Annotated in this window: 49 protein-coding genes (2 of these 49 running past the window's edge); 26 read left to right on the forward strand and 23 right to left on the reverse strand. The window is 70.8% G+C overall.

The window, feature by feature from the left end:
* A protein-coding gene (locus ACI2K4_RS20410; protein ID WP_404513269.1) for an LPXTG cell wall anchor domain-containing protein crosses the window boundary here: on the reverse strand, positions 1-389 show its 5' portion. It extends 1198 nt beyond the left edge of the window; 389 of the gene's 1587 nt are visible here — the first part of the coding sequence; it begins with the start codon at positions 387-389; its stop codon lies beyond the left edge, outside the window.
* A gap of 355 nt (positions 390-744) precedes the next feature.
* Here ACI2K4_RS20410 and ACI2K4_RS20415 point away from each other — a divergent pair, with 355 nt between their 5' ends.
* Complete coding sequence (locus tag ACI2K4_RS20415; RefSeq protein WP_404513270.1) at positions 745-1929, forward strand: LCP family protein; 1185 nt, start codon at positions 745-747, stop codon at positions 1927-1929.
* Here ACI2K4_RS20415 and ACI2K4_RS20420 read toward each other — a convergent pair.
* Positions 1901-2149 (reverse strand): hypothetical protein, encoded by a 249-nt coding sequence (locus ACI2K4_RS20420; RefSeq protein WP_404513271.1) that lies wholly within the window; start codon positions 2147-2149, stop codon positions 1901-1903. The two genes, ACI2K4_RS20415 and ACI2K4_RS20420, sit on opposite strands and share 29 nt — an antisense overlap.
* Positions 2150-2331: 182 nt before the next feature.
* On the opposite strand from ACI2K4_RS20420, the gene ACI2K4_RS20425 reads away from it, so the two are divergent.
* Together ACI2K4_RS20425 and fbaA are read left to right on the forward strand one after the other, a co-directional pair.
* Positions 2332-2715 carry a phage holin family protein gene (locus tag ACI2K4_RS20425; protein WP_404513272.1) on the forward strand — a complete coding sequence of 128 codons (384 nt, stop codon included), beginning with the start codon at positions 2332-2334 and terminating at the stop codon, positions 2713-2715.
* Between the two features lie 168 nt (positions 2716-2883).
* Complete coding sequence (fbaA, locus tag ACI2K4_RS20430) at positions 2884-3909, forward strand: class II fructose-bisphosphate aldolase (protein WP_404513273.1); 1026 nt, start codon at positions 2884-2886, stop codon at positions 3907-3909.
* 77 nt (positions 3910-3986) lie between these two features.
* On the opposite strand, the gene ACI2K4_RS20435 is transcribed toward fbaA, so the two are convergent.
* Positions 3987-5306: an LOG family protein gene (locus tag ACI2K4_RS20435; protein ID WP_404513274.1), complete on the reverse strand. Its 1320-nt coding sequence runs from the start codon at positions 5304-5306 to the stop codon at positions 3987-3989.
* Positions 5307-5612: 306 nt separating this feature from the next.
* Here ACI2K4_RS20435 and ACI2K4_RS20440 point away from each other — a divergent pair, with 306 nt between their 5' ends.
* Complete coding sequence (locus ACI2K4_RS20440; protein ID WP_404513275.1) at positions 5613-6041, forward strand: DUF3151 domain-containing protein; 429 nt, start codon at positions 5613-5615, stop codon at positions 6039-6041.
* Between the two features lie 60 nt (positions 6042-6101).
* On the opposite strand, the gene ACI2K4_RS20445 is transcribed toward ACI2K4_RS20440, so the two are convergent.
* Entirely contained in the window at positions 6102-8303 is a 2202-nt protein-coding gene (locus tag ACI2K4_RS20445; protein ID WP_404513276.1) for a chromosome partitioning protein, read from the reverse strand.
* 88 nt (positions 8304-8391) lie between these two features.
* Entirely contained in the window at positions 8392-9393 is a 1002-nt protein-coding gene (locus ACI2K4_RS20450) for a hypothetical protein (protein WP_404513277.1), read from the reverse strand.
* Positions 9394-9519: 126 nt separating this feature from the next.
* On the opposite strand from ACI2K4_RS20450, the gene ACI2K4_RS20455 reads away from it, so the two are divergent.
* The 3 genes from ACI2K4_RS20455 to ACI2K4_RS20465 all read left to right on the forward strand — a co-directional run bounded on the left by ACI2K4_RS20455 (position 9520) and on the right by ACI2K4_RS20465 (position 12970).
* The gene (locus ACI2K4_RS20455) at positions 9520-10806 is read left to right on the forward strand and encodes an adenylosuccinate synthase (RefSeq protein ID WP_404513278.1); all 1287 of its coding nucleotides are present in this window, start codon (positions 9520-9522) and stop codon (positions 10804-10806) included.
* 117 nt (positions 10807-10923) lie between these two features.
* Complete coding sequence (gene purD / locus ACI2K4_RS20460) at positions 10924-12174, forward strand: phosphoribosylamine--glycine ligase (RefSeq protein WP_404513279.1); 1251 nt, start codon at positions 10924-10926, stop codon at positions 12172-12174.
* Between the two features lie 121 nt (positions 12175-12295).
* Positions 12296-12970: a hypothetical protein gene (locus tag ACI2K4_RS20465; protein ID WP_404513280.1), complete on the forward strand. Its 675-nt coding sequence runs from the start codon at positions 12296-12298 to the stop codon at positions 12968-12970.
* 129 nt (positions 12971-13099) lie between these two features.
* On the opposite strand, the gene ACI2K4_RS20470 is transcribed toward ACI2K4_RS20465, so the two are convergent.
* From ACI2K4_RS20470 to ACI2K4_RS20485, 4 genes are all read right to left on the reverse strand, one after another.
* Complete coding sequence (locus tag ACI2K4_RS20470; RefSeq protein ID WP_404513281.1) at positions 13100-14344, reverse strand: serine hydrolase domain-containing protein; 1245 nt, start codon at positions 14342-14344, stop codon at positions 13100-13102.
* Between the two features lie 146 nt (positions 14345-14490).
* The gene (locus tag ACI2K4_RS20475; RefSeq protein WP_404513282.1) at positions 14491-15069 is read right to left on the reverse strand and encodes a hypothetical protein; all 579 of its coding nucleotides are present in this window, start codon (positions 15067-15069) and stop codon (positions 14491-14493) included.
* 42 nt (positions 15070-15111) lie between these two features.
* The gene (locus ACI2K4_RS20480; RefSeq protein ID WP_404513283.1) at positions 15112-16326 is read right to left on the reverse strand and encodes an acyl-CoA dehydrogenase family protein; all 1215 of its coding nucleotides are present in this window, start codon (positions 16324-16326) and stop codon (positions 15112-15114) included.
* Between the two features lie 81 nt (positions 16327-16407).
* Positions 16408-16863 (reverse strand): SCP2 sterol-binding domain-containing protein, encoded by a 456-nt coding sequence (locus tag ACI2K4_RS20485; protein ID WP_404513284.1) that lies wholly within the window; start codon positions 16861-16863, stop codon positions 16408-16410.
* A gap of 73 nt (positions 16864-16936) precedes the next feature.
* On the opposite strand from ACI2K4_RS20485, the gene ACI2K4_RS20490 reads away from it, so the two are divergent.
* Entirely contained in the window at positions 16937-17584 is a 648-nt protein-coding gene (locus tag ACI2K4_RS20490; RefSeq protein WP_404513285.1) for a TetR/AcrR family transcriptional regulator, read from the forward strand.
* Positions 17585-17706: 122 nt separating this feature from the next.
* Here ACI2K4_RS20490 and ACI2K4_RS20495 read toward each other — a convergent pair whose 3' ends face one another.
* Both ACI2K4_RS20495 and ACI2K4_RS20500 read right to left on the reverse strand, forming a co-directional pair.
* A complete protein-coding gene (locus ACI2K4_RS20495) occupies positions 17707-18615 on the reverse strand; it encodes a MaoC/PaaZ C-terminal domain-containing protein (RefSeq protein WP_404513415.1) in 909 nt (302 codons plus the stop codon).
* Between the two features lie 458 nt (positions 18616-19073).
* Positions 19074-20609, reverse strand: coding sequence for a 3-oxoacyl-ACP reductase (locus tag ACI2K4_RS20500; protein ID WP_404513286.1), 1536 nt, complete (start codon positions 20607-20609; stop codon positions 19074-19076).
* A gap of 57 nt (positions 20610-20666) precedes the next feature.
* Between ACI2K4_RS20500 and ACI2K4_RS20505 the strand changes: the two genes are divergently transcribed.
* Positions 20667-21989 (forward strand): acetyl-CoA C-acetyltransferase, encoded by a 1323-nt coding sequence (locus tag ACI2K4_RS20505; protein ID WP_404513287.1) that lies wholly within the window; start codon positions 20667-20669, stop codon positions 21987-21989.
* A gap of 86 nt (positions 21990-22075) precedes the next feature.
* Here the strand turns inward: ACI2K4_RS20505 and ACI2K4_RS20510 are convergent, their stop codons facing one another.
* Positions 22076-24418: a ricin-type beta-trefoil lectin domain protein gene (locus ACI2K4_RS20510; RefSeq protein ID WP_404513288.1), complete on the reverse strand. Its 2343-nt coding sequence runs from the start codon at positions 24416-24418 to the stop codon at positions 22076-22078.
* Between the two features lie 290 nt (positions 24419-24708).
* On the opposite strand from ACI2K4_RS20510, the gene htpG reads away from it, so the two are divergent.
* Both htpG and purB read left to right on the forward strand, forming a co-directional pair.
* Positions 24709-26634: a molecular chaperone HtpG gene (htpG, locus tag ACI2K4_RS20515; RefSeq protein WP_404513289.1), complete on the forward strand. Its 1926-nt coding sequence runs from the start codon at positions 24709-24711 to the stop codon at positions 26632-26634.
* Between the two features lie 248 nt (positions 26635-26882).
* Entirely contained in the window at positions 26883-28328 is a 1446-nt protein-coding gene (gene purB, locus ACI2K4_RS20520; protein ID WP_404513290.1) for an adenylosuccinate lyase, read from the forward strand.
* Between the two features lie 71 nt (positions 28329-28399).
* Here the strand turns inward: purB and ACI2K4_RS20525 are convergent, their stop codons facing one another.
* Positions 28400-28864 carry a YbjQ family protein gene (locus ACI2K4_RS20525; RefSeq protein ID WP_404513291.1) on the reverse strand — a complete coding sequence of 155 codons (465 nt, stop codon included), beginning with the start codon at positions 28862-28864 and terminating at the stop codon, positions 28400-28402.
* Positions 28865-29241: 377 nt separating this feature from the next.
* Positions 29242-29928, reverse strand: coding sequence for a S1 family peptidase (locus tag ACI2K4_RS20530; protein WP_404513292.1), 687 nt, complete (start codon positions 29926-29928; stop codon positions 29242-29244).
* Positions 29929-30337: 409 nt separating this feature from the next.
* Here ACI2K4_RS20530 and purS point away from each other — a divergent pair, with 409 nt between their 5' ends.
* Genes purS through ACI2K4_RS20550 form a run of 4 tightly spaced genes read left to right on the forward strand, consistent with a single transcriptional unit; the run spans position 30338 to position 34864 of the window.
* Positions 30338-30592 (forward strand): phosphoribosylformylglycinamidine synthase subunit PurS, encoded by a 255-nt coding sequence (gene purS, locus ACI2K4_RS20535; protein WP_404513293.1) that lies wholly within the window; start codon positions 30338-30340, stop codon positions 30590-30592.
* Positions 30589-31272, forward strand: coding sequence for a phosphoribosylformylglycinamidine synthase subunit PurQ (gene purQ, locus ACI2K4_RS20540; protein ID WP_404513294.1), 684 nt, complete (start codon positions 30589-30591; stop codon positions 31270-31272). Before purS ends, purQ begins: the two co-directional genes overlap by 4 nt.
* Complete coding sequence (gene purL / locus ACI2K4_RS20545; RefSeq protein ID WP_404513295.1) at positions 31269-34100, forward strand: phosphoribosylformylglycinamidine synthase subunit PurL; 2832 nt, start codon at positions 31269-31271, stop codon at positions 34098-34100. The genes purQ and purL overlap by 4 nt, the downstream gene beginning before the upstream one ends.
* An 8-nt stretch (positions 34101-34108) precedes the next feature.
* On the forward strand, positions 34109-34864 hold the full coding sequence (locus tag ACI2K4_RS20550) for a 2-phosphosulfolactate phosphatase (RefSeq protein WP_404513416.1): 756 nt from the start codon (positions 34109-34111) through the stop codon (positions 34862-34864).
* A gap of 122 nt (positions 34865-34986) precedes the next feature.
* Here the strand turns inward: ACI2K4_RS20550 and ACI2K4_RS20555 are convergent, their stop codons facing one another.
* Positions 34987-36708: a carboxypeptidase-like regulatory domain-containing protein gene (locus ACI2K4_RS20555; RefSeq protein WP_404513296.1), complete on the reverse strand. Its 1722-nt coding sequence runs from the start codon at positions 36706-36708 to the stop codon at positions 34987-34989.
* A 497-nt stretch (positions 36709-37205) separates the two neighbouring features.
* Between ACI2K4_RS20555 and ACI2K4_RS20560 the strand changes: the two genes are divergently transcribed.
* The 5 genes from ACI2K4_RS20560 to amcA all read left to right on the forward strand — a co-directional run bounded on the left by ACI2K4_RS20560 (position 37206) and on the right by amcA (position 42049).
* Positions 37206-37562 carry a sterol carrier family protein gene (locus ACI2K4_RS20560; RefSeq protein ID WP_404513297.1) on the forward strand — a complete coding sequence of 119 codons (357 nt, stop codon included), beginning with the start codon at positions 37206-37208 and terminating at the stop codon, positions 37560-37562.
* Between the two features lie 169 nt (positions 37563-37731).
* Positions 37732-39312 carry an amidophosphoribosyltransferase gene (purF, locus tag ACI2K4_RS20565; RefSeq protein WP_404513298.1) on the forward strand — a complete coding sequence of 527 codons (1581 nt, stop codon included), beginning with the start codon at positions 37732-37734 and terminating at the stop codon, positions 39310-39312.
* Between the two features lie 107 nt (positions 39313-39419).
* A complete protein-coding gene (purM, locus tag ACI2K4_RS20570) occupies positions 39420-40586 on the forward strand; it encodes a phosphoribosylformylglycinamidine cyclo-ligase (RefSeq protein ID WP_404513299.1) in 1167 nt (388 codons plus the stop codon).
* Between the two features lie 157 nt (positions 40587-40743).
* Positions 40744-41847, forward strand: coding sequence for a cyclophane-forming radical SAM peptide maturase AmcB (gene amcB / locus ACI2K4_RS20575; protein ID WP_404513417.1), 1104 nt, complete (start codon positions 40744-40746; stop codon positions 41845-41847).
* Positions 41816-42049: a multiple cyclophane-containing RiPP AmcA gene (gene amcA / locus ACI2K4_RS20580; RefSeq protein ID WP_404513300.1), complete on the forward strand. Its 234-nt coding sequence runs from the start codon at positions 41816-41818 to the stop codon at positions 42047-42049. Before amcB ends, amcA begins: the two co-directional genes overlap by 32 nt.
* A 184-nt stretch (positions 42050-42233) precedes the next feature.
* Here the strand turns inward: amcA and ACI2K4_RS20585 are convergent, their stop codons facing one another.
* Both ACI2K4_RS20585 and ACI2K4_RS20590 read right to left on the reverse strand, forming a co-directional pair.
* A complete protein-coding gene (locus ACI2K4_RS20585; RefSeq protein ID WP_121157576.1) occupies positions 42234-42452 on the reverse strand; it encodes a DUF3073 domain-containing protein in 219 nt (72 codons plus the stop codon).
* 433 nt (positions 42453-42885) lie between these two features.
* Positions 42886-43968, reverse strand: coding sequence for a Glu/Leu/Phe/Val dehydrogenase dimerization domain-containing protein (locus ACI2K4_RS20590; RefSeq protein ID WP_404513301.1), 1083 nt, complete (start codon positions 43966-43968; stop codon positions 42886-42888).
* Between the two features lie 208 nt (positions 43969-44176).
* On the opposite strand from ACI2K4_RS20590, the gene ACI2K4_RS20595 reads away from it, so the two are divergent.
* Positions 44177-45016: a hypothetical protein gene (locus ACI2K4_RS20595; protein WP_404513302.1), complete on the forward strand. Its 840-nt coding sequence runs from the start codon at positions 44177-44179 to the stop codon at positions 45014-45016.
* Between the two features lie 469 nt (positions 45017-45485).
* Positions 45486-45695: a BldC family transcriptional regulator gene (locus tag ACI2K4_RS20600; protein WP_007073996.1), complete on the forward strand. Its 210-nt coding sequence runs from the start codon at positions 45486-45488 to the stop codon at positions 45693-45695.
* A 160-nt stretch (positions 45696-45855) separates the two neighbouring features.
* On the opposite strand, the gene ACI2K4_RS20605 is transcribed toward ACI2K4_RS20600, so the two are convergent.
* From ACI2K4_RS20605 to ACI2K4_RS20620, 4 genes are all read right to left on the reverse strand, one after another.
* Positions 45856-46560, reverse strand: a complete 705-nt coding sequence (locus ACI2K4_RS20605; RefSeq protein ID WP_404513303.1) for an ABC transporter ATP-binding protein — start codon at positions 46558-46560, stop codon at positions 45856-45858.
* Positions 46557-47540: an ABC transporter ATP-binding protein gene (locus tag ACI2K4_RS20610; protein WP_404513304.1), complete on the reverse strand. Its 984-nt coding sequence runs from the start codon at positions 47538-47540 to the stop codon at positions 46557-46559. Before ACI2K4_RS20610 ends, ACI2K4_RS20605 begins: the two co-directional genes overlap by 4 nt.
* Positions 47540-50257, reverse strand: a complete 2718-nt coding sequence (locus ACI2K4_RS20615) for an FtsX-like permease family protein (protein ID WP_404513305.1) — start codon at positions 50255-50257, stop codon at positions 47540-47542. Before ACI2K4_RS20615 ends, ACI2K4_RS20610 begins: the two co-directional genes overlap by 1 nt.
* Positions 50258-50358: 101 nt before the next feature.
* Complete coding sequence (locus ACI2K4_RS20620; protein WP_404513306.1) at positions 50359-53559, reverse strand: FtsX-like permease family protein; 3201 nt, start codon at positions 53557-53559, stop codon at positions 50359-50361.
* A gap of 294 nt (positions 53560-53853) precedes the next feature.
* Here ACI2K4_RS20620 and ACI2K4_RS20625 point away from each other — a divergent pair, with 294 nt between their 5' ends.
* Together ACI2K4_RS20625 and ACI2K4_RS20630 are read left to right on the forward strand one after the other, a co-directional pair.
* Complete coding sequence (locus tag ACI2K4_RS20625) at positions 53854-54630, forward strand: class I SAM-dependent methyltransferase (protein ID WP_404513307.1); 777 nt, start codon at positions 53854-53856, stop codon at positions 54628-54630.
* Positions 54630-55208, forward strand: coding sequence for an RNA 2'-phosphotransferase (locus ACI2K4_RS20630; protein WP_404513308.1), 579 nt, complete (start codon positions 54630-54632; stop codon positions 55206-55208). Before ACI2K4_RS20625 ends, ACI2K4_RS20630 begins: the two co-directional genes overlap by 1 nt.
* A gap of 77 nt (positions 55209-55285) precedes the next feature.
* On the opposite strand, the gene ACI2K4_RS20635 is transcribed toward ACI2K4_RS20630, so the two are convergent.
* Positions 55286-55573 (reverse strand): hypothetical protein, encoded by a 288-nt coding sequence (locus ACI2K4_RS20635; RefSeq protein ID WP_404513309.1) that lies wholly within the window; start codon positions 55571-55573, stop codon positions 55286-55288.
* Between the two features lie 199 nt (positions 55574-55772).
* Here ACI2K4_RS20635 and ACI2K4_RS20640 point away from each other — a divergent pair, with 199 nt between their 5' ends.
* A complete protein-coding gene (locus ACI2K4_RS20640; protein WP_404513310.1) occupies positions 55773-56630 on the forward strand; it encodes a 3-hydroxyacyl-CoA dehydrogenase family protein in 858 nt (285 codons plus the stop codon).
* Positions 56606-57385 carry an enoyl-CoA hydratase/isomerase family protein gene (locus ACI2K4_RS20645; protein ID WP_404513311.1) on the forward strand — a complete coding sequence of 260 codons (780 nt, stop codon included), beginning with the start codon at positions 56606-56608 and terminating at the stop codon, positions 57383-57385. Before ACI2K4_RS20640 ends, ACI2K4_RS20645 begins: the two co-directional genes overlap by 25 nt.
* 76 nt (positions 57386-57461) lie before the next feature.
* Here the strand turns inward: ACI2K4_RS20645 and ACI2K4_RS20650 are convergent, their stop codons facing one another.
* Positions 57462-57671, reverse strand: partial view of a hypothetical protein gene (locus ACI2K4_RS20650; RefSeq protein ID WP_404513312.1) — the 3' end only. 387 nt of this gene lie beyond the right edge of the window; the window shows 210 of its 597 coding nt (coding positions 388-597); its start codon lies off the right edge, out of view; the stop codon is at positions 57462-57464.

Consider the following 57671-nt stretch of genomic DNA (forward strand, 5'->3'; position numbering starts at 1 on the left):
GGCACGATGGCGATGTCGTAGAGCCCGGACGAACCCCACTCGTCCACGTAGTCGACGTGGTCCCACTCCGGGTCGTACGCGCAGACGATCCGGTTGGCGCCGGCCGGGGTGCACGTCACGGAGCCCTCGTCCGTCCCGGTGAGCTGCACCTTGCCGGCCAGGTCGGTGAAGTCGAACGTGATCTTCACGTCGTGCAGGGCCAGCGGCTCGGAGCCGTACAGGATCGGCGAATCCACGATGCCCGGGCCGTCCGCCGCGAGCGTGCTGTCCAGGAAATAGACGCCGAGGCTGGGTTGCTCAGGCGCGGCGGTCGCCGGTGCCGCGGTGGCGACGAGCGCGCCCGCCACGCCAAACCCGGCGAGCCAACGCCGGGCATTGGTGTTGCGCATAAAGGGGTCCTCCCGTGGGGGTAACAGGCAAAGCTTCCGGAGCGTACGGGTGCAGGCGGCGACGGAGTGACCGGTGACGCGGTTTCTGGCCGAACGGCCGATCATGAGAACCTTCTCGTACTTATCCACGAAGTTGTCGAGACTCTGCATCCCTTTTCCGGTCCGCGCTCGTCTTCACTAATGCAGGGCAGTGGGACAGGGAATCCGGACGGTGACGATGCGGTTTCGCAAAGCCAAGGGTGGCGACTCGGTATTGGTTGACGTGTCAGAAGTGGACGGGAAAGTAACGAAGAGTAAGCGTCGGGTCCGGCGATCCGGTCGGCGTACTCCGTTGTGGGCGAGGTTGGTGGTCGCCGTGGGCTGCGTTCTGCTCGCGATGAGCGGTGCCGCGTACGCGGTCACCCGGACCGCCGTCGAGAAGGCCACCTCGAACATCACCCAGACCACGCTGATCGACGACGACGCCCGTGCGCCGAGAAGACCGGCTCAGCCCAGCGGAAAGAAGATCGAGGGCGCACTCAACCTGCTGCTGGTCGGCATCGATGTACGGCCGGGCTGGGATGCGGGGGCCAGGTCCGACACGATCATGATCGTGCACATTCCGGCCACCCACGACCAGGCGTACCTGATTTCGATTCCCCGGGACTGGCGGGTGCCGATTCCGGCCAACCCGGCAACGGACTATCGCGGCGGAACAGACAAAATTAATGCGGCCTTCGAGTTCGGCTACCGGGGCGAGGGAACGGAGCTGGAGAAGCGCGCGCGTGGGTTCAAACTGCTCGCCAAGACGCTGCACGCCCAGACCGGTCTCACCTTCAACGGCGCGGCGCTGATCGATTTCCAGGGCTTCCAGTCGGTGATCAGGGAGTTGGGCGGCGTCGACATGTGTGTCGACCAGCGGGCCTCCTCGATCCACCTCGCGTACGACCGCAAGGGCAAGATCGTACCGATCAAGTTCGACGAGGCCAGCCACCGCGTCTTCGACCTGCCGCCGGGCGGAAAGGTCGTGGTGCACGAGGTCGGCTGCCGAGCCATGTCGGCCGAACTCGCCCTCGACTACGCCCGGATCCGGTACGGCCTGCCAAAGACCGACTACGACCGGCAGCGCCACCAGCAGCAGCTCATCAAGGCCATCGTCAAGAAGGCCACCAGCGCCGGTGTGCTGACCGACCTGGGTCGGGTCAACCGGGTGGTCACCGCGGCCGGCAAGGCGTTCATCCTCGACACGCAGGGGGTGCCGATCATCGACTTCCTCTTCACGCTCAAGGGCGTCGCCGCGAACGACCTGGTCGTGCTCAAGACCAACCAGGGCAACTTCGCCGAGGTCAAGCTCAACGGCATCTCGTACCAGCGGCTGACCGAGGAGTCGTTGGACATGCTGCGAGCGGCACGCGACGGCGACCTCGCCAGGTTCGTCGCGGACCACCCCGAGATGGTCGCGTCGAAGACCGCCGATTCCGCCGATTCCGCCGATCAAGACCGCGCCGCGTCCGCCGACCCGTCCGCGTCGGTCAGCGGTAGTCGTCCTCCGGGCCGATGATCCGAGCCTGCTCCAACGCGTCCCACTCGTCCACCTCGAGACCCCGGGGCAGCCGCTCGGCGTCGGTCGCCGAGGCGGGTCCGTCGTCGGTCGGGTCCGCGGCGGCCGACTGCTCGACGGCGTCGTCGGCGGGGGCCTCCGGGTCCCGCTCCTCCGGATCGAGGTGGTCGCCGGGGGCGAACTCCTCGCCGAGGACAAAATCATCGTCGGGCTGGGTCATCGTCGCCTCCTCCGGTCCGCGGTGACCTTCTCACCGTACGGGTTGACCTGCCGGCACGCCGGGTACGTGCCGGTTAACGGTGACCTGCCCGTACCACGCCTTCCGACCGGCGGAGTGGAGTCGCGCGCCCCAGTCGACCGGTTTGGCACCCCGCCGGACACCGACGATGACACGATGGGCCCGTGGGCTACCTGATCCGGTTGGTGATCACCGCGGTCGCGCTCTGGGTCACCACCGCCCTGGTGCCCGGGATCGACGTGTCCGGCGAGTCGGCCGGCGAGAACGCGCTGACGCTGCTGGTGGTGGCGGTGATCTTCGGTGTGGTGAACATGGTGCTGAAGCCGATCATCCACGTCGTCGGTTGCGTGTTCTACGTACTCACCCTGGGACTGTTCGCGTTGGTCGTGAACGCGCTGCTCTTCCTGCTCACCGACTGGATCGCCGGTCAGTTCGACCTGCCGTTCCACGTGAACGGGTTCGGTGCGGCGTTCTGGGGAGGCATCGTGGTGGCGGTGGTCAGTTGGCTGATCAGCGTTGCCGTACCGGATCGGTTCGACCGTCGATGAGCGGGCCGCACCGGCGTCGATCCGGGTCGGTTCCGGGGCGTCGATCCGGGTCGGTTGTGTCGGGAAGGGTGTCCTGCGGGATACTGCCCGCGAAGGACAGCGCGGTCCGGCGCGTACACGTGAGACAGCGGCCGTAGCGGCCGAAGTGGTTAGTAAGGAGCGTTCGACATGCCCATTGCTTCCCCCGAGGTCTACGCGGAGATGCTGGACCGCGCCAAGGCGGGCAGGTTCGCTTATCCCGCGATCAACGTGACGTCCTCGCAGACGCTCAACGCCGCGCTGCGCGGGTTCGCGGACGCGGAGAGCGACGGCATCATCCAGGTCTCCACCGGTGGCGCCGAATACCTCTCCGGCCCCTCGATCAAGGACATGGTCGGCGGTTCGGTCGCGTTCGCGCTCTTCGCCACGGAGGTGGCCAAGAAGTACGGCGTCAACATCGCGCTGCACACCGACCACTGCCCGAAGAACAAGCTCGACGGCTTCGTCCGTCCGTTGATGGCGCTCTCCAAGGAGCGGGTGGCGCGGGGTGAGGCGCCGCTGTTCCAGTCGCACATGTGGGACGGCTCCGCCGTGCCGGTGGCGGAGAACCTGGAGATCGCCTCCGAGCTGCTGGACGAGGCCGCGGCCGCGCACGTCGTGCTCGAGATCGAGGTCGGCGTCGTCGGCGGCGAGGAGGACGGGGTCGAGGGCGCGATCGACGACAAGCTCTACACCACGGTCTCCGACGGCCTCCAGATGGTCGAGGCGCTCGGGCTCGGCGAGAAGGGCCGCTACATGGCGGCGCTGACCTTCGGCAACGTGCACGGCGTCTACAAGCCGGGCAACGTCAAGCTCCGCCCGGAGATCCTCAACGAGATCCAGCAGGCGGTCGGCGCCAAGTACGGCAAGGACAAGCCGCTCAGCCTGGTCTTCCACGGCGGCTCCGGCTCGCTGCTGGAGGAGATCCGGGAAGCGCTGGACTACGGCGTGGTGAAGATGAACATCGACACCGACACCCAGTACGCGTTCAGCCGCCCGGTCGCGGACCACATGTTCCGCAACTACGACGGCGTGCTCAAGGTGGACGGCGAGGTCGGCAACAAGAAGATGTACGACCCGCGCGTCTGGGGCAAGCAGGCCGAGGCCGGTCTTGCCCAGCGTGTGGTCGAGGCGTGCGAGCATCTCCGCTCCACCGGCACCACCCTCGCCCGCTGACCCACCGGTAACCGTTTGTCGCCGTACCAGGGCCGGTCCCCGCGATCAGGGGCCGGCTCTGGTGCCGTTCCGACCGGTCAGTCGCCGACGAGCAGGCGTACCGCCTCGTGCACGTCGTCGGTCAGGTGGATCGAGTCGGTGAGGTCACCGAACGGCGTGAGCGTGAAGAGCGGACGCAGCAGCGACTCGATCGGCAGTGTCTCGGTCCAGAACGCGCGGTCGAGGAAGACGTACGCGCCGCTCGCCCCATCGGTGCCGTAGAAGGTCTTGGTCGCGGCCTGGAACACCTCCTGGACCGTGCCGGCCCGGCCGGCGGCGAAGACGATCCCGCCCCGGGCCAGCCGCAACAGGGTGTCCTCGCGGAGGGCGTTCGAGAAGTACTTGGCGATCCGGCCGGCGAAGAGGTTCGCCGGCTCGTGGCCGTACAACCAGGTCGGGATGGAGAGGCCGCCCCGCCGCGCCCAGCCGACCGTGTCGGCCACGACGGCGTCGGCGCCGCCGGCACGCTGCGCGGGCGGCAAACCGTTGGTCGTGCCGTCGGCCGGCGGCGTCGTCCCGTTGCCGGTGGGCGGCGTCGCGCCGAGGTTGGTGGTCGACGCCGGCCCGTCCGGGCCCGGACCGAACTCGGTCCGCACCCGCACCGCCGCCGCCGTGTACGGGTCGTGGTCGGCGAAGTCGGGTGCGGTGGCGAGCAGGTCGATGGCGGCGGCCAGCTCCTCCGGCGTGCGACCGGAGAGGTACGCGCCGAGGTTCGCCGCCTCCATCACCCCCGGCCCGCCACCGGTCACCACCAGCCGGTCCGCCCGCGCCAGCTCCCAGCCGAGGGTGGCCGCGAGCCGGTACGCCGGGGTGCCGCGCGGCACCGCGTGGCCCCCCATCACGCCGATCACCGATCCGGGTCCGTGCACCGCCAGCCAGCTCCGGGTCGTGTCGGCGAGCGCGTTGTCCACACCGTGGTCGTGCATCCGCTGGGCGAGCGCCTCGCGTACCGGGGGCAGCGCGCCGCCGTTGGTCCGGAAATGCTCGTACACCAGCGTGTCGAACATGCCGGCGAACCCGGCGGTGGCAAAGCCGTCGACCAGGTCCTCCGGGGTGTAGAGCCGGGGCGGCTGGGTCGAGTAGGGCAGATCGGCGAAGGGCGGCAGGACGTGGGCGCCCCGGCGGATCAGGTCCGCCTCGACCTGTCGGGAGGCGAAGCGGCAACCGACGAAGAGGGTGTCGGTCAGCTCGACGAGGCCGAGGTCGGGCACCGGTTCGGTGTCGAGCCGCAGCCCTTGCACGGTCAGCCCGGCGAGGCTGCCGGTGCTCAGGTGTCGGTCGAGTTCGGCACGGGACTCGACCTCGGAATCGGCGGTGTCGTCCGGTCCGAGCAGGTGGGTCGAAGGTGACGTGGGCACCACGCCATCCTCCTCCGTACCCCCGGAACCCGCTCGAAGGGTGGGGCCGGTACGGCGGAGGCCCGCGACCACGGCCGGCCGGTACGGCGGAGGACTGTGACGACGGCCGGCCGGTACGGCGAGAGCCCGGTGACCGAGGTCACCGGGCTCTCCTTACCGGGTCCTGGGGAGGCTCCGGACTTATATTTCTAGTCGAGTGGACGACTGTCCGCACCGGCCGCACGCGTGACCAAACCATCAGCCTTTCAGTCAGCGCAGGGGCATCCCGCCTCGCAGCCGCCCAGGTCGGGCAGGTTCAATGGGCCGATGCAGAGTCTGTTGCCGGAACCGCCGGCCACCCTCCTCCCCGGCGACGACGCCGCCGAGGCGGCCCTGGCCGAGGCCATCGAGGCCGACACCGACGAGGCGTACGCCTCCGTCGCCGCACGTTTCCCGACCTCCAGCGCGGCCTGGGGGGCGTTGGGCTCGCGAGCACTCGCCTCCGGTCAGGTCGTCACCGCCTACGCGTACGCGCGTACCGGCTACCACCGGGGACTGGACCAGCTTCGCCGTAACGGCTGGAAGGGCCACGGCCCGGTGCCCTGGTCCCACGGCCCCAACCAGGGCTTTCTCCGCTGCCTGCACGTGTTGTCCCGGGCCGCCGGCGAGATCGGCGAGTCGGACGAGGCCGCGCGCTGTGCCCAGTTCCTGCGGGACTGCGACCCGGAGGCGGGCGACGCCCTCGCCGGTAGCTGACCGGCCCCACCCTTCACCTGTTCCTTCCCGCCCCGGCCCACCGGGGCGGGAAGGAGCCGGTCACAGCCCCTCGGCCACCGCCGCCGCGATCTTCAACCAGGCGTCTCGGCTCGCGGCGGAGAGCTGGCCGTAGCGGATCGGCTCGCCGGTGTCGATCAGACGCTCGTACGGCGCGAGCAGGACCGCCCGGGTCCGGGCGGCGAAGTGCCGCTGGATCGCGGGCAGGTCGATCTCCTTCCGGGACGGTGGCATGGAGACCACCGTCACCGCCTGCCGGACCAGCCGCTGCCGACCGCTCTGTTCGAGGTGGTCGAGCATCCGGGCGGCGGTCTCGGCCGAGTCGTTCCGGGCCGACATGGTGACCAGGAGCTGGTCGGTGGCGTCGATCGCGGCCTGCCAGTTCTGGGCCCGTACGTTGTTCCCGGTGTCCACGAAGATCAGCTTGTAGAAACGGCTCACCACCTCGCGGATCTCCGCGAAGGCGGTGGCGGTCAGCATCTCGCCACCGGTCGCCGACTCGTCCGAGGCGAGTACGTCGAACATCCCCTCGCCCTGGGACCGGACGTACTGCGACAGGTCGCCGACCCGGCCGTGGGACACCTGGAACTGCCCCAGGTCACGCAACAGGTCGCGGACCGTACGCGAGTGGAAATCCTGTTGGGCGCGCATCCCCAGGGTGCCCTGGGTCTCGTTGTTGTCCCAGGCCAGCACGTACCCGCCGCGCTTCTGCCCGAAGGTCATGGCGAGCAGCAGGATGGCGACCGTCTTGCCCGCCCCGCCCTTCGGGTTGACCACGGTAACCTGGCGCAGCCCGCCGAAGTTCCGGCGGACCATCTCGATGTCCTGCCGGATCTCCTGCTCGTGCCGCCCCGGCGCGAGCCGGACCAGCCCGAGTGTGCTCCGGTTGACCGCTGCCCGTACCCCCATCGTCGCGATCGGGTCGGCCGGACGACTCGCCCGGCGGCGGGCGAACTCCTCCGCGGTCGGGGTGGACCCGTCGGGGGTCCACACCGGTTCCGGGTAGCTGGGCGTCGGCGGCACCCGGGTCACCCCGTCGGCCTCCCGGTAGGGCTGTCCGGGCACCCCGGCAACACCGGGGTAGACCTCGGGCCGGGGGTGACGGGCGCCGACCGGTGGCTGCGGCCCGGTCGGCGGGGCCTGCTCAAACTCGGGTACGCCGGACGCCTGCGCGTATCCGGTCGGCGCGGGAACCTGTGCGTACCCGGTCGCGCCCCGAGCCTGCGCCGGTCCGCTCCCGCCGGGCGTCCCGGCCGGCGGGCCGTATCCGCCCGCACCGGTGCCGGGCTGGTCCGGGACCGCCGGTGGCACCTGCGGATGGTTCCGTACGTCCGGTGCGGCCGACGGATGGCTCGGACCGGCCGGCGTGTCCTCGGTCTGTTGGCCGGTATCGGTCCGGTAGTCGGCCTCGGGTCGGTGGCCGGTATCGGTCTGGTGGCCGGTATCGGTCCGGTAGTCGGCCTCGGGTCGGTGGCCGGTATCGGTCTGGTGGCCCGGTTCGGTCTGGTGGCCGGGCTCGGGCTGGTGGACGGGTTCGGGCTGGTGGCCGGACTTGTGGTTGGGCCCGGATTGGCGGTGCTCGGCCGGCGGACGCTGCGGTGGCTGTGCCCAGGGCGACTCGGGCGCCGTGGCCCAGGCCGTCCGTGCCCGCGTCCCGGCGGTCGAGTCCGTGCCAAGCCCGCCGTTCAGCAGGCTCTCCAGGGTGAAGGGCGCATCGAGACCGACCGGCGGAGTAGCCGATCCGCGCGCCACGCCGGGTGCGGTGGCTCCGGTCGCGGCGCGGGGGGCCCAGGGGTCGGCGTCGCCCGGCTCTGGCCCGCTTACCGGCGGCTGCGACGGGGAACCCGGGTTGGCCGGTGGTGCGGGCTGGGCCGGCGGTGCGGGCTGGGCCGGCGGCGGCTGGGTGGGCGCCGGCACCTGCTGCTGCGGCGGAGTTGTCGGTGGCGTGGGTGCCACGGGCGGGTAGGCGACGCCACCCCACGCGACGTCCGCGCCCGGCCCCGGTGCCGGCGAGCCGCCAGGTGCCGCCGGCCCGCCAGAGGATGCCGGCCCGCCAGGGGTCGCCGTGCCTCCGGCGTCGGGCCCGGTCGGAGCGGCACGTCCGGTCGGAGACCCGGCTCCGGGCGCGCTGCCGGGCTGCTGCGGCTCGGCGACGATCTCGTCCGGCGGCCAGAACGGCTCGACGTCGCGGGGCGTCGGCCCCTGACCCGGCGCGTAGTACCGATCCGGCTGGTCGTCCACCACGGTCAACTCCCCCCTGCTCCGCCCGAGGATATGCCGGCGAAGCGGCATGAGCCCGGCACCGAGCCCGGCTGGTGGTCGACGTACGAGGTCAGCGGCCGTATACCGCCCATGCGCCGGGCTCGATCCACCAGGAACGCTTGCGGCCGAGCTCACCGCTGACACCGTCGTCCACGTACGGCAGGTTGCCGTCACGGGGCACGACCGCGACCGCGCGTCCCCGCGCCCGGCGCACCTCGATGCGTACCTTCTTTCGGCCCCAACGTGGACCCGCGAGCACCGGGACCGCCACCGCGACCTCGATCACGCCGTTGTCGGGGTCGGCCTCGGTCAGCAGCGGCAGCCCGGCGAGTTGGGCGTAGCCCCGACCGTTGCCGATCGCGCAGGCGAGTACGGGATCGTCCCCGCTGGTCAGGATGGTGTCGTCCACCTCGACCCGGCCGCGCCACGGCAGGGTCCGGCCGTTGTCGTCGGCGTGTGCGAGCAACACCCCGTCCAGGGTGACCGAGCTGCCGTCGTTGCGGAGCAGGTCGAGCCGCCGAACCGGGCCGTCGAGCAGCGCGGCGGCGACCTCGGCGGGATCCCGGGGCAGGCCGAGCTGCCCGACCAGGTCGGTCGGGGCCGGGTCACCACCTCGGCCACGCCCGGCCGGGTCGAGCGGCAGCAGGGCGATCGGCGGCAGGTCGGGCACGGTCCGGTTGCCGGCGAGGTCGGCCGGTCGGCGACTCGGCGGTGGGGCGTACCGGCGGACCATTCGGCGGATCACAGCGCGTAACTGTCCGTCACTCGCGGTGGCGACGACCAGGCGGGTCTTGCTGTCCTGCTCGGGCCAGGTGAGCCCGTCCGGGCGGGCCGGCGCGTCGAACCGGGAAAGCACCTCGTCGATCTCGGCGTCCGAGTGGGCGGTGACCGTCTCCACCCGGGCGCCCCGGGCCGTCAGCGCGTCCGCGCAGGTCAGGACCGGTACGCGAGGGGTGTCGTTGCAGCTTTCGCCGGCACCCTCGGCGGCTGAGCCACAGCAGCCGTCGCCGCCGCCACAGCCGGCGGAACTGTCCCGGCCCGAACCGAGGGTGAGTAGCACCACGTCGTACACGGGCGGTGGCCTCCTGCCTGTCTCCCCGGCCACTACCGGCGGGGCTGTCACTTCTTGTTAATCTGACACCTCGGGCTCGCCACGCGGTCGCCACCTGGCACCCGAGCCCCTCGAAGGCGGGTTGAGATGCCAGCGATCGTGCTCATCGGGGCGCAGTGGGGCGACGAGGGCAAAGGCAAGGTTACCGACCTGCTCGGCGAGCAGGTCGACTACGTCGTCCGTTACTCCGGCGGCAACAACGCCGGTCACACCGTGATCACCCCGGACGGGCAGAAGTATGCACTGCACCTGATGCCGTCCGGCGCACTCTCGCCGAACGCGATGATCGTGATCGGCAACGGGGTGGTGGTCGATCCCAAGGTGCTGCTCGACGAGATCGACGGTCTGGCCGAGCGGGGTGTAGACGTCTCCCGGCTGCGGATCTCCGGCGACGCGCACCTGATCATGCCGCACCACCGGGCGCTCGACCGGGTGGTCGAGCGTTACCTCGGCTCGGCCCGGATCGGCACCACCGGCCGAGGCATCGGCCCGGCGTACGGCGACAAGGTCGCCCGGATGGGGATCCGACTCCAGGATCTGCTCGACCCGGGCATCCTGCGCAAGAAGCTGGAACTCGCGCTCCGCGAGAAGAACCAGATGCTGTTCAAGGTCTACAACCGCAAGGCGCTGGACGTCGACGCGGTGACCGAGGAATACCTGGAGTACGCGAAGCGGCTGCGGCCGTACATCGCCGAGACCCGGACGATCCTCTGGGACGCGCTGGACCGGGGCGAGACCGTGCTGCTCGAAGGTGCCCAGGCGACCATGCTCGACATGGACCACGGCACGTACCCGTTCGTGACCTCGTCGAACCCGACGGCGGGCGGGGCCTGCGTGGGTGCGGGCATCCCGCCGACCGCGATCACGAAGGTGATCGGGGTGACGAAGGCGTACACCACCCGGGTCGGTGCCGGACCCTTCCCGACCGAGCTGCACGACGACAACGGCACGCACCTGCGCAAGGTCGGCGTCGAGTACGGCACCACCACTGGCCGCGAACGCCGTACCGGCTGGTTCGACGCCGTGGTCGCCCGGTACGCGACCCGCCTCAACGGCATCACCGACCTGGTCGTCACGAAGCTCGACGTGCTCACCGGGCTGGAGAAGGTGCCGATCTGCGTCGGCTACGAGATCGACGGCGAGCGGTTCGACGACATGCCGATGACGCAGACCGGGTTCCACCACGCCATTCCGATCTACGAGGAGCACGACGGCTGGTGGGAGGACATCACCAAGGCGCGTACGGAGGCTGAGCTGCCGGAGAACGCCCGCCGCTACATCGCCCGGATCGAGGAACTCTGTGGCACCCGGGTCAGCGTCGTGGGCGTGGGTCCCGGCCGCGACGAGAACGTGGTCCGCCACCCCCTCCTCTAACCCCCCTCGCGTAACCCCCCTCGCGGGTGGGCTGGGCGGGGGACTTCTTCGTTGCGTCTGGGGGAGCGGCGGTTGCCGATCGGGGGCGAGCTGGGGGTACGCGTAGGATCGGATGTCGTGCGCGTACTTCTTATCGGCAGTGGTGGGCGGGAGCATGCGCTCGCACTCGGGCTGGCCGCTGATCCGTCCGTCGAGCAACTTGTCGCCGCGCCGGGCAATCCGGGCATCGCGAGCGTGGCCGAGCTCCGGGCGGTGGACGCGGTCGATCCGGCGGCGGTCGCCGGGCTCGCGGTGGAGATCGGTGCCGACCTGGTCGTGATCGGCCCGGAGGCGCCGCTGGTGGCGGGGGTCGCCGACGCGGTCCGGGCCAAGGGCATCGCGGTCTTCGGCCCGAGTGGCGCGGCGGCCCAGATCGAGGGCTCCAAGGCGTTCGCCAAGGAGATCATGACGGTCGCCGGGGTGCCCACGGCGCGCGCCTACAGCTGCACCGACCCCGCCGAGGTGGCGCGCGCGCTGGACGAGTTCGGTCCGCCGTACGTGGTGAAGGACGACGGACTGGCCGCCGGCAAGGGCGTGGTGGTGACCGAGGACCGGGCACACGCGCTCGCGCACGCCGCCCAGTGCGAGCGGGTGGTGGTCGAGGAGTATCTTGCCGGACCCGAGGTCTCCCTGTTCGTGGTGACCGACGGCGAGACCGCGCTGCCGCTGCTGCCGGCACAGGATTTCAAGCGGGTGGGCGACGGCGACACCGGCCCGAACACCGGCGGCATGGGCGCGTACGCGCCGCTGCCGTGGACGTCGCCGGACCTGGTCGACGACGTGATGGCCCGGGTGGTCGAGCCGACCCTGACCGAGATGCGGCGTCGGGGCACACCGTTCGCCGGTCTGCTCTACGTCGGGCTGGCGATCACCTCCGGCGGGCCGAAGGTGATCGAGTTCAACGCGCGGTTCGGGGATCCGGAGACGCAGGTCGTACTCGCGCTGCTGGAGACTCCGCTGGCCGGGCTGCTGCACGCGGCCGCGACCGGGACGTTGGCCGCGCATCCGCCGTTGGACTGGCGACCCGGTGCCGGCGTCGCGGTGGTGCTCGCCTCGGCCGGTTACCCCGAGGCGGCCCGCACCGGGGACGTGATCACCGGTGCCGACCGACCCGGCATCATCCACGCCGGCACCGCGCGCCGGGACAGCGACGGTGCCTTGATCTCCGCCGGGGGCCGGGTTCTGGCCGGTACGGCGGTCGGCCCTGATCTGGAGGTCGCGCGGGACGCGGCGTACGCCCTGATCGAGGGGATCGAGTTGGCCGGCTCCCATCATCGGCGTGACATCGCCCTGGCCGCGATCGAAGGTCGGATCAGGCCCCCTCGCTAGCACCACACTCCCCGGCACGTAACGGCACGAACGAATGATCCGTTCGTCCGGTCCGCTCCTTACGTTGGACTCGACGCCCGGCCGGGCCACGGCCGGGGCGAGTTCGCCGCAGGGAGCGACCATGAACACGATCGTGGGCAGCCGGTACGCCGGGCAGCGTACCGGCGAGCAGTCCCCCGCTCCGGTCAGTCGCCAGGTAAGCCGCCGGCAGCCCGAACGGGTGCTGCTAGCGCTGCTCGTACCCGTGTTGGCGCTCTCCACGGTGGCCTGCGCGTCACCCGACCGCGCGCCGGGACGATCCACCGGCGGGGTCGAAGCCGCCGCCGATCCCGGCACCGCCACCGCGTCGGTCCCACCCACCGCCGCCCCGGGCTCCGGCACCGACACCGGGCCCACCGCCGCCCCCGCAGGTCAGCCGGGCAACCCGCCCGGTCAGCCCGCCGCCCCCGGCAATGCCGGTCCGGGAGTGTCGACGCCGCCACTGCGAATCGTGCACTTCCGGATCACCCAGAAGCCCACCTGTCCGCAGGGAGGATCGGAGTTCCCGGTGGAGGCGTTCCCGCTGATCCTGGAGTGGGACGTCATCGGCGTGACCACGATCGAGTTGTCGGTGGACGGTCCGGGCCGGTACGGCACCTACCCCGCGCGGGGTACGGAGAGCTTCGCCTTCTCCTGTGGCGGCACCCCGGGCAGCACCGAGAACCACACCTACAAGCTCACGGCGAAGCATGGCACGTACAGCGACAGCCGGACCGTCACCGGCAGCGCCACCGTTTACGACCTGGCCGGCGGTTGACCATCGCGACCGGCAAACGCCCGGTCACCAGCGCCGTTGACCATGAAGTTATCGCAGACATGCCCGTGCTCGGACCGCGATAACTTCATGGTCAACGGCTTTTGGGGTTCGTTCAGACTGCGGTCGGGGTCAGAGTTGGGTTAGGGCGGCGTTGACGATGGCGGCGCTGACGCTGGTCTGGTCGCCGCCCTTGGCGTCGGTCGAGGTGATCGAGAAGGCGATCCGGAAGGTTCCGTCCCGGGTGGCCGCGATGGCGCTTGAGTAGCCGTACCGGGAACCGCTCTTGACCCAGAGCGTCGCGCCGCCGGGCAGCGCGAGCGCGGTCAGGCCGGCGCTGTAGACCGCCCGGTTGCCGTCGAGGTCGTCGACCTGCGGAAGGGTGAACATCTCGTCGAGCTGGGCGGCCGGGAGCAGCCGGCCGCCGAACAGCGCCGCAGAGAAGCGGTCCAGGTCGGCCAGGGTGGAGATGATGTCGCCGGAGGCCGGGGTGATCGACTGGTTCCAGTTGGTCACGTCGACCAGCTCGGTCCGCCCGTCGCGGACCACCACCTGGTAACCGTGGGCGTGCGGGCCGCGGATGGTCGGGTCGTTCCCGGGTACGGAGGTGTCCCGCATCCCGAGCGGCCGGAAGATCCGTTCCCGCATCTCGTGGGCGTACGAGTGCCCGGTGACCTTCTCGATCAGCATGCCGGCCACGATGTAGCCCATGTTGGTGTACTGCTGCTTCGAGCCGGGTGGGGTGAACACGGGCTTGTTGCGCAGCGCCTCTCGGACGATCCGTTCCTGGGTCCAGCGGTCGTACCGGTGGTCGAGCGCCCACTCGATGTCGTCCGGCAACGTCGGGCTCGGCAGGCCGCCCGTGTGGTTCAGCAGCATCCGTACGGTCAGCGAGTCGTAGTCGGCGGTCAGCAGGCCGGGGAGGTAGCGGCGTACCGGGGCGTCCAGGTCGACCCGGCGCTCGGCGGCCAGTTGCAGCACGACGGTGGCGGTGAAGACCTTGGTGACACTGCCGACCCGGAACCGGGCGTCGGCCGGCACCGCCGCGTGCGTACGGATGTCCGCCTCCCCGGCGGCGCCGGTCCAGCAGCCGGACGGGGTGGTCAACCGGAGCTGGGCGCTGGTCGCCTCGGCGCTCGGCAGGCCGGCGATGGCCGCCGCGAGCCCACTGCCGTCGAGCGTTCCCGCCGGACAGGGCAGCGACGGGTGCCCGGCCGACGGGTGTGCGGCCGACGGGTGTGCGGCCGACGGATGTGCGCCGGTTGCGGGGTGTGCGTCGGATGCGAACACCGGGGCCGAGCTGCCGACCATGCCGACGGTGAGCGTCGCTGTCAGGAACAGGGCAAGGGTGCCGGTGCGGCGACGGGTCATCTTCATACGACCGAGCCTTCCGGCGGCCGGCCGGTGAATCATCAGGGTCGCGACCCTCGCCTTACCCGGAGCAGTGCCTTACGGGGGAAAGGCACGGGTCCGTCCACACCGCGAATCCGGTGTGGACGGACCCGTCGAACCGTCTGCCGGGATCAGCGGCTCTGGAGCGCGTCCAGGCCGATCGCCATGGCGATCACCAGGCGGCGGTCGAGTTGCGGGTTCTGCACCTCGATGACGTACCGGTCGCGCAGGCCCCACTTCTTGACCACGGAGAACGCCGGCTGGTCGCCGATCAGGAAATCGAAGTGGTACGGCAGCCAGCTCAGCGAGTCGACGAAGCGCCGCAGCAGCGCGACCGGCATGCTCCGCTCCTGACCCCGGGCGGGAGCGAGACCGGGCTGCTCGACGATCCAGGTGGAGCGGAGCAGCGACGCCTTGAAATCCTTGCGGAACAGGCCGATGTTGTTGCCCGCCGCGTCGGTGATGTCGTACGTCGCACCGAGGTCCAGCCGCTGCCGGGCCTTGAAGCCGAGCACCGGCTGCTGCTTGGTGTCGTCGGTGTAGAGCGTGACCTGCTCCTTGAACGCCATCCGCTTCTGCTGGGCGAACGCCAGCAACTCGCCCTCGGCCCCGTCCGGCGCGACGGTGCGCACCTCGTACTGGTTCACCATCAGACGCAGTCGCTGCTTGACGTAGAACTGCTGCTGACTCTGAATTTGATCGACGCTCATCCGACTATCCTCGTTCTGGCGAAAGGGAAACAGAGAGGGCGGTCAGCGGATCGGCGATCCGGAGAGGGCCCGGGCGATGACCATACGCTGGATCTCCGACGTTCCTTCGAAAATTGTGTAGATCTTCGCGTCCCGGTACCACCGTTCCACGGGATGATCACGGAGGAATCCGGCACCGCCGAGGATCTGCACCGCTTTTTCGGTCACCGAAACGGCCACCTCGCCGGCCTTGAGTTTTGCCATCGAGCCCTCGCCCGCCAGGAAGGGACGGTTGTTCCGACCCATCCAGGCGGCCCGCCACACCAGCAGCCGGGCGGCGTCGATCTCCGTACGCATGTCGGCCAGCGCGAAGGCGACCGCCTGGTGTTCGACGATCGGCCGACCGAACTGGACCCGCTCTCCGGCGTAGGAGAGGGCGTACTCGTACGCGGCGCGGGCGACGCCGAGCGCCTGCGCGCCGACCGTCGGCCGGGACAGTTCGAACGTACGCATGGCGGCCTGGCCACTGGAGCGTCGACCGTTGCGGGCCCGGTCGAGCCGTTCCAGCAGCCGCTCCCGACCACCGAGCAGGCAACGGCCGGGTAGACGTACGTCGTCCAGGAAGACGTCGGCGGTGTGTGAGGCGCGGAGCCCGAGCTTGCGCAGTTTCCTGGTCGCGTGCAGTCCGGTGGTGCCGGGCGGCACGACAAACGCGGCCTGGCCCCGGGAGCCGAGGTCAGGTTCGACCGTCGCCGTCACCACGTGCACCCCGGCGATGCCACCGTTGGTCGCGTACGCCTTCTGCCCGGTCAGCACCCACTCGTCGGCGGCCTCGTCGTAGCGCGCCCGGGTGCGGATCGCCGCCACGTCCGAGCCTGCCTCGGGCTCGGTGCTGCAGAACGCGGCGACCGCCGGTTCGTCGACCGAGCCGTAACACTGGGGAACCCACTCGACGAGCTGCTCCGGGGTGCCGGTGCCGTAGATCGCGGCGACGGCGAGCGAGGTGCCGAAGATGCCGAGCCCGATGCCGGCGTCGCCCCAGAAGAGTTCCTCGCTCGCGATCGGCAGGCTGAGCCCGGTCGGGTCGGCCCAGCAGTTGGCGACAAACTCGAAGCCGTACAGGCCGATTTTTGCCGCCTCCTGGATGACCGGCCACGGGGTCTCCTCGCGGGCGTCCCACTCGGCGGCGGCCGGGCGCACGACCTCTTCCGCGAAGCCGTGCACCCAGTCGCGGAGATCGCGCTGTTCCTCGTTCAGGTCGAGCGAGAACTCACTCATGCCGCCGCCCGGTCACGCCCGCCGTGATCCCCGCCAGTGCGAGCCCTGCCGCCGTGATCCCCGCCGACGCGGTCACGTGGGTCAGGCCTTGGGGATGTCGAAGAGGTTGGCGATGTTGGAGGCCAGGCTCAGGTCGCCCTTTGCCTTCAGCTTGCCGGTCATGAACATCATCACCGGGTTCGCCCCGCCCGACACGACCTTGATGAACTCCACCGGCCCGAGGGTGAGGGCGAGCTTCGGGTCGTGGGCCGGGGTGCCGCCGGTGACGGTGCAGGCGCCGTCGGCGATGACCACCTCGTACGTGTCGACGCCACCGTCGGCGCGCTCGGAGATGTTCCAGTGGATGACCGTGTTGGTGGCACCGGCACGGTCGGCCCGGAACAGCGTCGGCATCCGGTTGAAGATCTCGTCCAGGATCGGGCCCCGCTGGTCGCTCTTCATGAGCGCGGTGATCTCCGCTTCCGGAGTGGACTTCACGAGCTGGGCGAACTGCTTCGGGTCCAGGGACGTGAACTTGGCCGGGTCGAAGTCGCTCATGGGGTTGCACCTTCCGGAGGAGACCAGGGTTACTGAGGCGTAACCTTACGCACGAGTAGGTATGCTCGCAAGGATGTCCAGCGCCCCCACCTTCAAACGGCTACCCCGTGCCGTACGCGAGCAGCAGATGCTCGACGCGGCCGTCCGGGTCTTCTCCCGACGCGGCTTCCACACTGCCAGCATGGACGAGATCGCCGAGGACGCGGGCATCTCGAAGCCGATGGTCTACGCGTACCTCGGCACCAAGGAGACACTCTTTGTCGCCTGCCTGCACCGCGAGGGCACCCGGATGATGGAGGCGATCGTCGGCGCGGTCGGCGCGGAACTCTCCCCGGACGAGCAGCTCTGGCGTGGCCTGCGGGCCTTCTTCGGATTTGTCGGCGCACACCGCGACGGCTGGACTGTCCTCTACCGGCAGGCGCGCGGCGAGCAGCGGTTCGCCGACGAACTGGCTGCGATGCGTACCCGGGTGGTCGAGGTGGTCGCCACCCTGCTGCGCCGCAACCTGCCAACCGAGACGCCCGACGTCCGTCCGGTCCGCGACACCGACCTGGAGGTGATGGCGTACGCCCTGGTCGGCGCGGCGGAGTCACTCGCCGACTGGCTCGCCGACCACCCTAACGAGGATCCCGAACGCCTGGCCACCCGCCTCATGAACGCCACCTGGCTCGGCGCCGGCCACCTCCGCCTAGGCCACCTCTGGCACCCACCTTCGGTGTAAGGAAGGGCCCCTTGTTATCGCTTTTTGTATAGGAAGGGCCCCTTCCTAACCACCGTCCGGCGGCGCGGCGCGGCGGCGGGGTGGGGTGGGGTGGGAGTAGCGGGGTGGTGGGGTGGCTTGGGTCAGCGGAGGGTGCCGGTCAGGTGGGGGTGGGTCGAGTCCGCGTCGTACAGGGCGAAATCCCAGGCTGGGGAGGCGCTGAAGCTGACCGCGCCGGAGAGTGGGATCGGCAGCTTGAACTGGACCTCGACCGTGTACGCCTCCGGCAGCCGTCCCTCCAGGGCGGCCAGGCAGCGGGCCTTGCTCCACATACCGTGCGCGATCGGCTGCGGGTAGCCGAGCAGTCGCGCCCCGAGCCGGGAGGTGTGGATCGGGTTCCGGTCACCGGAGACCCGGGCGTAGGACGTACCCACCCGTGGGGTGAGGCGCCACCGGCCGGTGGCGGCCGGCGGCTCCGGGCGGTCACCCGGCTCGTGCCGCTCACCCGCCGTCGTGCCCGGCTCCCGACGCAGGTACGTCGACACCTCGTGCCAGACCGGCTCACCCTGGACCGAGATCGTGGTTAGTATCTCGAACTGCCGCCCGCGCCGGTGTGGCCGAAGCTCGTCGGCACGGACCGACAGGTCGAGCGGTTCGCTCGCGTCGACCGGGCGCAGCAGGGTGATCCGGTTCGCGATGTGCACCAGCCCGAGCAGCGGGAACGGGAACTCCGGCGCGCTCATCAGCCGCATTGTGAGCGGAAAGGCGAGCACGTGCGGATAGGTCGCCGGCAGACGGTCGGTGAGCCGGAAACCACAAACCCGGTCGTACGCGGCCACGTGCCCCCGGTCGACGGTCACGCCGCGTAGCCGCAGCTCGGTGTCGGGCAGCACCGCACCCGCGTCCGGTGCGACGGATCCGCCCGTCCGACGCCGACCGGGTAGCAGCGAGGCGATCGCCCGCCGGTACAGCGGGCCGGTCGCCGGCATGCCGGTCAACTCGACCACCTCGGCGCGTCCGGCCGGTACGGTCGTCTCGGCGGACCCCATCAGGCTGTCCAGTGTGACCATCGTCCCGTCCGCGCTGCCCGCGACGACCAGGTCCCCGTCGACCATGCCGCGACCGGCCAGATCGTGACCAGCTACGCCGTGACCAGCCGCATCGTGATCGGCCGTACCGTGACCGGCGATGTCCTCGCCGGGCGGCGCGAACCACATCGTGTCGTCCGCCGTCCTGAGCCGGACCGTCGCGTCGGGGTCGGCGTCCCGGAGCGCGTTGTCGGGGTTGGCGACCCGGGCAGTCTCGTCGGTGGTGTGGATCCGGACCGTGTCGTCGGGGTCGGTAGCGCGGTCGGTGTTGTCGGTGGTGTCGATCCGGTCGGTGTTGTCGGTGGTGTGGATCCGGTCGGTGTCGTCGGGGTCGGTAGCGCGGTCGGTGTTGTCGGTGGTGTCGATCCGGACCGTGTCGTCGTCGGTACGGCGGGCGGTGGCGTCGCCGTCGGCGTTGGACATCATGCTCCCAGCAGGCTCTGGCCGCAGACGCGGACGATGTTGCCGGTGACACCGGCGGAGGTCGGGGCGGCGAACCAGGCGATGGTCTCGGCCACGTCGACCGGCAGTCCGCCCTGCGCCATGCTGTTGAGGCGCCGGCCGGCCTCACGCAACCCGACCGGCATTCTCGCCGTCATGCGAGTTTCGATGAACCCGGGTGCGACCGCGTTCACCGTGATGCCGCGCTCGGCGAGCACCGGGGTCATCGACTGCACCAGCCCGATCACGCCCGCCTTCGCCGTGGCGTAGTTCGTCTGGCCCCGGTTGCCGGCGATGCCCGCGATCGAGGAGACGCTGATCAGCCGACCGCCGGCCGGGATCAGGTCACGGTAGAGCAGCAGGTCGTTGATCCGTTCTTGACTGGACAGGTTCACCGCCAGGACCGAGTCCCAGCCGGTGGCGTCCATCCGGGCGATGGTCCGGTCCCGGGTGATGCCCGCGTTGTGTACCACGATGTCCACCCGGCCGTAGCGGTCGCCGAGTTGGTCGGCGAGCCGGGTCGGCGCGTCGGGCGCGGTCAGGTCGAGCTGTACGGCCGTACCCCGGATGTCGTTCGCCACCTCGGCGAGCAGGTCTCCGACGGCCGGTACGTCGAGTGCGACGACGTGCGCCCCGTCCCGGGCGAGCACCTGGGCCACCGCCGTTCCGATGCCCCGAGCGGCACCTGTGACCAGGGCAACCTTGCCGGCGAGCGGCCGTTCCCAGTCGATCCGATCCTGGTTGCCGTGGTCGCCGATGCCCGGCTCGCCGATCCGGATCACCTGGCCGGAGACGTACGCCGACCGGCCGGAGAGCAGGAACCGCAGGGTGGACTCGATCGCCGTCTCGGCGGCCCGGTGCACGTACACGAGCTGGGCGGTGATGCCGCGCCGGAACTCCTTGCCGATGCTGCGGGTCAGCCCCTCCAGGGCACGCTGGGCGGTGGCCTCGCGCGGTGCGTCGCACGCCTCCGGCGGGGTGCCGAGCACGATCACCCGACCGCTGTGGTCTACCGACCGGGCGTGGGCGTGGAAGAAGTCGTAGAGCGGACGCAGGCCGGTCGAGTCGGTGATCCCGGTGGCGTCGTAGACCAGGGCCGCCGGACGCACCACACCGGTCGCCTCGTAGCTGGTCGGCTCGGCGACTCCGGCCCCGGTCGCCGTCGTTCCCGGTAGCACGCCGACCGCTGACGCCGGTGGCGCGGACCCGGGCGCCGACGCAGGCGCAGACGAGGGCGGGGACGAGTGCGCCGACGCAGGCGCGGACGAGTGCGGGGACGAGGGCGAGGACGGAGGCGGGATCGTGGCTTCGGCGAGTTCTACACCGGCCGAGGCGAGCAGTTTGGCGACCGGCTCACGCAGCCGTCCACCGGGGGCGGCGTCGAGCAGCACCGGGCCGGGTACGAGAGGATCACCGGGCCGGTACCGGCGCAGCCGGGGCGGATCGGGCAGGCCGAGTCGCTTGACGAGGGCGCGGCCGGCACCGGAGTTCGCGAAGCTCGCGTACCTGTCACTCATAGGCGTAGCCTACTGGCGAGTAGGTTAGGCGCAAGCCCTGAACTAGGAGGCGGCAACGTGGAGACCGTACGTCGCGTCGCGGTGGTGGGGGGCAATCGGACCCCGTTCGCCCGCTCCAACGGCCGTTACGCCGATGCCTCCAACCAGGACATGCTCACTGCGGCGCTGGACGGACTGGTAGCCCGGTTCGGGCTGGCCGGTCAGCGCCTCGGCGAGGTGGTCGCCGGTGCGGTGCTCAAGCACTCCCGGGATTTCAACCTGACCCGCGAGGTGGTGCTCGGCTCCCGGCTCGACCCGCGCACCCCCGCCTTCGACCTCCAGCAGGCGTGTGGCACCGGGCTGGAGGCGGCGATCCTGGTCGCCAACAAAATCGCACTGGGACAGATCGAGGTCGGCGTCGCCGGTGGTGTGGACACGACATCGGATGCCCCGCTCGCGGTCAACGAGGAGTTCCGCCGCACCCTGTTGAAGCTCAATTCTTCGCGTACGGTCAGCGCCCGGCTGCGGGCAGCGGCCCGGCTCCGGCCACACCAGCCGTTCCTGCCGGAGACGCCGCGCAACGCGGAACCGCGTACCGGGTTGTCGATGGGCGACCACGCGGCGATCACCGCGCTGCGCTGGGGCATCGACCGGCAGTCCCAGGACGCGCTCGCGCTCGCCTCGCACCAGCGGCTCGCCGCCGCGTACGAGCGCGGCTTCTTCGACGACCTGGTCACCCCCTACCTCGGGCTGACCAGGGACGCGAACCTGCGACTGGACACCTCGATGGAAAAGCTGGCCTCCCTGCCGCCGGTCTACGGCACCCGGGGACCGGGTCGGGCGGGTGCCACCATGACCGCCGGCAACTCCTCCCCGCTCACCGACGGCGCCTCCACCGTGCTGCTCGCCTCCGAGGAGTGGGCCGCCAGCCACCACGTGCCGGTGCTGGCGTACCTGACCTTCTCCGAGGTCGCCGCGGTCGATTTTGTGCACGGTGAGGAGGGACTGCTGATGGCCCCGGTGTACGCGGTGCCCCGGATGCTGGCCCGGGCCGGGCTGAGCCTCACCGACTTCGACTACTACGAGATTCACGAGGCGTTCGCGTCGCAGGTGCTGGCCACGCTGGCGGCCTGGGAGTCGGCCGAGTTCTGCAAGGAGCGGCTGGGACTGGACGGGCCGCTCGGCACGATCGACCGGTCCAGGCTGAACGTGAACGGCTCCTCGCTCGCCGCCGGGCACCCGTTCGCGGCGACCGGCGGTCGGATCGTCGCCACGCTGGCCAAGCTCCTAGCCGAGGACGCCCGCGAGTCGGCCGGTGGCTCCGCCGCCCGTCCCCGCCGGGGCCTCATCTCCATCTGCGCCTCCGGCGGCCAGGGCGTGGTGGCCATCCTCGAACGCTGATCATCCGTCGTACACATGTTCTATCCACAGGCTGTGGATAGAACATGTGTACGATGATCGCCGACACGGTACGGGGCCGGTCACGGTCAGCGTCGGGTCCACTTCTGGTTGGGCGTGGTGTCGTGGCAGGCGTACTGCTGGATCAGCGCGCCGTTGGCGTTGCTCAGGCCCGTCACGTCGAGGCAGCGGCCGCTGTGCTCGTTCACCAACTGCTGCTTGTCGTTCAACCTGAAGTGCTGCGCCGGGGTGTTGTTGCAGGTGGTTAGCTGGACCGCCGCCCCGTTGTCGCTCGACGCGCCGAGCACGTCCATGCACCGGCCGAGCAGGCTGATGCTCCCGTCGGACTCGAAGGTCCAGCTCTGGCTCCGGACACCGGCGGCGCCACAGTCCCAGATCCGCAGTCGGACCGGGTCGGGTGAATCCGGGTTGGCGACGTCGAGGCAGCGCCCGCTCGCCGTCCCGACGAGTTGGTAGCGGGGCGGCCCGGCCGGGGTGCTGGGCATGACCGGCACGTTCGAACTCGGCGTCGGGCGCTCCGGCGTGCCGCTCGCCCCCGGCGCCGACGCCGGGCGGAAGCCGGCGACAACCCGCTCGAACGCCTGCGCGTCGGCGGTCCCACCGGACTCCGGTGCCGCCCAGAGAATCGAGTATCCCCGCTGCCTCGCGGTGACAAAGGTGCGCTGGCGTACGTGGACCAGCCCGTCGGCGTCCGTGGTGTACGTCCACTCCCACTCGGCGGCACTCAGGAAGTAGTCCACCCCCACCAGCGCGATCCGCCGGTAGCCCTGGAACTGCCCGCCCGCCGGTCGGGTCCGTTCCCGGTCGGTCAGCTCGGCCAACGGGTCCGGCTTCGGGGAGGTGGTCTGCGTGATCGTCAGGAGCCGTGGCCCGTCCGGTTCCTGGAACTCGAGCCGGGAACCGTCCCGGCGGAGCTTCCACCCCTGCGGTACCGGCACGACAAATCCACTGCTGTCCCGGTGGCTGGACCAGGTGAGGGTGGGCGGAGCCGGATCGGTCGAGGGAGTCGGGGACGGGGAGTCGGTGCCGATGGGGGTGGTGCCCGGCTCGGTCGAACCGGTGTCGACCGCCTCCGAGTGTTCCCGACCGAGCAGTGGTACGCCGACCGCGACACCGATCAGGAGCAGGGCGGTGAAGACGCCGACCAGCAGCGCGGGGCGGGGCCTCCTGGACGGGGACCCCGGCTCGTCCCGGCCGCCCGGGTCCGGGACGACCGTCGGCCCGGCGTTCGTGGCGGCGGCTGGAGTGGGAGCCGCGTTCGTGGCGGCGGCTGGAGTGGGAGCCGCGTTCGTGGCGGCGGCTGGAGTGGGAGCCGGGTTCGTGGCGGTGACTGGAGTGGGAGCCGGGTTCGTGGCGGTGACCGGAGTCGGGACCGGTGCGGGTGCCGGGGCGGGTGCGGCCTCCGACGCCGCCGGGACCACGAAGGCGACCGCCGGCCTGGGGCGGGTGGTGTCGGTGGTCGCGTCGGCACGATCGGTCGTATCGGCTTGACCAGCCGTCGGGGCGTTGTCCAGTGCCTCCCGGACCACCTGGAGCAGCATCCGTTCGGCGGTCTCGACGGTGATGCGTACGGCCGGGTCCTTGCGGAGCAGGCCCTCCAACACCGGGGCGAGCGGACCGGCGTGCTCGGCCACCGGCGGCGGCTCGGTCACGAGCGCGGTGAGGCTCATCAGACTGGACGGCCGGGCGTACGGCGAGCGCCCCTCGACGGCAGCGTAGAGCGTGGCGCCGAGCGACCAGAGGTCTCCCTCCGGACCGACGATGCCCGACATCGCCCGCTCCGGCGAGACGTACGCGGGCGAGCCGAGGACCACGCCGGGGGAGGTCAGGCTCGTGTCCTCGACGGCGGTGGCCAACCCGAAGTCGGTGAGCACGATCCGGTCGTCCTCGCCGAGCAGGACGTTCGCCGGTTTCACGTCACGATGCATGATCCCGGCCCGGTGGGCTGCCCGCAGCGCGCCGAGCACGCCCAGCCCGATCTCGGCCGCCCGCAGGGGGGAGACCGGCCCGTGCATCGTGATCGTCTCGTGCAGGGACCTGGAGGGTACGTACTCCATCACGATCCAGGGCTCGCCGCCGCTGGTCAGCACGTCGAAGACGCGTACCGCGTTGGGGTGGCTGAGCCGGGCGATCGCCCTCGCCTCGCGCAGCGACCGTACCCGTAGATCCTCGCGTTCCTCGTCGGTCAGGCCGGGTGGCGGGACGATCTCCTTGACGGCCACGTCGCGTTGCAGCATCTCGTCCCGGGCTCGCCATACCCGGCCCATTCCGCCCTGACCAATTCGCTCTATCAGAACGTACCGATCAGTAATATGGCGTGGTAGTATCTCGCCCATTCCGCAAACGGTACCTGCATGATCAATCCGTGGATCCTGGCAGGCGATGCCGCCTGTTCGCCCCCATTTGTTCATCGCGTGGTCGTGTTTGTTCCGTCACGTTCGGCGTCGCCTCGCCTTCGGTGCAACTCGCGTGTCTGATGAATCCGAAAAATCGCACTTGCGGACAGGAAAGTGATTTCTGTCGCTGGTTTCGGACCGATGGCCCCCGTCGGGGCGGATGTGTCCACAGCGGAGTCCGCCGCCCGGCTGATCGACGGCGGTTCGTCCGTGACGCCCGCCGTGTCGGCCGTGGTGCCCCGGTGGAGATCGTGACGAGGGTCGTACGATCCGTTGAGAAGTTCCGTGACTGGAAAAGGGGTTCCATGAGCACCGGCGTCGAAACTCTCGAGTTCCAGGCCGAGGCGCGCCAGCTCTTGCAGTTGATGATCCACTCGATCTATTCGAACAAGGACATCTTCCTGCGCGAGCTGATCTCCAACGCCTCCGACGCGTTGGACAAGCTGCGGCTGGAGTCGCTGGTCGACAAGGATCTGTCGGCCGACACCACCGACCTGCACATCGAGATCGAGGTCGATCGGGAGCAGCGGACGCTGACCGTACGGGACAACGGCATCGGCATGTCCCGGGACGAGGTCGTGGGGCTGATCGGCACGATCGCGAAGTCCGGCACGGCCGAGCTGCTGCGGCAGATGAAGGAGTCGAAGGACGCCGCCGCGTCGCAGGACCTGATCGGTCAGTTCGGCGTCGGCTTCTACTCGACCTTCATGGTGGCCGACAAGGTGACGCTGGTCAGTCGCCGGGCGGGCGAGGAGACCGGCACCCGCTGGGAGTCGAGCGGATCGGGGACGTACACGATCGAGCCGGTCGCGGACGCGGCCCAGGGCACCGCCGTCACCGTGCACCTCAAGCCGGAGGACGCGGACGACCAGCTCTTCGACTACACCGCCGAGTGGAAAATCAAGGAGCTGGTCAAGCGCTACTCCGACTTCATCGCCTGGCCGATCCGGATGACGGTGGAGCGGCCGGCGGTCGAGGGTGAGTCCGAGGGCGCGACGGAGACCGAGGTCACCACGCTCAACTCGATGAAGGCGCTCTGGGCGCGCCCGCGCAGCGAGGTCGGCGACGAGGAGTACAAGGAGTTCTACCGGCACATCAGCCGGGACTGGAACGACCCGCTAGAGATCATCCACATGAAGGGCGAGGGCACCTTCGAGTACGAGGCGCTGCTCTTCATCCCCTCCCAGGCCCCGTTCGACCTGTTCACCCGGGACGCCAAGCTGGGCATCCAGCTCTACGTCAAGCGGGTGTTCATCATGGACGACTGCCAGGCGCTCATGCCCGAGTACCTGCGCTTCGTCAAGGGTGTGGTCGACGCCCAGGACCTCTCGCTGAACATCTCGCGGGAGATCCTCCAGCAGGACCGGCAGATCCAGCTCATGCGTCGCCGGCTGGTCAAGAAGGTGCTGTCGACGGTGAAGGAGCTGATGTCCTCCGACGCCGACCGCTACCGCACCTTCTGGCAGGAGTTCGGTCGGGCGGTCAAGGAGGGGCTGCTCAACGACTTCGACAACCAGCGCGCCATCCTCGACATCTCCTCGTTCGCCTCGACCGAGGACCCGGAGAAGCTGGTCACCCTCGAGCAGTACGTCGAGCGGATGAAGGAGGGGCAGTCGGACATCTACTACATGACCGGCGAGTCCCGCTCGATGATTGAGAACTCCCCGCACATGGAGGCATTCCACGCCAAGGGCTACGAGGTGCTCCTGTTGACCGATCCGGTCGACGAGATGTGGGTGGAGGCGGTCTCGGCGTACGAGGGCAAGCAGTTGCGGTCGATCGCCAAGGGGCAGGTCGACCTCGACACCGAGCAGGAGAAGGAGGAGGAGGGCTCCGACCGTGACCAGCAGAAGGAGGAGTTCGCTCCGCTGCTGTCCTGGCTGACCGAGAAGCTCGGCGAGCAGGTCAAGGAGGTGCGGCTCTCCTCCCGCCTCACCACCTCCCCGGCCATCCTGGTTGGCGACGCGCAGGACATGACGCCGACGCTGGAACGGATGTACCGGGCGATGGGCCAGGAGCTGCCCAAGATCAAGCGAATCCTGGAGCTGAATCCGACCCACTCCCTGGTCACCGGGCTGCGCAAGGCCCACGAGCAGCGCGCCGACGATCCGGCCATCGCCGAGACCGCCGAGCTGCTCTACGGCACCGCGCTGCTCGCCGAGGGTGGCGAGCTTGCCGACCCGGCCCGTTTCGCCCGCCTCCTGGCCGACCGCCTGGCCCGCACCCTCTGACCCCTCCCTTCCAGCCGCCCCGCGTTCCCCTCCCGCCGGGGGCACCCGTGTGGCGATTGATCATGAAGTTAGCGCCGACCCCGAGCCCGGGGTCGGCGCTAACTTCATGATCCACGCCTCTTCTCCAGCCACCCGTCGGGTTCTTCAGGAATTTGTCGGGTTCTTCAGCCACCTGTCGAGGTGGTGGGCGAGGGTGGCGCGGTGGGCTGGGTTCGGGGGGTGACCTGCGGTGCGGGAGAATGAGGTACGTGACGCAGAGCAGCCAGAGTCGCCCGCAGGTTCCCAACGTGCTCGCCGGCCGGTACGCCTCGACCGAGCTGGTCCAGCTCTGGTCGCCGGAGGAGAAGATCCGGATGGAACGGCGGCTTTGGCTCGCCGTACTCCGGGCCCAGCGGGACCTCGGCGTGCCCCTGCCGGACGGTGTGGTCGAGGCGTACGATCGGGTGCTCGACCAGGTCGACCTGGAGTCGATCTCGGCCCGTGAGCGGGTCACCCGGCACGACGTCAAGGCGCGGATCGAGGAGTTCAGCGCGCTGGCCGGGCACGAGCACGTGCACAAGGGCATGACCTCCCGGGACCTGACCGAGAACGTCGAGCAGCTTCAGATCCGGGCCTCGCTCGAACTGGTCCGGGACCGGGTGGTGGCCACCCTGGCCCGGCTGGCCCGGCTCGCGGTCGAGCACTCCGACCTGGTGATGACCGGCCGTTCGCACAACGTCGCGGCGCAGGCGACCACGCTGGGCAAGCGGTTCGCCTCGGCCGCCGAGGAACTGCTGATCGGTTACGAGCGGCTGAGCGACCTGATCGACCGCTACCCGCTGCGGGGCATCAAGGGGCCGGTCGGCACCGCCGCCGACCAGCTCGACCTCTTCGACGGCGACGACGAGCGCCTCGCCGAGTTGGAGCGGCGGGTCGCCGGGCACCTCGGCTTCCGCCGGGTGCTGGACAGCGTCGGTCAGGTCTACCCGCGCTCGCTCGACTTCGACGTGCTGGCCGCGCTGGCCCAGACCGCGGCGGCGCCCTCGTCGCTGGCGACCACGATCCGGCTGATGGTCGGCCAGGAACTGGTCACCGAGGGCTTCCGCCCCGGTCAGGTCGGTTCCAGCGCGATGCCGCACAAGATGAACACCCGGTCCAGCGAGCGGGTCAACGGCCTGGCCGTGGTGATCCGGGGCTACCTGTCGATGGTCGGGGAGCTCGCCGGTGACCAGTGGAACGAGGGCGACGTCTCCTGCTCGGTGGTTCGCCGGGTGGCGCTGCCGGACGCGTTCTTCGCCGCCGACGGCCTGTTCCAGACCTTCCTCACCGTGCTCGACGAGTTCGGGGCGTACCCGGCGGTGATCGCCCGTGAACTGGACCGGTACCTGCCCTTCCTGGCCACCACCAAGCTGCTGGTCGCGGCCGTGCGCCGGGGCGTGGGTCGGGAGACCGCCCACGAGGTGATCAAGGAGCACGCGGTCGCGGTCGCTCTCGCCATGCGGGAGAAGGGTACGACCGAGAACGACCTGTTCGACCGGCTCGCCGCCGACGGCCGGCTGGGCCTGACCCGGGCGGAGATCGACGCGCTGGTCGCCGACCGGGCCGCCTTCGCGGGAGCGGCACCGGCCCAGGTGCGGGCGGTCGCCGACCGCGTGGCCCAGGTGGTCGCCACCCACCCCGAAGCCGCCACCTACCACCCCGCCCCCATCCTCTAGGTGTAAGGAAGGGCCCCTTGTTATCGCTTTTTGTATAGGAAGGGGCCCTTCCTAACGGCGGGGCGGGGCGGTCAGGTTTCGGGGGTGGGGGTCGGGGTTTCGGCGGCGCTGCGCAGGTCCGGCGCGCTCGGCGGCTCGGAGACCCCGATCGGTTCGGGCAGGATCTCCGCGCTGTGCGCGAGCTCGGCGGCGAACAGCGGCTCGTCCGGCAGCGGGGTCCTGGGCTGCTCCCGGATCACCACGGCGGTGCCGTACGCGCAGAGTTCCATCCACATCTCGCCCACCTCGCGGTGGTCGAAACGCATGCCGATCACGGCGTTCGCGCCGAGCCGGCGGGCTTCCTCGCCCAGGTTGGCCACCGCCTCCGTACGCCACCGGGTGAGGTTCTCCGGTGCTTTGGGGTCGTACGCCCCACCGCGGAGGTTCTTCACCCCTTCGCGGTACGGATTTCGGGTTCGGGCCATCGATGACACTACTTCGCCGAGGACTTGGCGGATCTCGTACCCGGGAAGGACATCCGTCGTCACGACCAGCACGTGTTGATGCTGACAGAGCAGGCGTGGCGGCAATTGTGAGGTCTGTTCACGTCGCCTCATGCTGCAAAACCGCGCGCGGCGGTAGAACGACGTGTGGGGGGTGCAACGCCTCCGTCGGCCAGGAACGGCGTGGCGGGCACCCAAGCACGTGGGGGAGACAGCAAGGGCGTGAGGGATGCGCAAGGGCGTGGGGGAGACAGCAAGGGCGTGAGGGATGCGCAAGCACGTGGGGGAGACAGCAAGGGCGTGAGGGATGCGCAAGCACGTGGGAGAGACAGCAAGGGCGTGAGGGATACGCAACGGTGTGCGGGATACGCGACGGCGCGGCGCGGACGGCCGGGATGATCCGGGCGTCCGCGCCGTACCCCTGAGGAGGACTAGACCCCGGCGACCGAGGTGATCCAGGCCCGGTTGTACGCGACGCTGCCGTAGTTCTGGATGTTCGCACCGTCGGCGGTCGAGGCGACCCCGACCTGGGCGCCGTTGTAGAACTCCGGCCCGCCGGAGTCACCGCGCCAGGCGTTGCCGTTGATCCGGGTGCTACGGATCGCCCGGCCGCCGTACGCGTCGGTCACGTTGGTGCTGGTGACCCGGACGTTGGCGGTCTTGAGCGTGGTCGAGGCGCCGCAGCCCTCGTAGCAGGTCATGCCCCAGCCGTAGATCGAGTTGGTCGAGTTGACCGGCGGGTAGCTGCTGGAGAGTGTCACGTATGAGGTGTTGATCGCGGTCGAGAGTTGGAGCAGGGCGAGGTCGTACCGGCTGGAGTACGACGAGACGCCGCTGGTGACACCGCCGGAGGTCCGGTTGACGCTGCCGACCCGTACCGACATCGTGCCGCTGACGCAGTGCCGGGCGGTGAGCACCCAGCGGGACGCGATGATTGTGCCGGAGCAGGTGAACGAGCCGTTGCTGAACACGGCGGCGGCCCAGGGGGCGGACGAGACCGTGCCGCCGCCGATGATCAGCGGGGTGACCGGTCCGTCGCTCGCGGCGGCGGCGGAGGGGGCGACGAAGACACCGACGAGCGCGGTGGCGACGGTCGCGAGGGTGAGACGGATGCGCATGTAGAGGGCTCCTTCCGGGGGGTGGCACCCGGGGTTTCCGGGTCGGGCCGAGCCACCGAGGGCGGCTGGGTGTCCGCCGTACGGTTTTGAAGATCGAACGTTCGGTGTGAGAAACCAGACGTTCGACGCCACACGCTAAGAGGTTCGTCGTTCATTCACAAGAGTCAGATCGAACCTCCCCGATATGATCTAGGCGCCGCGACCGGCCGGTACGCGAAGATCACCTTTGCTGGACGCCCTCCCGTGCGTCCGGACGCGCGTGATCGCGCCGGTCGGCGGGGGGTGTGCGATTTTCCACAGGCTTGTCCACAGGGCGGCCGGTGCGCCGGTCGAGCGCTCTGCCAGGTACGCTTGCCCCGCTCGCCCCTATGGGCCGGCACCCAACTGCGTACACAGTCAGGAGTGCCCAGTGCCTCGCGTCGTCGTCGACGTCATGCTCAAGCCGGAGATTCTCGATCCTCAGGGCCAGGCCGTCGCAAACGCGCTGCCTCGCCTGGGTGTCAGCGACGTCTCCTCGGTGCGCATCGGTCGGCGCATCGAGATCGAGTTCACCGGTGAGCCGGACCTTGATCGGGCCCGGGAAATCGCGGACAAGTTGCTGGCCAACCCGGTGATCGAGGACTTTGCGATCCGAGTGGCCGATGCCGAGGATGAACATCCGTGACGGCCCGGATCGGAGTGGTGACCTTCCCCGGGTCACTGGATGACGGCGACGCCGCCCGTGCGGCCCGGATCGCCGGCGCGGACGTGGTCCGGCTCTGGCACGACGACCCCGACCTGCACCAGGTCGACGCCGTGGTGCTGCCCGGCGGCTTCTCGTACGGCGACTATCTGCGCTGTGGCGCGATCGCCCGGTTCGCCCCGGTGATGGAGTCGCTCGTCGCCGCCGCCAACGAGGGCATGCCGGTGCTCGGCATCTGCAACGGCTTCCAGATCCTCTGCGAGGCGCACCTGCTCCCCGGCGCGCTCACCCGGAACAAGCACCTGCACTTCCGCAACCGGGACCAGTGGCTTCGGGTCGAGTCGGTCAAGACCGCCTGGACGAACACGTTCCAGCCCGAGCAGGACGTACTCATCCCGGTCAAGAACGGTGAGGGCCGGTTCGTCGCCGACCGCTACGTCCTCGACCAGCTCGAGGCCGAGGGCCGGGTGGTCGCCCGCTACCAGCGCGGCAACCCCAACGGCTCGGAGCGTGACATCGCCGCGATCACCAACGAGGCGGGCAACGTGGTGGGCATCATGCCGCACCCGGAGCACGCCGTGGAGGCGCTGACCGGTCCCTCGCTCGACGGTCTCGGCTTCTTCACCTCAGTCCTCAAGCACCTCGCGGGAGTGCCGGCATGACAACCCAGCCCGACACGGCGTCGAGCGAGGCCGGTGGGGTGACTCCGCCAGCCGACCAGCCCGCGAACCACGACGTCGAGGCAGCCACCGCGTCGTCCCCGGCGGAGGGATCCGCGCCCGCTCCGGCGCAGGCGGTCGTCCCGCCCACCCAGGCCGGTCGTCCGGCGCACGCCGCACCGAACGCGTACCCGGACGACCTCGACACCGTCGAGCGGGCCGTGGACACCCCGGACGAGTTGCAGCCGTACCCCGAGCTCGGCCTCCGCGACGACGAGTACGACCGGATCCGGCAGATCCTCGACCGTCGGCCGACCCAGGCCGAGTTGGCCATGTACTCGATCATGTGGAGCGAGCACTGCTCGTACAAGTCGAGCAAGGTGCACCTGCGCCAGTTCGGCGAGAAGGCGCCGCCGAGCGACCGGATGCTCGCCGGCATCGGTGAGAACGCGGGCGTGATCCAGATCTCGGACAAGCTCGCCGTCACCTTCAAGGTCGAGTCGCACAACCACCCCAGCTACGTCGAGCCGTACCAGGGCGCGGCGACCGGTGTCGGCGGTATCGTCCGCGACATCCTGGCGATGGGTGCCCGGCCGATCGCGGTGATGGACTCGCTGCGCTTCGGTGCCATCGACCACCCCGACACCGCCCGGGTGCTGCCCGGCATCGTCGGTGGCGTCGGCGGTTACGGCAACTGCCTCGGTCTGCCGAACATCGGCGGGGAGATCGTCTTCGACCCCAGCTACCAGGGCAACCCGCTGGTCAACGCGCTCTCGATCGGCGTACTGCCGGTCGACCGGCTGCAGAACAAGGCCGCCGCCGGGCCGGGCAACATCGTGGTGCTGATGGGCGCCAAGACCGGTCGGGACGGCATCGGCGGAGTCTCCGTGCTCGCCAGCGCCACCTTCGACGAGGGCAGCGAGCAGCGCCGCCCGGCTGTCCAGGTGGGCGACCCGTTCACCGAGAAGCTGTTGATCGAGGCCTGCCTCGAGCTGTACGACGCACAGCTCGTCGTCGGCATCCAGGACCTCGGCGGCGCGGGCCTGACCTGCGCGCTCACCGAGACGGCCGCCGCCGCCGGCACCGGCATGCGGGTCTGGCTGGAGCGGGTGCCGCTGCGCGAGCCCTCGATGACCCCGCACGAGATCCTGGCCAGCGAGTCGCAGGAGCGGATGCTCCTGGTGGTCACGCCCGACCAGCTCGACGCGGTGCTCAAGACCGCCGAGAAGTGGGGCGTGCTCGCCACCGCCATCGGCGAGGTCACCCCGGCGCAGGCCGACGGAGAGCCGGGACGGCTGCTGATCACCTGGCGGGACCACACCGTCGTCGACGTACCGCCGGGCTCCCTGGTGGACGACGGGCCGGTCTACGCCCGTCCGATGCGCGAGCCGGCCGACCTGATCCTGCTCCAGGCCGACCGGGCCGAGACGCTGCCCCGCCCGTCGACGCCGGAGGCGCTGCGCGAGACCGTGCTGCGCATGATCGGCTCGGCGAACCTGGCCGACAAGTCCTGGGTCACCGAACAGTACGACCGTTACGTGCTCGGCAACACCGTGCTGGCTCAGCCGGAGGACGCGGGCGTGATCCGGGTGGACGAGGAGAGCGGCCTCGGCGTCGCGATCTCCCTCGACGGCAACGGCCGGTACGCCCGCCTCGACCCGTACAACGGGGCGAAGCTGGCGCTCGCCGAGTCGTACCGGAACGTCGCCGTGACCGGCGCCAAGCCGGTCGCGGTCACCGACTGCCTCAACTTCGGCTCGCCCGAGGACCCGAGCGTCATGTGGCAGTTCGCCGAGGCGGTACGCGGCCTCGCCGACGCCTGCGCCGAGCTGGGCATCCCGGTGACCGGTGGCAACGTCAGCTTCTACAACCAGACCGGTGCGGCGGCGATCCACCCGACCCCGGTGGTCGGTGTGCTCGGGCTGCTCGACAACGTGGCCGACCGGGTGCCGATGGGCTTCGCGGCCAAGCCGGGCGGTGACCACGACCTGATCTTCCTGCTCGGCGAGACCCGGCTGGAGCTCTCCGGCTCCGAGTGGGCCTGGGTCACGCACGAGCACCTCGGCGGCGTGCCGCCAAGGGTCGACCTGGGCCGCGAGCGGGCGCTGGCCGAGCTGATCGCCGAGGCGGCCCGGGTGGGACATCTCACCTCGGCGCACGACCTCTCCGACGGCGGCCTGGCCCAGACCCTGGTCGAGGCGAGCCTGCGGCGTGGGGTCGGCGCGCGGATCGGCCTGCCGGACGAGTTCACCAGCGGCTCGATGCCGTTTGTCTACCTGTTCAGCGAGTCGGCCGGTCGTGCCCTGGTGACGGTGCCGCGTGGCCAGGACAAGGCGTTCCTCGCCCTCTGCGAGGAACACGGCGTGCCGGTGACCGCGCTCGGCATCACCGACCCCGCCGGTGGCGCGCTGGACGTACGTGGCCAGTTCACCCTGGGCCTGGACGAGCTGCGGGCGGCGTTCGAGTCGACCCTGCCGCGTCTGTTCGGCGACGACTCGACGACCGGCTCCGAGCCGGTTCCGACCGACTCCGACCCGGTGACCGAGCCGAGCGTCGGTGCGCCGGTCGCCGTGGCCGCATCGGTGACGGCCGAGGGCACGGAGCCGACCGAGACCGTACAGGCGGACGAGCCGGGTGTGGTCGAGGCCGTGACCGACGAGGTGGCGGACGAGGCTGTGGCCGACGTACCGGCGGACGAGGCGGTCACCGACGAGCCGGTGGACGCCTCGGCAACCGACGCGCCCGCCGACGCCGTACCGGGGCAGGACGCGGCGCAGCAGGTGACCGGCGAGGAGCCGACGACGGAGGCTTCGGCCAAGAACCAGCCGTGACGGACGCTTTGGTCGGCACCGTCTACGCCCAACCCGGATCCGGGGCCCGTTTCGACTGGGGGCTGGGCGGTGCCGCCGAACTCGGCCGGGTCTGCTCCGCCCTGGTCGTGATCGACGTGCTCTCCTTCACCACCTCGGTCGAGGTCGCGGTGAGTCGTGGGACCAGGGTGCATCCGTTCCCCTGGGGCGCCCAGGCGGCCGAGTACGCACGCCGGCTCGGCGCGGTCGCGGCGGTCGGTCGCGGCGCGGTCACCGACCAACACCCCTGGTCCCTGTCACCAGCGGCTTTGCGTACGGCACCGGTCGTGCCCGACCTCGTGCTGCCCTCTCCGAACGGCTCGACGATCTCCGCCGCGGCGAGCGCGAGCGGTGTGCCGGTGGTCGCGGCGTGCCTGCGCAACGCGCCGGCCGTCGGCCGCTGGCTGATCGACCAGGGGTACGGCACCTCGGAGCGCCCGATCGGGGTGATCGCGGCCGGTGAACGTTGGCCGGACGGCACCATCCGCCCGTGTGTGGAGGACCAGCTAGGTGCTGCGGTTGTGCTCGACGTACTGGCCACCGTGCCCGGTGGACTGTCGGTGGAGGCCGCTGTCGCGCTGGCGGCGCTGAGCAGCGTGCCGGACCTGCCGGCGGCCGTCCGGGGCTGCGTCTCGGGCCGGGAGCTGATCTACCGTGGCTTCGGCGCGGACGTGGAGATCGCGGCGCAGGTCGGCGTCTCCCAGGTAGTTCCACTGCTCAGCGACGGGGTGTTCGCGAGCGCCTGACCGGCGACCGTCTCCACGGGACGGAAACAGAAGAACCGCACCCCGTTTGTCCGGGGTGCGGTTCTCTGCTGTTACGGAAAGCTGTGGCCGGCCGGGAGAAAGCCTCCCGGCCGGCCCGACGATCAGTCGTCCAGCCAGTCCACCGAGCGGCGCTCGCCGCCACGGTTCGGCGGCTGCCCGCCGGGAGCGGCGCCGGACCGGCCGTGCCCGGCACCCTGGCCGGACTCGTCGTAGTAGCCGCCCTGCTGCTGGTCGTAGGCCGTACGGTCGTCGTAACCGCCGCGCTGCTGCTGGTCGTAGCCGCCACGCTGGTCGTAGCCGCCGGCCTGCGGCTGGTCGTAACCGCCGCCCGCCCCGGCGCCGTAACCCGGCTGGTCACCGTAGCCACGAGACCCGGCACCGTAGCCGTCGGCACCCGACTGCTGGTCGTAACCGGCACCGGCGGTCGGCTGGCCGTAGCCCCCGGCGCCCTGGCCGTAGCCCTGGCCACCGTACGCCTGCTGGTCCGCTCCGTAGCCGCCGTCGGCGCCACCGGACCCGTAGGAGCCGCCCTGGGCGTACGGGTCGGCCGGCGGGGCGTACTCACTGCCACCGGCGCTCGGGCCGTCATAGCGTCCGGTCGGCTCGTCGTAGCGCCCGTTCTGCCCGGCGGACGGGTATCCGCCACCGGCTGCGGGTGGGTAACCGCCTGCCGGCTGCTCGGCACCGTAGCCCCCGCCGGAGGCGCCGTAGCCGCCCGCGCCGGAGCCGGGAGCGTTGCCGTAACCGCCGGCACCCGAACCCGGGGCGTTGCCGTAGTCGCCGCCGGCACCGTAGCCGTTGGCCTGTCCGCCGTAGCCGCCCGCGCCGGAACCGGGTGCGTTGCCGTACCCACCGGCCTGGGTGTTGCCGTAGCCGTCGGATCCACCGGCGCCGTACTCGCCCGCGCCGGGAGCGCCGCCGTACCCGTTGCCCGCCGCTCCCCAGCCGTCCTGGCCACCTGCGCCGTACGCGGCGGTCTGCGGCTGCTGTGACGGCAGTGGTGCGCCGTACGGGTCCGGGAACTCGTCGTCGACCAACGGACGGTTGTGCATCATCGTCGGCGCGTCGGCGATCGACCGGTCGATCGCGGTGGCGTCGCCGCCCATGCCGGCGCGGTTCGTCACCCGGGTCTGGTCGGAGCCGCTCTGGTAACCACCGCCACCGGCGGGGCTGCCACGGGGACCGCCGGCCGCCACGTCGCCCCCGTCCTCGTCGTTGTTCTCCTTGCGGCGCATCCAGAGCAGCACGATGGCGCCGACACCGAGCGCGACCAGCAGGCCACCGACGATGATCAGCAGCCACGAGCTGAAGCCGCCGCTCGATTCCGACTCGTTGCTCGCGGCCTGCTGACCCGGGGCCTCGCTGCCTTCGGCGGCGGGCTCCTCCGCCTCTTCGCTCGGCACCGCCTCGTCACTCGGCAGCGCTTCCGGGGTGGCCGAGGGGGAGGCCCCACCGACCTTGAGCGCGATCCGCTGGTCCCGGAGGGTCTGGTTGGCGGCAGCGTTGATCTTCTTGACCGCCTGCTGGTCGTCAAGGCTGGCGCCGAGGTCGATCGAGCCCGGGGTGATCGGGTTGTTCGCCGAACCGAGGAACTTGAACGCACCGCTGTTGCTCGTGGTGGTCGAGTACGAGTGGTTCTGGGAGTCGAGCAACACAACCGAGGCGTTCGGCAGGGCCTTGCCGTTGAGGTCGGTGACCCGGCCCGAGATCTCCTTGACCGTCTGCGTCGCGGGCGGCTGCGTCGGCTGCTGGGGCGCGGCGGTAACGCTTAGCGAGAAGTTAGCCGTATCTGAACCACCTGCAGCTACCGCTTGCACTATCACCGAAGCGCGGTTCGTAGCGGGCGCGTTCGGTGCGGCTCTCAGCGTCAAGAGCTGATTCTTCGGCTCCTCGCCGAACTTGATGGCAACGTCGGCACCACAGCCACCGGTGCAACTTACACCCTCAGGGAGTCCGGTGACGTTGATCTTCACTGAGGTGTCGGTCGCGTCCCTGGCAGTAATCTGCACTGTGACCGTTGTGTCACTACCAGCTCGAATCGTCACCGAGTTTGGGGAAACATCGATGTCGGGGGCTGCTGCGAGCGCTGGTGTGGAGGGGAGAGCGAGTAGGGCACTGGATACCAGAGCCACGACCACACCGGCCCGTCGCTTCCAGGCATGTCGGTGTGTTGTCACGTCCACCGCCTTCCGGTCTGACTTCTCGGACCAGGGTTCACTACCGTACGAATACACCGTCGGCAACTATGCCTTGTTCGGGTGGAGTCGCGCGACCCAGGGGCAGCGTCAATTGGCACGACGGTAGGCCGTATCGTCCCGTCGTGTCCTCTCCGTACAGTAAGTCCTCGCTGGTGGTGACAGCGCTCGCGGAGCTCGAAGCTGGCCGTACCCCGGCCCGTGAGCTGCTCCGGGACGCGGTCCGAGAGCTCCTCGCGGAGCTTGCCCGGAAGGCGCCTGGCCGTTCGGTGGAGGTACGGGTCCCACCTTACGGTGCGGTTCAGTGCGGGTCCGGGCCGCGACACACCAGGGGTACGCCGGCGAATGTCGTGGAGATGGAGCCGGCGACCTGGATCCTGTTGGCAACGGGTCGGCTCTCCTGGGCCGACGCGATCGAAGCGGGCCGGATACGGGCCAGCGGAAATCGCGCGGACATATCGCCCTATATCCCGCTTGATTAGTGACACTCACGCCAATCGGACGTAACAGTAAGGAGCCAAACGGTGACTTTCTGTACTGCTCCCGGCTCGCGTACACTGTCTGACGACGGAACTTCCAGATTCCCGTGCCCTAGGCGAGTCCGAGCAGATCCGCACAGCGCAGATCAGCCTTCAGTTTGAGGAGCGGCAGGTGCCCCGAGGCGACGGCCGGTTGAGCCACGAACTCGACCCCGAACGGCCCGGCCCGCAAGACGCCTGCGGCGTGTTCGGGGTGTGGGCGCCGGGTGAAGAGGTCGCGAAGCTGACCTACTTCGGTATGTACGCCCTGCAACACCGGGGCCAGGAGGCGGCGGGCATCGCCGTCAGCGACGGCTCCGGCGTGGTGGTGTACAAGGACCTCGGCCTGGTCGCCCAGGTCTTCGACGAGCCGACCCTGGCCAGCCTGCGCGGGCATCTCGCGATCGGGCACACCCGCTACTCCACCACCGGTGGCTCGACCTGGGAGAACGCCCAGCCGACCATCCGGGCCAACAGCGCCGGCACCACCATCGCGCTGGCCCACAACGGCAACCTGGTCAACACCGCCGAACTCGCCCGGGAGGCCCGGGAGCGGGGGATGGACTCGGACGGGTCGACCTCCGACACCGCCCTGGTGACCATGCTGCTGGCCAGCCGGCCGGATCTCTCGGTCGAGGCCGCCGCGCTCGAGGTGCTGCCGATGCTGCGGGGCGCGTTCAGCTTCGTCTTCATGGACGAGAGCACGCTCTACGCCGCCCGCGACCCGCACGGCGTACGGCCGCTGGTGTTGGGCCGGATGGAGCGCGGCTGGGTGGTGGCGAGCGAGACCGCCGCGCTCGACATCGTCGGGGCCAGCGTGGTCCGGGAGATCGAGCCCGGCGAGCTGATCGCGATCGACGAGCACGGCCTGCGGTCGGCCCGGTTCGCCGTGCCGGAGCCGAAGGGCTGCCTCTTCGAGTACGTCTACATCGCCCGGCCGGACACCACCATCGCCGGCCGCAACGTCTACTCCGCCCGGGTCGCGATCGGCCGGCAACTGGCCAAGGAGCACCCGGTCGAGGCGGACCTGGTGATCCCGGTGCCGGAGTCGGGCACGCCGGCCGCGATCGGTTACGCCGAGGGCTCCGGCATCACCTACGGCGCCGGGCTGATGAAGAACCCGTACGTCGGACGTACCTTCATCCAGCCGTCCCAGACCCTCCGCCAGCTCGGTATCCGGCTCAAGCTGAACCCGCTGCGGGAGAACGTCCGGGGCAAGCGGGTGGTGGTCGTCGACGACTCGATCGTCCGGGGCAACACCCAGCGGGCGATCGTCCGGATGCTGCGTGAGGCCGGTGCGCTGGAGGTGCACGTCCGCATCTCCTCGCCGCCGGTCAACTGGCCGTGCTTCTACGGCATCGACTTCGCCACCCGGGCCGAGTTGCTCGCGAACGGTCTGGACAACGAGGGAATCCGACGGTCGATCGGGGCCGACAGCCTCGGTTACGTTTCGCTCGCCGGCCTGATCGCGGCGACCGAGCAGCCGAAGACGCGGCTCTGTCGGGCCTGCTTCGACGGGGAGTACCCGATCGAGCTGCCAGCGGGGAACCTGATCGGCAAGCACGTACTCGAAGGAGTGGGCCGCCGGGTCGCGGACCAGGCGCCGGAATCCGGAGAGCAGCGGTACGAGGACGGCTCCGACGGGGCCGGCGCGGACACCCCGTCACCGCTCGTCCCCAGCCCGGGCGCGCGTGACGCACTTCAACGCCCGTAACGAACCGACCGGCGCGGCCTACGTCCAGCGTCCGGTGAGTGCCAAGAGTCGAGCGATCCTCGACCGCTACCCGACGCGGCTGGCCGCGAGGAACAAAGGGGAGAACCGTGACGCACGTGACTGAGCGCAATGGCGCAGGTAGCGGGTCGACCGAGGGCGCAGGCTCCGGCGGCGGCGTGCGCCAGCCCTGGACCGCCGGATCCGGTCGGGCCACCCGCAAGCGCAGCGTCTCGTACGCGGACGCCGGTGTCTCGATCGAGGCCGGCGACCGGGCGGTCGAGCTGATCAAGTCCAAGGTCCGGGGCGCCCAGCGTCCCGAGGTGATGGGACAGCTCGGCGGCTTCGCCGGCCTGTTCCGGCTGGACACCACCAAGTACAAGAAGCCGATCCTCTCCGCCTCGACCGACGGCGTCGGCACCAAGCTGGTCATCGCCCAGCAGCTCGACATCCACGACACGGTCGGCATCGACCTGGTCGCGATGGTCGTCGACGACCTGGTGGCGACCGGCGCGGAGCCGCTCTTCCTGCTCGACTACATCGCCACCGGCGAGGTCGTGCCGGACAAGGTGGCCGAGATCGTCGCCGGCATCACCGACGGCTGCCGGTACGCGGGCTGCGCGCTGCTCGGCGGCGAGACCGCCGAGCACCCCGGGGTGTTGAAGCCGGACGAGTACGACATCTCCGCCACCGGTGTCGGTGTGGTCGAGGAGAGCGAGATCCTCCACCCGGAGCGGGTCGAGGTCGGCGACGCGGTCATCGCGATGCGCTCCTCGGGTCTGCACTCCAACGGATACTCCCTGGTCCGGCACGTCCTGCTCGGCGCGGGCCGGATGCGGCTGGACACGGTGATCGAGGACTTCGGCCGGCAGCGCACGCTCGGCGAGGAGCTGCTGACCCCCACCAAGATCTACGCGCAGGACTGCCTCAAGCTGATCGCCGAGACCGAGGTGCGGGCGCTGGCTCACATCACCGGCGGCGGCATCCCCGGCAACCTGGTCCGGGTGCTGCCCGAGAACGTCGACGCCGTGGTCAACCGGGCCACCTGGAAGCCGCAGCCCATCTTCGACATGGTGCAGGCCAAGGGCCGGATCGACGACTCGGAGATGGAGTCGACCTTCAACATGGGCGTGGGCATGTTCGCGATCGTCTCCGCCGAGGACGCGGACCGGGCGCTGGCCTGCCTGGCCGGCCGGGGCGTAGAGGCGTGGCAGGCGGGCGAGATCATCGAGGGCACCGGCGAGGTGCAGATGATCGGTCACCACACCCGTGGATGATCACTGACCGTACATTCGTGCATACCTGATTCTTTGCCGTGATCCTTCGCATACCCGCTCAGGACTTCACCCGGGTGGCCGCCGCAACCTAGCCTGAGGGCACCTCGGGTACGGGGAGGAGGGGCCGATGGCCGTCCGGCGGCAGGTGTCGAGCGGGATGCGGGGCATCGCCCCCGTGCCCTCGTACGTGGTGATGCAGCCGACCACGCTCTGTAATCTTGACTGTTCGTACTGCTATCTACCGTTTCGGGCCGATGATCGGAAGATGCCCATCCCGGTGGCCGCCGCGGTGGCCGGGCCGGTGAACGAATGGGCGAGGTCCGGACGGTTCTCGGTGGTGTGGCACGGCGGCGAGCCCCTCGCGGCCGGCAGGGAGCATCTGGCCGGGCTGCTGGCCCCGTTCGACGAACGGGTCGAGCACCACGTGCAGACAAACGCCACGTTGATCGACGACGCCTGGTGCGAGTTCTTCGCCGCCCACCGGGTGCGGGTCAGTGTCAGTGTGGACGGCCCACGGGAGCGCAACGGCGACCGGGTGGGCCGGGGCGGGCGGCCGGCGTACGACCGGATCGAGCGGGGCATCGAGGCGCTGCGCCGCAATGGGGTGCCGTTCTCGGCGCTCTGCGTGGTGAGCCGTCCCGAGCCGGGTCTCGCCGCCGAGCTGTACGCGTACTTCCTCGACCTGGGGTGCGACGTGCTCGGGATCAACATCGAGGAGATGGAGGGCGTCAACACGCGGCGTAACGCCCATCCGGCGGCGGCGGTCACCGGCTTCTGGAGCGAACTCGTCGCCGCCTGGCGCCGTACCCCGAGGATCCATCTGCGGGAGATCGAGTGGTCGCTGCGGTACGCCTCGGCGGTCCTCGACGACACCGCCGACGACCTGCTGCCGCGTCAACTCGACCCGATCCCCACCGTCGGCTACGACGGCTCGGTGATCCTGCTCTCGCCGGAACTGGCCGGTTTCTCCGACCCGGAGCACGGCGACTTCACCAGCGGGAACGTGCTGAGCACCGGCCTTGACGAGATCATCGCCGGGGCCGAAGGGCTGCCCTGGGTGCGGGAGTTCCTGGCCGGGGTGGAGTCCTGCCGGTCCGGCTGCGCGTACTTCGGCTTCTGTGGCGGCGGGCACGCTGCCAACCGTTACTTCGAGCAGGGACGTTTCGACGGTACGGAGACCAACCACTGCCGTAACAGCAAGATCCGCCTACTCGAGGGAGTGTTGGACCATGCGCGAGAGCACCAGCCTGCGGGCCGCTGAGCCGGCCGAGGGCTCGACCCTCGACCCGGTGACCGACCGGGTCCGCGCGGCCCGTGGTGGGCTCACCAGCCTGCTCAGCGAGGCGGAGGAGGCTCGTCGGGACCGGGCCGAGGTCGCGGGGGGAAGTGGTGGCGCGGTGTGCGCGTGGAACCACTTCGAGAACATCCCGACGTTCTACAACTGGAACAACCGACCGCGCTGAACGGGCGGGTGTGGTCCCTGAGCGGGTACGGCCTACCGGTCAAGGACCTGCCGCACGGGTCGGAGAACGATCCGCACGGCAGACCCTTGACCGGATGGAACCGCGTTGACCAACGGTGTGCCACACCATCCGGACACGCGTGAGCACGCGGGCGTTACCGCGTGCTCAATGTGCCCGACGGAGGTCAGCGAGCCGGAGGCGACCAGTTGTCTGGGCCGTCGTCCGCGTCGTGGTCCTCGTCATCGTCGTCGACATACTCTTTGTAGTCGTCGTCGAAGTCGTGGTCCGACTTGCCGCTGCCGCCGAGTTCTCGCTGCAAGGCGGCGAGGTCGGTGTTCGGGGAGTGGTACTTCAACTCCCGGGCCACCTTTGTCTGCTTGGCCTTAGCACGGCCGCGCCCCATGGCTCGACCCCCTCGCACAGAATTCGGGGCAGCCCGAAGGCGGGCCCCGATGACGTCAGGCATCTCTCGTGGCTCTTACGGTACATGGGTATGCCCGCCTTCGGCACCTCGGGTTACCGCCGGTGGCGCCCGCGCGTCGAGGTTGACCCGACCGGGCGGTTTTTCGCCCCGGTAACGACCGTGCCGGAAACCGGTCATGACGGCTCGATCACCCTGTGCTGCGGGTTGCCCGTCGAGACCGACCTTAGCCGGCGAGGCCGGACAAAACGAGGCGAATCACGTGCGTTTGCCGGGTGCCCGCCAACCGGACCCGCCGACCTGCCCGCCCTTCCGGCGGGTCCGACGGCAAGGAGTGTCCCCCGGCCGTCGGACCGTCGCCGGTCGAGCCCGTTTCCGGTGCGCTAGCGGCCCTGTGCGGGCGCTGGGCGGGCGATCAGGGCAGGTGGATGGAGCGGAGCCGGCCGACCTCGGCCATCCGCCGCTCGGCCAACCGGTCCGCGGCCACCGCCGGGGGTACGCCCTCGGTGTCGGCGAGCCGGAGGATCTCCCGGGTGGTGTCGAAGATCCGGGTCGCCCGCAGCTTGGCCCGCTCGAAGTTGAAGCCCTCGATCTCGTCGGCGACCTGGATCACGCCACCGGCGTTCACCACGTAGTCCGGGGCGTACAGCACGCCTCGGTCGGCGAGCTGCTTCTCGATCCCCGGGTGGGCGAGCTGGTTGTTCGCGGCGCCGGCCACGATCTTGGCGCGGAGCGCGGGGACGGTCTCGTCGTCGAGCGCGCCGCCGAGGGCGCAGGGGGCGTACACGTCGATGTCGGAGGTGATCAGCGCGGTGGCGTCGGCCACCAGGTCGACCTCCGGGTACGTGTGCCGGGCCCACTCCAGCGCCTTCTCGTTGACGTCGGTGGCGACCACCGTCGCGCCGTCCTCGATCAGGTGCCTGACCAGGTGCTTGCCCACCTTGCCGAGACCCGAGACGCCGACCCGCCGGCCGGTCAGGGTGGCCGAGCCCCACTGGTGCTCGGCGGCGGCCCGCATGCCCTGGAACACGCCCCAGGCGGTGAGCACCGACGAGTCGCCCGCCCCGCCGTGCTCCACGCTGCGCCCGGTGACGAAGCGCGTCTCGCGCGCCACCACGTCCATGTCCTGCACGTACGTGCCGACGTCACAGGCGGTGTAGTAACGCCCGCCGAGCGTCTGTACGAAGCGGCCGTAGGCCCGCAGCAGCGGCTCGGTCTTGAGCTGCTCCGGGTCGCCCCAGATGACCGCCTTGCCGCCGCCGAGGTCGAGACCGGCGAGTGCGTTCTTGTACGCCATACCCCGGGAGAGGTCGAGTACGTCGTGCAGTGCGTCCGCCTCGCTGGCGTACGGGTAGAACCGGGTCCCGCCGAGCGCGGGGCCGAGCGCGGTGGAGTAGATGCCGATGATGGCCTTCAGGCCGGTCGGTTTGTCGTGGCAGAAGACGACCTGCTCATGCCCGGCCGAAACCTGCTGGTCGGTGCTGGCGAAAACGCCCATGACTGCTCCTGATGTCGGTGTGCGTCTTTGTGGGACGCGGACCTCTCCGGTGGCCGGCGGGGTGACGCCGGTGCTGTCGAGCCTAATATCGACCGTCGCGCCGCAGCGGATCCGACCGGGGACGACCTGTCCCACCTGGCGGGGGGCGGTGGGCGGTGATCGGTGCGGTCGGCGGCAGGGAAGTCCGGTTTCATGGGAGGATCGCGCCGTGCCGTCGCTCTTCGCTTCCTACCTGCGGGTGTATGAGCCGCTGACCGCGTTCGACCGGGACCGCCAGATTTTCTGGCGCCGGTACGTCAAGGAGGGCCGGGCGGTCGCTCCGCTGGAAGGGCCGGGACGGCAACGTACGGCGGTGATCGAGGCACTCGGCGCCGGCTGGACCCGGCTGCCCGACCTGCCGGACGAGGCGTACGTGCTGGAGGCCGACGACACCCTGCTGGTCTGCCCGTGGAACCTGCGCGTACGGGTGGCCGAGGCGGCGTTGAGTGCCCGGGACGGGGTGCCGCCGGTGCTCGCTGACGCGTTCGTCCCGCCGGTGCTCGCCGGGCAGGCCAAGGCGGTGGTGGAGGACTTCCGCAGCGGGGCGCGGGTGCTGGAGCACGGGGTGCCCCGACTGCACGAGCAGATCGCCACCTGGGGAGTGCCGCTGCGCTGGTTCGTCTTCGTGGACGCGGCCGAGCGGGAGTTGACCGTACGCCCGGAGCGGCGGGTGCTGCGTTACCGGACCGAGATCTCCAAGGCCCGGCGCCGGGCGTCGCGCGGCCTGGCGGTGCTGCGCAAGTCGGTGGGGGACGCGCCGATCACCGAGGCGGTCGAGGAGGGCGCTCGCTGGCTGGAGGAGTTCCACCCCCGGTCGGTGGTGGAGCTGGACTACGGCGGCCTGGTGCAGTTGCTGCCGGACGAGGCGCTGGCCGAGGACAATTCGCCGGCCCTGGTCGCCGAGGGGCTCGCCGGGCTGTCCCGGGGCGACGCGGAGGCGGCCACCGAGGCGTACGAGAAGTTGGTCGCCCGCTGGCGCGCGGTGCAGTTGCTGGAGCGCTGCAACTAGTCGGGTAGGCCCCCGTCGGGTGGTGCCGCCCCCGCGGGCGTCGCCGATTCGCGGGCGTCAGGGAAGAAGTAGAACCGCTGTCGCACCCGGTCCGGTGGGTGACGGATAGGTGACTGATGGGCCGACCGACTAGGGGATGGAAACATGAATCCCCTATCCCCCGTTGAGTTGATCTTGTGTGTTGGGTGGTCACACCCCTTGATCGCGTTTGCCCTGGTCAGGGGGGTGTGGAGCGTTTCCAACGCGAGGCTTGCTCGTAATCTTGGGGTTACGATGGGCCACAACGCGCCCGAATAAGACAGTTTTCAGTATAGAAAAGTTGTATAAATCGGTCATTGTTCATCCGTCCATCCAGGGACGTTCGGCCGTTCGGCCCATGTCGGACATCGGGGACTAGCCGGACCATGGGAGACGCGTCGGCCGGCGGGACCCCGGCCGATGTCTATAGGCACCTGTGGAGGAGTGACCGATGGCATCGCGTACGCACGAACCAGAGCCGCTACTCACGCCGGCCGAGGTGGCGTCGATGTTCCGTGTCGACCCGAAAACCGTGACCCGGTGGGCGAAGGCGGGAAAGCTCAGCGCAATTCGAACGTTGGGTGGCCACCGGCGTTACCGCGAGTCGGAGGTTCGCGCCCTGCTGCAGGGGCAGATTCCCCAGCAGCGTCAAGGAGACTGACCCCGAACCTGGGGCCGGTCGCGATTCGTTTCAGGGGCGGCGGAGATACGGGAAACCGTACTCCACCGCCCCTGAGTCGTACCCACGGCGCCCACCCGCGCCGCAGGCAGCGATTGGAAGGGCCCCTTGTTAACGCTATGCGTTAACAAGGGGCCCTTCCTTACACAGCAGGCGTTAGGTGGGGCTCGTCGACCAGTTGGCCGTCGCGGAGTTGGAGGACCCGGTCGGCCAGCTCGATCAGGGTCGTGTCGTGGGTCGCCACCAGCGCCGTCATCCCACGCGACCGGACCAGCGCCTGGAGCAGGTCCATCATCGAACGCCCGGTCTCCGAGTCGAGCTGCCCGGTCGGCTCGTCCGCGATCAACAACGGCGGGTCGTTGGCCAGCGCCCGGGCGATCGCCACCCGCTGCTGCTGCCCGCCGGAGAGCTCGTACGGCCGCTGGCCCGCGTGGGCGCCCAGCCCGACCAGTTCGAGCAGCATCGCCACCCGCTCCTCCCGCTCCGCCGCCGCCACCTTGGCCAGCCGCATCGGCACACCCACGTTTTCCGCCGCGGAGAGGATCGGGATCAGCCCGAACGACTGGAACACAAAGCCCATGGTGTCCCGGCGCAGCTCCAGCAGGCCCTTCTCGCCGGCCCCGGTCACCTCCCGACCGGCGACGAAGATCCGGCCGGTGGTCGGCCGGTCCAGTCCGCCGATCAGGTTGAGCAGGGTCGTCTTGCCCGCGCCGGACCGGCCCCGGACCGCCACCAGCTCACCCTGACCGATCCGGAACGACACCTGCCGCAGCGCGTGCACCACCCGGTCACCGGAGCCGTAGTCGCGGCTGACGCCCTCGACGCGTACCAGGTCCTCGCCGCTCACGGCTGCTCCTCCTGAGGTTCGTCACCGGAGCGGACCTCGACGTGGTCCGGCTCCAGATTCAGTTTCACCCGGTCCCGCAGGGCCAGCGCGTCCACGAAGGCCGCGGGCAACTGCATCCGGCCGTTGCGGTCCAGCACCGCGTACTCCTCGGTCACCAGTTCCTCCAGCCCGTCCGCGCCGATCCGGGACGAACGGCGTACCTCGGAGGCGGTCCGTCCGTCGCGGATCGCGACCGTACGGCGGACCTGCGTCGCCACGTTGAGGTCGTGCGTGACCACCACCACCGTCACGCCCAGCTCGGCGTTGATCGTGCGCAGCGCGTCGAACACGTCGGCCGCCGTGGCCTCGTCCAACTCACCCGTGGGCTCGTCGGCGAAGAGCACCTCCGGGTCGTTCGCGACCGCGACCGCCACCGCGCACCGCTGCTGCTCGCCACCGCTCATCTGGCCCGGCCGGCGGTCCGCGCAGTAGCCGACCCCGACCATCTCCAGCAACTCCAGCGCCCGCCTGCGGGCCGCCCGCCCGGAGGTACGCCGAGCCAGCCGCATCGGCAGCTCCACGTTCTCCCGAGCGGTCAGGTACGGCAGCAGGTTCCGCCCGGTCTGCTGCCAGACGAAACCGACCGTACGGCGGCGGTAGCGCAGCCGCTGTTTCGCCGACATGGTCAGCAGGTCGAAGCCGGCCACCCGGGCGATGCCGGCGGTCGGCACGTCCAGCCCGGAGAGGATGTTGAGCACGGTGGACTTGCCGGAGCCGGAGGCGCCGACGATGGCGATCAGCTCGCCCCGGTCGATCACCAGGTCCAGCCCTTGCAGGGCCACCACCTCGACGCCCTCGGTCTTGAAGATGCGGACCAGGCCGTCGCAGACGATGTGCCCGCGCAGGCGGTCGTTGCCGCCGGCCCGCTCCGCCGCCCGCTCGGCGGCGCGGCGCTGCAACGCCGCGAGATCGGGTACGGCGGTGGTCAGGGCAGCGGTCATCAGTTCTCCTCCCCGAGCCGGAGTACCTCGCCGAGGCGCATCCGTCGGTTGATCAGGTTTTCGATCGCGAGAGCGGCGGCCAGACCGACCACCACCAGTAGCAGCACCCCACCCACCAGCAGCGGGTCGAGATAGGTCCGGGCGGAGACCCCGGCGGTGAACGTGGAGAGGTTGAGCGCCGGGCCGAGCAGCGTCGGCAGCACGGCTCCGACCAGCCCACCGGCGAGCAACGCGGCACCGACCAGCGGCACCAGCTCGTACACCAGCAGTTGTCGTCCCTGGCGCCCGGTGAGCCCCATCGTGCGCAGCCGGGAGAGCACCCGGCCCCGGGTCCGTGCCTCCGCGATCACCGCGAAGCCGACCGCGAGCAGTGCCAGCACGGTGCCGCCCAGCGCGCCGATGGTGAACGTCAGGCTGAGCAGCTCGTTGCCGCCGGTCCGGTCGAGCGAGAGCCGGTAGTCGGACCGGGTGACCAAGTCGGCCGGGGTGGTGGTGCCGGGGACCGGCCTGCCGATCACCGCCGAACGCCACTCCGCCTGGCCCTCGTCCGCCACCCGGAGCAGTTCGTCGTGGTCGTAGCCCTCGCCGGCCAGCAGGAACCGGTTCGGTAGGACCGGCTTGAAGTCCGGCACCGGCAGGGCCTGCCAGGGCAGTACGACAAACCGCTCGACCCCGATCTCCACGCCGGGGAAGCTCTCCGCGACCACGGTCGGGGTGAACGCGTACAGCCGGCCCTGGACGTTGGCGACGGCGCCGTCACCGACCTGTTCCGCGATCGCGGGCGAGACCAGCGCCGGTACGGGGCCGTCGCCCCGGGTCGCCTGGCGCAGGGCCGCCGGCACCCCCTCGGTGGAGAGGCCACTGCGCCGCATCACCTCGACGAACCTCGGTACGTCCAGCACCACCAACTGGGTCTGGCCGAGCTCCCGGTCCCCGGGACCCGGCCCCGAGCGCAGTTGCCGGGCGTTCTCCACCGAGACCGGCACAACCGCGTCCACCCCCGGCAGGGCTTCGAGGCGATTCGCCGTGGCCGCCGAGAAGGTGACCCCGGTGAGGTCGCCGTCGGCCGGAACGGTCTGCTCGGTCGCCCGGTCCCTTGCGTGCGAGATGGTGTCCGCGACCACGCCGCTGAACACCCCCGTGGTGATCGCGAGAACCAGCACCGCGAGCGGTCCGATCGTGACCGGTGCGCCCCGGCCGGCGCGGGCCAGTCCGAGGAACAGCACCGCACCCCGGGCCCGCGCCGCGACCTGCCCGACCAGCCGCAGCGGCCAGGGCAGCAGCCGCAGCGCGATCATCGCGGTGCCGACGGCCAGCAGCACCGGCACCGAGACCAGGTAGAGGTCCACCCCTCCGTCCGGTGCCAGCCCGCGTCGCCGGAGCAGGAAGAGCCCGAGCGCGGCCAGTGCGAGCACGCTGATCTCGGCGGTGATCCGCCGGGCCGACGGCCGTTGCCGGACCAGGTCCTGCCGGCGGGCCACGAAGGTGACCCGGCGCTGGCTGGACATCGCCAGCACCGGGACCGCCGCCACGGTGAGCACCGCGAGCAGCGGGACCAGCCACTCGGTCGCCGCCGGTCGGCCGGGCACCAGGGTGCCGAGCAGCCAGCCGAGGAGCACCGCCAGCGGCATCACCAGCACCGACTCGGAGACCGTGCGGGCGCCGATGGCCCAGGTCGAGGCACCCCGGGCGCGGAGCAGGGCCAGCTCCTCCCGCCGACGTTCCAGCGACAACCGGGCGGCGAGCAGGATCAGCCCGAGCAGACTGGCCAGCACCCCGGTCTGCACGATCGCCAGCAGCGCCCGTACCGAGGCCAGCCGTTGCGTGAACTGGCCCAGCGAGACCTCCAGCGAGGTCACCACCTGGGCACCCGGCACCGGGGAGTCCCGTTTCAGCTTCACCAGGGCGGTGGTCACCGACTCGACGTTGCCCGAGGTCAGCCGGTGTTCGTCGAACCGGTACCGCCAGTTGTGGGTGAGCCGGCCCAGTCCCTCGCCGGCCGCGTCGATCCCGGCCCAGTCGGTCACCGCGAGCAGCCGGAACGGGTCGCCGTCGACCAGCGGCACCAGCGGTTCGAGCGCCAGTCGCATGTCGTCCCAGACCGGCGCGGCCGGGTCCAGCGCCTCGAAGACGCCGACCAGTTCCACCTCGATCGGCTCGCCCCCGGGTTCGCCGGAGATCTCGAAGTGGCTGCCGAGCCGGAGTTGCAGCACCTCGGCAGTGAGCTGGGACACCACGATCGCGATCCGGCCGGTCGGCCCCCGCCCGGACGCCGCCGGCCAGTCGCCGGAGACCATCCGGACCGCATCCCGTACGCCGGTCTGGGCGCGTATCCCGACGGACGGCTTGACATCGCCGTTGAGCGGCATGAAGTCCCCGGAGGCGGCCGTGCCGATCGGGTCGACCGAGGCCGAGTACCAGGAACCGCCGACCAGCCCCGGCAACGGCTGCGGCAGGGCGTCCCGGTACTGGGCGATCCTCTCGATCCCGGCCTCGGCGTTCCGGTCGGGCTGGCCGGTCACCGGCAACGAGACGTCCCGCACCAGGTACGGCAGACCCGCCACGTCCGCGGCCAGTCCCCGGTCGGCGTACTCGTTGGCCAATCGGGGCGCACCGGTCAGCAGCGCCGCCGCCGCCAGGCCGAGTACGGCCAGCAGCCCGATCTGACCGGCGAAGGCGCGTAGTCGGCGTAGTGGCCCGGACCGTCTGACTCTCATCGGACTCTTCCTCGCGTGCGCCGAACCGGTTCTCGTGCCGTTCTGCGATCCGGGCGCCGGCTGGTCCACCGGCAGGTCGGTCGTCGGCCCCAGTCCGCCGCTCACCGGTCGTCCCCGATCCGGAGCTGGGCGGCGACGAGCCGCTGCCGCAGCGTGGTGGCGACCAAACCGCTGAGCAGCAGGGCGAGCAGCAGCAGGCCGATGGTGGTGGCGACCACCGGTGGCCAGTCGACGGCGAGCAGCGGTGGCGGCGATGGTCGGTCCGCCGACGGGGTGAGGATCACCAGCGGCGCCATGGTGGCCGCCACCCCGACCCCGACCCCGAGTCCGACCAGGACGCCGATTCCGGAGAGGAAGGACTGCTCCGCGATGAGCGACCGGGCCAGCAGTCGGTGACCGGCACCGAGGGTGTGCAGCACCGCCAGCTCGTTGACCCGGCGTCGGGCGGTGGCGCTGACGTCGACGGCGATGCCGACCGCGGCGAGCAGCAACGCGCCCAGCGCGGCGGCGAACAACGCGCCCCGGGCACCCACCCCGTACGGGTCGAGCTGGTCCGCGAGCGCCTGCCGGTCGACCACCCGCAGGCCGCCGAGTTCGGCTGCGGCCCGCGCGGTCGCGGCGTGCTGCCCCGGGTCGGTCGCGACCCACCACTCCTCCGGCGACCGGACCGTGCCGAAGTTGTGGAAGTACCGGTTGGCCAGCGAGGGCAGGTCGGCCAGGATCGCGGCCGGTTCGGTCTCGCCGGGGATCGACTCGGCGGTGCCGACGATGGTGACCCCGACGTCGGCCGGGCCGAGCGTGAGCCCGGTGGTGTCGCCGATCTTGAGCCGGAGCGCGGCCAGCGCGGCCGGGGTGGCCAGCACCGGGACCGGTCCGGTGTCGGCGACCCGGGCCAGGGCCAGGTGCATCGGCGAGGCGCCCCAGGAGCCGGCCGCCGTCTGGAAGGCGTACTGCGCGGTCAGGGCGCCGGCGCCGGCACTCGCCAGACTCTCCCGGTTGAACCGGTCGGCCGTACGCCACCCGCCACCGGCGGTGAGGTCGAGCGGCGGACCGGCGGTGGGACCCGACCCGACCCGCAACTGGCTCAGGGCCCAGTCGAGCCGCGTCCCGTTGAAACCGATCGCGTCGGCGGTGAACCCGGCCAGCCGGGCGGGGGCGGCACCCGCCGGCAGGTCGACGGTGAAGCGCAGCGGCCGGTCATCGCGGCTGGTGCCGAGCGGCACCCGCAGGTAGTCGCCGTTCGGCTGGACGAAGACGGCGTCGGTGCGTACCTCGTTGGAGAGCGGGGTGTTGTCGATGGTGGTACGGACCACCCCGGAGAGCTGCCGGGTGTCCGGCGGCAGTTCGACGTACGGAGCCGCGACCCGTTGCCGGCCCACCTGGCGCAGCAGGTCGGCCGGGGAACCGCCGTCGACCAGATCGTCCCGGAACCGGATCAGGTCGGCTCCGGCCACCGTGTCGATCGCGACCAGCGAGCCGGGTTCCGCCATCGGGCCCAGCCGCAGGTCGTCCCGGAGGACCGGGAGCGCCGTACGCGCGCCGGGCAGGCCGGTCACCTGCGGAGTCCGGTCCGCCGTCGGCAGGCCGGTTGTCTCCACCAGCCGCAGGTCGGTGCCGACCTCGTGGCTGGCCTGGTCGACCAGCGACCGCTCGGAGGTGCTGGCCAGGCACCAGGCCAGGGTGCTGACCGCGACGGCGAGGGCGAGCAGCAGGACCGGGCCGGCGTGCGGGCGTCGACCGGCCTGCCAGGTGCCGAGGATGGTGGCGGTCCACGGTTTGCGGTCCACGTACCGCTCGGCCAGTCGGGTGATCGGTGGCAGCACCCGCAGCGCGAGCACCGCGCCGGCCAGCACACCGAGGGTCGGGGTGGCCGCGAGCAGCGGGTCGATGCCGAGCTGGCCGGTGGATCGGGCGCCGGAGAGGGGTGAGGAGTACTGCCGTAGCTGGAACCAGCCGAGCACGGCCAGGGCGATCAGCGCCAGGTCGAGGCCAGCCCGCTGGGCGATTGCCCGGCGGCTCGGTCGGGAGCGGCTGGCGAGTTCGGCGACGTACGTGCCGCTGCGCCGCAGCGAGGGGCCGACGATGGCGAGCGCGCAGCCGGCTGCGGCGAGCAGGGCGACCAGCCAGCTCAACGGTTGCGGGGTGGCCTCGAACCGCAGCCCGACCTCGGCCAGCATCGGTATCCGGTCGACCAGGTGCAGCCCCTCGGTGGCCAGCAACGGCGCGATCAGTGCCGCCGGCAGTACGACCAGCGTCGCCTCGCGTACGGCCAGCCCGGCGAGCTGGTTGCGGGCCGCGCCCCGGGCCCGCAGCAGCGAGTTCTCGCCCCGGCGTTGCTCGACCAGGAGCACGGCCACCAGCACCAGCGCGTAGCCGCCGAGCACGATGACCAGGAGCATCGGGGTGACCAGCGCCGACTGGCCGACCAGGTTGGCCCGTTCGAGCCGCTCGGCCAGCCGGTCCACGGCGGTGGTGACGATGCCGGAGGTGCCGAGCCCGGTGCTCTTCGGCAGCTCGCTGTTGAGCTTCCGGACCGTGTCGGCGAGCCGGCTCAGCTCGGCCACGCTCGCGCCGGTCAGGCGTGGCTCGACGATCCACGCCGCGCTGGCGTTGGCGGCGAAGTGCTGGAGAAAATCAGTGCGGTCAACTGCCAACGGACCGTACGTGGATGACTGCGGTGCGTTGCCGTCGGTGACCTCCGGTGAGAGGCGCCAGTAGCCGGCCTTCGGGTCGCGGGGGTGCCAGATGCCGGCCACCACCAGGTCGCTCACCCGACCGGTGACCCGGTCGGTGACCGGGATCCGGTCGCCGACCTCGACCCCGAGGATCGTCGCCACCGGCTCGGCCAGCGTGGTCTGCACCGGGTCGGCACCCGGCCGGGGCCAGCTACCGGAGCTGAGTTCGGCGTGCTCGGCGAGGTCGTCGAGGAAGACGACGGAGGCGAAGACCACGCCGTCCGCGTCGGGCACCGCCTTGCCGACCGGACCGGCGAGTTGCCTGCCGGCGGCGTACCCGGCGGCCGAAACGGTCGTGGGCAGGCCGGCGAGACCGGGCTCCACCTGTGTACGCAGCGCCGTGTCCCGCTGTCGCAGCGTCTCCGCCGAGCCGCCGGCCGAGCCACGGACCAGCACCGACCGCTCCTCGGGCGCGGAGGAGTCGATCGCGCTGGCGGCGCCCGCCTCGACGACCTGCCGGCTGTAACCGGCGAGTCCGGTGAGCAGGGCGGCGGCGATCAGGGTCGCTCCGGTTGCCGCGAGTAACAGGCCCTTCACCGTACGGGCGCGCCGTAGCACCAGCCTCATTCCACCGCGTCCCCTCGTAACCCTGTTCCGGGCGACGCCACCGGCCGCCCTCACCGCTCCTGATAGCTGAGCTGGTCGGAAAGGTTCGCAACCGGTGGGAGAAATCTTCGGCACCGGTGGTTTGTGATGCGGCGATTACCTAATCGAGATCAACCCGTTGTGAATCGGAGCGGGCCGGGCTACCTCGTCGTACGCGCCGGAGCGAGCCAGGCTACCAGCATGTTTACGCAGCTCAACACGGGTGCGAACGGTGCCGGCGGCAGATCGGCGGGGCCGGCGGATAGCGTTCACCCCATGGAACAGCCGCGAATTGGCGACGTCTTCGGCGAGATGTTGCGGGACACGCTCGCGGTGGCGACCGGAATCGGACCCCGCCCGCTGGTCGGCGGTCGGCTGCCCCGGCCCGTGGTGGAGATCATCGAGCGGGACGACGGCCTGATCAACGGGGCCCCGGCCGCCCACTACCTGGACGGGCCGGCGGACTGGCAGCCGTACGACCACCGGGCGGTCGACCGGGTCCGGGGCGAGGTGCTCGACATCGGGGTGGGTGCCGGCCGGATCGCGCTGGAGTTGCAGGCGCGCGGAGTTCCCGTCACCGGTCTCGACGTATCGCCCGGCGCGATCCGGGTGGCCCGCAAGCGGGGCGTACGCGGACTGGTGCTCGGCACCGTCGACGAGTACGCCACCAACGTCCACCGGTTCGACACGTTCCTGCTGCTCGGCAACAACCTGGGGCTGATCGAGGGGCGGGACCGGGCGCCCGGGTTCCTGGCCGCGCTGGCGGCACTGGCGAAACCCGGCGCGCAGGTCATCGCGCACGGCACCGACCCGTACGGCACCACCGACCCGGTGCATACCGGTTACCACGAGCGGAACCGGGCGCGCGGTCGGCTCGGCGGCCAGTTGCGGCTCCGGCTGCGTTACCGCGAGCTGGGAACGCCCTGGTTCGACTACCTGGTCTGCACCCCTGACGAGCTGGGCGAGCTGGTCCGGGGCAGCGCCTGGCGGCTGGTCGACGTGGACGACGCGGACGCGCCGTACTACCTGGCGACGCTCAGGCTGGCAGCCTGATGGAGCCGGCCGAGCTGCGTTCGGTCAGCAAGCGATTGTCCCGGGTGCTGCGGCACGCTCCGGGCAGCGTCGGGCTGACCCTGGACGCGAACGGGTGGGTGTCGGTGGACGACCTGTTGGCCGCGCTGGGGCGGCACGGTCGGCGGGTGAGCCGGGCCGAGCTGGACGAGGTGGTGGCGGGCAACGACAAGCAGCGGTTCGCGGTGCGGGGCGGACCGGACGGCGTGGACCTGATCCGGGCCAGCCAGGGGCATTCGGCCCGGGTCGCGGTCGACCTGGCGCTCGACCCGGTCGCCCCACCCGAGCTGCTCTACCACGGCACCGACACGATTCACGTACCGGCGATCCTGGAGCAGGGGCTGCGGCCGGGGCGGCGGCACCACGTACACCTTTCGATGGATGTGTCGACGGCGGTGACGGTCGGGCGGCGCCGGGGCGGCGCGGTGTCGGTGCTGGAGGTCGAGGCGGCGAAGCTGGCCGCCCGGGGGCACGAGTTCTACCGCAGCGACAACGGCGTGTGGCTCACCGCCACCGTCCCGCCCGACGTCATCCGCCCGCCCTCCCGCCGACCCCGGTGAAAGGAAGGGCCCCTTCCTATCGTTTTTTGTATAGGAAGGGGCCCTTCCTAACCGTCGTCGTGGAGGGAGGGGCGGGGTCAGACCGCGACGGTGGGGGGCAGGGGCGCGGGCGGGAGGCCGCCGTCGCCGTCGACGACCTCGTCCGGCGTACCGTCCTCGGTCAGGTCCACCATGGTGATGTCGACCTTGCCGTCGCCGTTGGTGTCGAACTGGAACAGGTCGGCCTTGCCGTCGCCGTCGGTGTCGGCCACCCAGAGGTCCGTCCTGCCATCGTTGTTGGTGTCCGCGCGGATCAGGTCGACCCGCTCGTCCCCACGGGTCTCGACGGTTTCCTGCGGCTCGGTCGTTGCCTGCGACTCACTCATGAGGGGAAGCCCTTTCTCCGGCTGACTATGGTCGACGCGGTCACGGTGCTGCTGACGCGCATCGGCGTGGTACGCATCATGCTGATGCGCACCACACTGGTGCGCGTCCGCAGTACCCAGAACCGCGGCTGCGCATACGCTAGCCGCGCCGACGGGGGCTAGCGGGTACGACGCGAGCGGCACTGCGTAGGGTCGATTCATGAACGATCGTTTTGTGGTGGTCGGGGCCGGCACCATGGGGCTCGGCATCGCGTACGTGGCGGCGACCGCCGGCTACCGAGTGGACCTGGTCGAGGTCGACCCGGACCGGGCAGCGTCGGCGGGCGGCGCGTTCGGCCGGCTGCTCGACCGGGCGGTGGAGCGGGGCAAGCTCTCGGCAGACGAGGCGGAACAGGGGCGTGGGCGGCTGACGCTCCGGTCGGACCTGGCCGAGGTGGCCGACGGGCCGGACGTCATCGTCGAGGCGGTGCCCGAGCGGGTCGACCTCAAGCGGAGCGTGCTCGCCGCGGCGGCCGAGCGGCGGCCGGCGCTGCTCGCCACCAACACCTCCAGCATTCCGATCGCCGAGCTGGCCGGCGCGGTGACCGACCCGGCACGCTTCATCGGTCTGCACTTCTTCAACCCGGTCTGGGCGATGGCACTGATCGAGGTGGTGGTCGGCCCGGCCACCGCGCCGGAGACCACCGAGGCGGCGGTCGCGCTCGCCGGTCGGCTCGGCAAGGACCCCGTTGTCGTACGCGACCTGCCCGGCTTCGCCACCTCGCGACTCGGCGTCACGCTCGGGCTGGAGGCGATCCGGATGGTCGAGGACGGGGTCGCCGCCCCGGCTGACATCGACAAGGCGATGGTGCTCGGATACCGGCACCCGGTCGGACCGTTGGAGCTCACCGATCTGGTGGGACTCGACGTACGGCTCGACATCGCCCGTACGCTCCAGTCTGCGTACGGCGACCGGTTCGCCCCGCCGCCGCTGCTCGAGGCGATGGTGGAGCAGGGACGGCTGGGCAAGAAGTCGGGGCACGGTTTCTACCGTTGGGTGGACGGGGTCAAGCAGTGAGCGACGGAGCGGCCAGGAGCCTGCTGCGGATCGAGGAGCGGGCCGACCGGTTGGTGGTCACCCTCGACCGGCCGGAGAAGCGCAACGCGATCGACGCGGACCTGGTCGCCGCGTTGCACGAGCTCTGCGCGCGGCTGGAGCGGGAGCCGAAGCTCCTGCTGCTGACCGGTGGGACGGAGGGCATTTTCGCCGCCGGGGCGGACATCGCCCAACTGCGGGAACGGGACCGGATCGACGCCCTGGCCGCGATCAACCAGGCCGTCTTCGCCCGGCTGCGGGCTCTGCCGATGCCGACCGTGGCGGCCGTCGACGGGCCGGCGCTGGGCGGTGGGGCCGAGCTGTCGTACGCCTGCGACCTGCGAATCTGCACGGCGCGTGCGTTCTTCGGCCAGCCCGAGGTGCGACTGGGCATCATCGCCGGGGCCGGCGCGACGCATCGGTTGCCGACCCTGGTCGGCGAGACCCGGGCGAAGGAACTGCTCTTCACCGGGCGGCGGGTCGACGCCGCCGAGGCGCTGCGGATCGGCCTGGTCAACCGGGTGGTGGACGAGCCGGCCGAGCTGCTCGACGTCGCGCACGAGCTGCTGGACGAGATGGCGAAGGCATCGCCGCTCGCGCTGCGCCTGACCAAGCTGGCGGTCGACGCCCCGGTCGGCGCGCACCCGCAGATCGATTTGCTCGGCCAGGCGGTGCTCTTCGAGGACCCGGAAAAGCACCGCCGGATGACCGAGTTCCTGGACCGGAAAAAACGCTGAACGGCGGCCCGCCGGCGCTCGCCCGGGAGGCGGACCTGGCGCGGTGCGCCGCCGGCCAGCGTGATCAGGGCCAGGGTCAGATGCTCAGGTAGGGATTGCCGTCCTGGTCGAGGTAGCCGACCCGGTTCACCACGCCGTCGTAATCGGTGTCGACCATGACCAGGTCGGCTTGGCCGTCCTCGTCCATGTCGGTGACCGAGTGGTCCGGTCGCCCGTCGTGGTTGACGTCGGCGATCCAACTGTCCGGGCGGCCGTCGAGGTCGCTGTCCCTGGTCACCTGGTCCAT

The sequence above is a fragment of the Micromonospora sp. NPDC050397 genome, from assembly GCF_044901685.1.
Classification (GTDB): domain Bacteria; phylum Actinomycetota; class Actinomycetes; order Mycobacteriales; family Micromonosporaceae; genus Micromonospora_G.

What these genes read in the sequence shown, in the direction of transcription:
- fbaA (WP_404513273.1), top strand. Translation starts at nt 2,884, where the DNA reads ATGCCCATTGCTTCCCCCGAGGTCTACGCGGAGATGCTGGACCGCGCC.
- ACI2K4_RS20510 (WP_404513288.1), bottom strand. Translation starts at nt 24,418, where the DNA reads ATGAACAAATGGGGGCGAACAGGCGGCATCGCCTGCCAGGATCCACGG.
- ACI2K4_RS20465 (WP_404513280.1), top strand. Translation starts at nt 12,296, where the DNA reads ATGAACACGATCGTGGGCAGCCGGTACGCCGGGCAGCGTACCGGCGAG.
- ACI2K4_RS20480 (WP_404513283.1), bottom strand. Translation starts at nt 16,326, where the DNA reads ATGAGTGAGTTCTCGCTCGACCTGAACGAGGAACAGCGCGATCTCCGC.
- ACI2K4_RS20585 (WP_121157576.1), bottom strand. Translation starts at nt 42,452, where the DNA reads ATGGGGCGCGGCCGTGCTAAGGCCAAGCAGACAAAGGTGGCCCGGGAG.
- ACI2K4_RS20530 (WP_404513292.1), bottom strand. Translation starts at nt 29,928, where the DNA reads ATGCGCATCCGTCTCACCCTCGCGACCGTCGCCACCGCGCTCGTCGGT.
- ACI2K4_RS20615 (WP_404513305.1), bottom strand. Translation starts at nt 50,257, where the DNA reads ATGAGAGTCAGACGGTCCGGGCCACTACGCCGACTACGCGCCTTCGCC.
- ACI2K4_RS20590 (WP_404513301.1), bottom strand. Translation starts at nt 43,968, where the DNA reads ATGGGCGTTTTCGCCAGCACCGACCAGCAGGTTTCGGCCGGGCATGAG.
- htpG (WP_404513289.1), top strand. Translation starts at nt 24,709, where the DNA reads ATGAGCACCGGCGTCGAAACTCTCGAGTTCCAGGCCGAGGCGCGCCAG.
- ACI2K4_RS20485 (WP_404513284.1), bottom strand. Translation starts at nt 16,863, where the DNA reads ATGAGCGACTTCGACCCGGCCAAGTTCACGTCCCTGGACCCGAAGCAG.
- ACI2K4_RS20625 (WP_404513307.1), top strand. Translation starts at nt 53,854, where the DNA reads ATGGAACAGCCGCGAATTGGCGACGTCTTCGGCGAGATGTTGCGGGAC.
- ACI2K4_RS20475 (WP_404513282.1), bottom strand. Translation starts at nt 15,069, where the DNA reads ATGAGCGTCGATCAAATTCAGAGTCAGCAGCAGTTCTACGTCAAGCAG.
- ACI2K4_RS20635 (WP_404513309.1), bottom strand. Translation starts at nt 55,573, where the DNA reads ATGAGTGAGTCGCAGGCAACGACCGAGCCGCAGGAAACCGTCGAGACC.
- ACI2K4_RS20470 (WP_404513281.1), bottom strand. Translation starts at nt 14,344, where the DNA reads ATGAAGATGACCCGTCGCCGCACCGGCACCCTTGCCCTGTTCCTGACA.
- ACI2K4_RS20620 (WP_404513306.1), bottom strand. Translation starts at nt 53,559, where the DNA reads ATGAGGCTGGTGCTACGGCGCGCCCGTACGGTGAAGGGCCTGTTACTC.
- purL (WP_404513295.1), top strand. Translation starts at nt 31,269, where the DNA reads ATGACAACCCAGCCCGACACGGCGTCGAGCGAGGCCGGTGGGGTGACT.
- ACI2K4_RS20600 (WP_007073996.1), top strand. Translation starts at nt 45,486, where the DNA reads ATGGCATCGCGTACGCACGAACCAGAGCCGCTACTCACGCCGGCCGAG.
- amcA (WP_404513300.1), top strand. Translation starts at nt 41,816, where the DNA reads ATGCGCGAGAGCACCAGCCTGCGGGCCGCTGAGCCGGCCGAGGGCTCG.
- amcB (WP_404513417.1), top strand. Translation starts at nt 40,744, where the DNA reads ATGCGGGGCATCGCCCCCGTGCCCTCGTACGTGGTGATGCAGCCGACC.
- ACI2K4_RS20490 (WP_404513285.1), top strand. Translation starts at nt 16,937, where the DNA reads ATGTCCAGCGCCCCCACCTTCAAACGGCTACCCCGTGCCGTACGCGAG.
- ACI2K4_RS20500 (WP_404513286.1), bottom strand. Translation starts at nt 20,609, where the DNA reads ATGAGTGACAGGTACGCGAGCTTCGCGAACTCCGGTGCCGGCCGCGCC.
- ACI2K4_RS20640 (WP_404513310.1), top strand. Translation starts at nt 55,773, where the DNA reads ATGAACGATCGTTTTGTGGTGGTCGGGGCCGGCACCATGGGGCTCGGC.
- ACI2K4_RS20440 (WP_404513275.1), top strand. Translation starts at nt 5,613, where the DNA reads ATGCAGAGTCTGTTGCCGGAACCGCCGGCCACCCTCCTCCCCGGCGAC.
- ACI2K4_RS20455 (WP_404513278.1), top strand. Translation starts at nt 9,520, where the DNA reads ATGCCAGCGATCGTGCTCATCGGGGCGCAGTGGGGCGACGAGGGCAAA.
- ACI2K4_RS20610 (WP_404513304.1), bottom strand. Translation starts at nt 47,540, where the DNA reads ATGACCGCTGCCCTGACCACCGCCGTACCCGATCTCGCGGCGTTGCAG.
- ACI2K4_RS20630 (WP_404513308.1), top strand. Translation starts at nt 54,630, where the DNA reads ATGGAGCCGGCCGAGCTGCGTTCGGTCAGCAAGCGATTGTCCCGGGTG.
- ACI2K4_RS20420 (WP_404513271.1), bottom strand. Translation starts at nt 2,149, where the DNA reads ATGACCCAGCCCGACGATGATTTTGTCCTCGGCGAGGAGTTCGCCCCC.